The organism is Pedobacter nutrimenti (assembly GCF_032678445.1).
Taxonomy (GTDB): Bacteria; Bacteroidota; Bacteroidia; order Sphingobacteriales; family Sphingobacteriaceae; genus Pedobacter; species Pedobacter nutrimenti_A.
The window spans coordinates 519,044-576,714 of record NZ_JAVTSQ010000002.1 but is presented as its reverse complement, the minus strand read 5'-3'; the positions used below and the strand labels follow the sequence as shown (position 1 = coordinate 576,714).

Here is a 57,671-nt window from a genome sequence, read left to right as displayed (position 1 = left end):
GCTGTAAGAAGGCTGAAGGGATTTTATAGGAGAAATTCACCTCTCTAAGCTTAATAAAAGAAGCGTCAAAAATACTTGACTCTGTATTTTCAGAGGTATACTGCCCCCAGTAATCTTCCATACTTTGAACAGGAACAGTATTTGGGACATATGCTCCATTCTTCAAAATCACCCCTTTATCAATAAATATATTACCTCGATTTGCAAGCGTCTCTTCTGCAAGTCCTGAACTTCTTAAGGTCGCAACCGTATTAGAGAACATGATTCCACCCTCTCTGATGTCCACCAGGAAGCTCAGACTAAAATTCTTGTAAGAAAACGTGTTGTTAATTCCCATTGTCCAGTCAGGTGCAGTATTACCCAACCGCTGATCGTTCACCACTTTTCTTAAACCAGTATTCGCATCTATTACGATATTTCCATTTGGATCACGCTCCCATGCTCCACCATAAATACCAAAAGCTTTTCCTGTTTCTGCTTTAATCTGCAAACCACTCCAACCACTGGCTAAAGGATAAGTAGTAAGATCAGCAGGAAGTGTAACCACCTGCTTGTTTGCAGCAAAATTAACATCCAGGTTCCAGTTAAAATCTCTGGATTTTATTGGGATCAGGCCCAAGGCAATTTCAATCCCTTTGTTTCTAACCGACCCCGCATTAACTGTCTTGAACGCAAAGCCGGTAGACTGTGGCAATGATAAATTAACAATTTGGTCGCTCGTATTACTGTTATAATAGGTTACATCCAGACTAATCCTATTTTTTAGGAACTTAAGTTCTGTACCTAATTCTATCGAATTCTGGTTCTGAGGCTTTAAATTCGGATTGGGTATCGTTGAGGGAATGCTGTATCCCAACACTCCATTGAAAGGGAAAGAAGATCCAAAACCATATTGAGCAAAGGCCGTGGTCTGTCCAGCATAAGTAAAGGCTAGTGAATATGGTGGTGCATCACTACCCACATTAGCCCAACTTGCTCTCAATTTACCATAACTCAACCAGTCGTTTTGAGGAATAAGTTCACTAAATACGAAACCAGAACTTACAGAAGGATAAAAATAAGAATTATTTGCTGTTGGCAAGGTAGAACTAAAGTCGTTACGGCCTGTCACATTTAAAAACAAGTAATTTTTATACGACAAACCTACATCGCCATAAATACCCATGATTCTCCTTTTAGACAAATCATTTTGATTAATTACAGAAGCTGCATTTGAAAAATTATAAAGCTCATCTACCGTTAGATTTTGAGCATAAGCCTGATCCGATCTTGAATAACGTTCATAAACATTGTGTCCTGCAATTACCTTTAAGTCCAAATCAGGTGTCAGTTTTCTATCCGCTGTTACAATAAAATCATTATTAATTACTCTATTATAAAGATTGGCATTAATAAAACTTCCGGTCAATGCTCCGATTGTTCCATTTCGAGTTGGCAAGAACCTATTTTCATTATAAAAATCCGTTCCAATATTATCCGAAATCGTTAACCATGGCAAAGGTTTATAAGTCAGAATACCATTCCCAAAAAACCTGTCCACGACATTGGAAGACGTATTATTATTGATAATCCAATAAGGGTTGTTACCATTTCTGCTTGGTGTTATCGTAATTTGCGCCTTTGTTACAGGATCAATATAATTATTCTTGATCTGCTCTATATCAAAGTTGGTTGGCAAATAGTTTGTTCCAATCAATACATTGGGGTCATTAGAACTTTGGGTAGGCATACCCTCACCTTTAGTTCTTGTGTAGTTAATATTTGCTCTTACTTCAAATTTATCTGAAATTTTACGCCCTGCATTAAAAGAAATCGCATTCTTATTTAGCTTTTGCTTTTCAATTATACCGCTTTGGACATTGCTTGTATACCCTAAGCGATAATCGCCTTTATCATCTGCGCCCTCAAATGAGATGGAATTGATATAGGTCTTACCCGTATTAAAAAAGTTCTTCGCATTGTCCGGGTGTGCAGTCAATGCCACCTGATTGCCTAAAAAATCTGTAAATGTACGCCCCTGAACCTCACTTAATTTTGGTCCCCAGGCATTTAATGAAGCGCGGTCATATACACCTTGGGTACCCTGTGCATATTCATTCTGAATTTTTGGAAGAACAAGAATATTGTCAAACCTGGTGGTAGAATTAAAAGAAATTGTTGATTGTCCTTTCGCTCCTCGTTTTGTTGTAATTACAATTGCTCCATTTTTTGCTCTTGCACCGTACAATGCGGTAGCTGCAGCACCTTTTAGAACAACCATAGATTCAACATCATCAGAATTGATATCCGATGCACGGTTACCAAAATCAGTTCCAGCACTTCCTTGCGGAACTGCACCAGCAGACGTAGAGACCATTGGAGCCCCATTATCAACAGGTAAACCATCGACTACAAAAAGCGGCTGGCTGGCATCATTAAACGACGATCCCCCGCGGATCACGATTTTTGACGAACCACCTAACGTACCGGATTGAGAGCTAATTCTAACACCCGCAACTTTTCCAGCAAGTGAATTTACAATATTTGTCTCTCTGGCTTTTGTCAATTCATCTCCACTAACCTTTGTTACAGCATATCCAAGAGACTTGGTTTCCCGCTTAATTCCCATGGCAGTTACAACAACCTCGCCAAGTGTTTTTGCATCAGCAGTAAGTGAAACGTTCACTACGTTTCCTGTGCCAACTGTGACAGTTTGAGAAGTATAACCTATGGAAGAGAAATCAAGTATTGCATTTCCAGAAGGTACCTTGATGGCGTACTTTCCGTCCGACCCTGTTGCGGTACCTGTTGCGGTACCTCTTAGTTTAACTGAAACGCCAGGAACAGGAAGTCCATCATCCTTTCCCGTTACAGTACCTGTAATTGTTCGATCCTGGGCTATTGCTGCAACAGCAACCGCGAAAACCATGAACAAACTAAGTATAAGTTTTTTCATAAATAAATAAATTTAGGTGAATAATAATAATGTTATAAATGAAGTTATTGAAAATAAGTTCTTCAAAGATGCACTACCATAAATTTTAATTGCTTTTTAATTGCTTTTTAATGGGTTTTTAACCTCATTTTGCTTTATACAAAAAAGCTTAATTAAAATCTAGGCGGATGGTCAAAAGGCGGGATCCTTTTACTTTTGACAGAAACTTTTGATAAAAAAGGAATCAGGTCCGTCTCCCCACAAACCCCAACTATTCTTCCAGAGGAGACTCCGCAGAACTCATGCAGTCTAAAATGCATCAAATTGTGTATGAATTTTTCCATAGATAGCAGATAAGTAGGCAGATCTCGATAAATGTTCTGTTAATTTACTGAACATTTATCAAAAACAAGAAAATAATTCAATATAAATATTCCATAAACCCTAGTAAAACAATATTTTAGCAATTAATTCACTAAAAAAACAGAATTAACAAAAAGCTGTTTGCCACTTTCCCAAAACAATCTAAACAAAACATCACTTCCCAAATAGACCACACTTCCCCGGCCAATCGGCTGCACGCCCAGCAGAAGCCCGTTATCCAATTTCCGTTGCGCATTCTTTCCTGCCAACCCGGCAACATAGCCCCCAGGCTTCAACATCCCCACATTCCAGCCCTCCGTTAACGGCTCATAAATTTTGTCCTCCGTCATTAACGTATAATAATGATCCAATCCCCAACTCATTGGATGTGATTTATCCAGGCTAACCTTATATATAGCACCAGGAATCGCATCCTCAAAATCATCCTTTTCCCTATCCTTATAACTGTGCTGCTTTTTCTTGTCCACTTTCACCACCTCTTCCTTCTTTTTAATTTCATAAGGCTTTTTATCAGCAAAAGCAGCAATAGCCCCTTCCATCAAAATCAGCTTACCCCCATTATCTACCCAATCGTCTAGTTTTTCATGTAGATCTTTTGGATAATTTCCATCAGGCAATACCAACACATTGATCTTATTCAGATCCAAATCACTAAGATTTTGCACACCAATCATCGATACCGGGTACTTTAACTCCTGATCAAAAAAGGCCCACACCTCGCCGACAGCAAGCGATGCGGTTTCCGGCCCGGAAACAATTCCAACCTTGGGCATTGTCAACAGCGTATAAGCCGAAGACCCAAAATCTCTTCCCTTATCTACAAAACCACTCATTACATATCTTAATGGCAGCCCAAACTGATCCGCAATCGCCTCTACCCTGGTGCCCACCTGAGGGAAAATTTTCTCATTTTCTCTCCTGTATACCAATAAAGTTCCTGGCTTATAGCTCTGACCGTCCGAAGTAAAAGCTTCTTCAGCCACCCGCACTTTAATTCCAGACCGCTGCAAAGCCATCAACACCTGCGCATCTTCCATAGAATTCCAGGAAAAGGCCCAGGCATAAGGATCCTTCACCACTTTTCTCGTAACGGTCGCTTCAGCCAGATCTGCATAACTTCCCTTTATCGGCTCCTTTAGTGCATATGCCGTTAAACCATAAGCATAAGGCAATGCCCAGGCCGTAATATCATAGGTATTAGAATCCGTCACCACCGTAGAAGGTTCAAACAATACACTCGCCAGTACCGCCTTTGGCTGATGTAAATTCAACACCAGGTCATTTCGCTCCAGCTTAAAATTCCCGGATTTACGGGTTTCAAAATTAAACCCGCTCAACTGCTGCGTTCCCCCAAAAGAAAATTCAATTTGATTTTTAGCCAGCAATCTGGCCAGCTTTTTCAATCTTGGCAAATTATCCGCTTTCACCACATAGCTTTGGTAATTACCCGGAGGCGAAGCAACCGAGCGCTCAAAATAAGCAGCAAATTCCGTCAACAATCTTTCTTTATGCGTAGAAACCGACTCCAAAGTCGCCATACTCGTGGTAAAATGGTGCGCAATCCTGTCTTTCAGGGTCAAGGTATCTTTATCTGCAGTTACCACAGCCAAACCAGCATTAATCCCCCCCTGTTCATAAGTCATCCCAATCGCACCATTATATAAAGGATAAGTATCCCCATAAGAAGGATACAACAAATCAAAGCGCTCTTTGGTAAAATACTGCCAGCCGTTCTGATCAAAATACTTCGCATTGTTTTTTCCCGCAATGACCTGGAACTCCCTTTGCCAGGAATTGATATCCTGATGAACCGGTTCTGCTGCCGGAGCAAAATAATATGGTTCATTATAACTCTGTTCATGAAAATCTACATGCACTTCCGGCATCCAGTTCTGGTACAAAGCCAAACGCTGCTGCGTTTCTACTTGTGTTTGCCAGGCCCAATCCCGGTTCAAATCAAAATAATAATGGTTTGAACGCCCTCTTGGCCAGGGTTCCATGTGCTCCCTTGCTTCCGGATCCGCATTGGGAACACTCCCAACTACAGAATTAAAAAAATTCACATACCTGTCCCGTCCGTCCGGGTTCAAACAAGGATCTATAATGACCACCGTATTGCTCAGCCATTGCTTTACATTTGCGGCAGTACCTTCGGCCAAAGTATATAAGGTCTTCATAGAAGTTTCCGTAGAACTGGCTTCATTACCGTGCACATTATAACTCAGCCAAAGCACCACTGGCTGTTTAGCCAGTTCAAAATCCCTTTTGCCAGCCTTACTCATCAGCAGGTTATTTTTCCGGATTTCCTCCAGTCTGCCTATATTATTTTCAGAAGAAACTACAGCGACCAGCAGCTCTTTCCCTTCATTTGATTTCCCGTAAGAGATCAGCTTTATATTCTTATGTACAGAAGCCACATACTTAAAATAATCCACCACTTTTTGGTGCGGCGTAAAATGACTGCCCAGTTTATAGCCTAAATAATCATCCGGCGATTTGGTTTGCGCCTGAACTGAAACCATTGTGCCAGCCAGTAAAAGAGAGAGAAAAAGATGCTTCATAAGAATAAATATACTCCAAAATACTAAAGATAATTTTTTGTTTGTGATCCATAGTGTAATTTTACCTATACATTCAATTCTTTTTAACCCGCATGTCAAACATCGAATCTCTTTATCAGCACTATTTAACACACAGAACCATTTCTACCGATACCAGGAACATCACCAGGGGCTGCCTGTTTTTTGCCTTAAAGGGAGAACACTTTGACGCCAATACCTTCGCTGCACAAGCGCTGGAACAAGGTGCCGCCTATGCCATCATAGACAATCCGAGCTACCAGATCAATGCGCAATGTATTTTAGTAGAAGATGTCTTGACCACCTTGCAGGAACTGTCCAAACACCACCGCCAGCAATTGAATATCCCTGTGATTGGCCTAACAGGGAGCAATGGAAAAACCACCACTAAAGAACTGATCAATGCCGTACTCAGCCAGAAATACAAAACCTTTGCCACCAAAGGCAATTTAAACAACCATATAGGTGTACCACTATCCCTCCTTTCCATCCATGATGAAACAGAAATTGCCGTTATAGAAATGGGCGCCAACCACCAGAAAGAAATTGAATTCTTATGCACATTGTCCCAGCCTACCCATGGCTTGATCACCAATGTAGGCATGGCGCATCTGGATGGATTTGGTGGATTTGAAGGCGTTAAAAAAGGAAAGGCAGAACTGTATGCCTATCTGAAACAACATGATGGTTATGCCTTCATCAACCACAACAATTCTTATTTAATGGAGATGAGCGACACAGCAGGCCTAAATAAAATAGTCTACTACGGCACCACAGTCGGCACAGAAACCGACAACTCCGTTTCCGGAACCTTAATTAAAGCAGATCCTTTCATTGAGATCAGCTGGACAGGGCAAAGTGCCCCTGCACAACAGCAGAATGTAAAAGCAAACCTCACTGGCGCCTACAATTTCGAAAATATACTAGCAGCCATTTGCATAGGACAGTTCTTTGAACTTGATGCAACAGCAATCAATAATGGCCTGGCCAATTATTTCCCAAGCAACAACCGCTCACAACTCACCAAAACAGAGTCCAACATCGTTATCTGCGATTTTTACAATGCCAATCCAAGCAGTATGTCTGCTGCCCTGACCAATATAAAAGGTCTGTCTGCAGAAAACAAGGTGGCCATAATAGGTGATATGTTTGAACTCGGGCCAGAATCGCTTGAACAACATGACCAGATCGCCGCAAAAGCAGAACAAGCGGGGTTAAATACCTTAGTCTTTATCGGGAAAGATTTCTATGCTTATAAAGACAAATACAAAGGCCAGTTCTTTACGACACCCCAGGAAGCCCGAGAATTTTTACAAGCGAATCCGGTAAAAAACAGCCTTGTTTTATTAAAAGGATCAAGAGGGATGGCTCTGGAACAGTTGATGCCTTTGCTCTAACCATCAAAGATCCTTTAATCTCAACCTTGAGCTGCCATCTTTCGCTTCATTTTCATATGCCTTTGTAAAGTCGAACCCTCATAACATTTATGCCGACGCAACTCATTAACATTAATGCGGAGCGCCGCTCCTTTCCGCCAAAGAAAATTACCCGCAGCAAGCACTCTTCCATGAATTACATGCCCAATACTGCTGTCATCAATACCGGTGACCTTCCCCGCAATATAAGCACTCTTAAAAGACTGAATCCATCTTCCATCCAAGTCATATTGAGAAATCGTTGTATCCACTTTTATTCTCGGATCTACCTTGATCTTCTTTTTAATCTCTTTACTCCAAATGAAACCACCACAAGTCAAACCTTGCCCCCTCATCACTCTTCGAATCCCCTGATAATGCATTCCCACAGCTTTACCGGCCACTTTGGTATTTACATAAGTATTAACCAATTTACCCTCCAGATCATACTGAGCGACAGTATGCTGTTTGCTGGCCAAAGGAGAATTATGAAGCCAGCGCAATTTCAATAAAGGATCAAGATCAATTTCAGGTTCGGCACCACGCCGCCAAACATAACCAGCCGCGGTTATTATCCTTTTGCCTTGGGTAGCATAAGAAATAAACCTACACGAACGTTTCATTGCCTTTGCGGCAATTCCCGCATTCGGATAAGTTTCGAGTAATACCCCATTTAGATTGTATCTACTAATAACGGAGATCATCTTTTTACCTGGTTCCATCTTGCTTATCTATCTAATTCAGATTTACTAATTTACATCAATAACCAGACAACTACTTAATGGATTACCATCGTAATGCACTCTAAGGGTTTGTTCAAAGAATTTGAGATAAGAATGGATCTCCTCATAAAAAACCCTTTCTCCCATCGTTAACCGTATAGCAGATGCCCGTACAGGAATCATTTTATCATCCACAGAGGTCACATGCTCCACCCTATCATGACCAAAAACACGGTTAAAGCTATCACTTAAAAACTGAAACAGTTCTGGAATAGCTGGCCAGTTCTCCAGAAAAGATAAAATAGATCTACAGTGCTCCTCTAAATAATTCGGGTTGGCCTTACAAGCATCCTTATAATATTCCTTTAAAAAAGGATATAAATGCTGTCCCAGAATTTCGGGCTTTAACTTCCATATGTACCTGCCATTAGTCTCTTCGCAATTGAAAAGATCAGGTTTTCCAATAATTGTAGACGCAAACTTATCTTTTGATGTGCCTGCGACTGCTTGTATTGCATCAACAGACACAATATCAGCAGAGAATTCCAGAAAAATTCTTGTTGCTAAATAATCTCCCATACTGTTTTTAATTGGTTAAGGATACCAATGTATGTGTTGTAATTTAAAATATCACTATTTACACATTAATTAAATAAGAAAAGAAAAAATGAAATAAACCTTCTAGATACCCAAGAAACAAACCGAAGAGACTGGCGAACGGATTTTTTATCATCCTGATCTTCTGGAATACTACACTTGGAACAGAAAAAAACAGTGTTGAAAAATATATTTTATGCGAAGTGTACATATTTAACACCTGAAATGTACATAAATTCTCAAAGCTCCATTTCTGGCTACCACTCCAATATCGATTTTATATAAATTTAAGGAACACGCTAATCACACTATGAAAAGGACAAGAAAAGACACCAGATCTAAAAACGAAGAAAAGCCTAAAGAAGAGGAGATTGGCTTCATCAATAACCGGATCCTATTCCTGGTTCCATTACTGTTTACCACCATCTTGTTCTGGCCTTTTTCCATAGCCCATATTCCAGTTATATTGCGCAGGCCGTCCTTTATTCCTGGCTTTGCAACTACGTATACTATATCCTTCCTTTTTTTCTTTTTGATACTATGGGCCAATGACTGGCTGAACCGAAAATACAAATGGGAGGAACAATTTCTTAAACGCTCTATCCTTCAGTTCTTCATAGGTATAGTAACCCCTATACTTTTTGCTATTGTTTGCTCCAAGAGCTATTTTGACCTTCTGGGACTAAATATTACCATGTTGTACAGCCGTCACATCCTGCCTCTGGTGATCTTGTTTACAGTTGGAGCCAATATCATTTTCTGCCTCGTTTATCAAACTAAACTCTTCAAAAAAATGGGAAACATTGCCCAAACAGCACAAGATCAACAATGGCAAGAACAACAAAACTATACACGTTTTTTTATGGTTCCAAATGGCAACAGTCAGGAAAAGATACCAATAGAAGACATCGCCTACGCCTATAAAGATGGCCCCAATACCATTTTAAAAACCCATGACGGACAAAGCAAAATATTATGGCATTCTATAGAAGAACTGCAACCCCAGCTGGATCCAACATTATTCAATAAGATAAGCCGAGCTTATATCATCAGCTGTACAGCAGTAAAAAGCATCGAAAAAACAGAAAATCGTGGATTGCTCCTTACGCTTAGCCCTAAAACGACCAATCGAGTCAAGGTAGGCCGGGAAAAAGCAAACCAGGTAATGAACTGGCTTAGACGCCAAACAGCTCATACACAGTGGCCACCAAGTTAACATCTTCTAGGGCCTTGCCAGGGGGTTGCCAGGCCCCTTCTAGGGCCTCCATAGGGCCACAACTGTAAAGCAATCCTAAAATAACTTTAAAAAGGCGCTCACAATACACTAATAGTACTGAACCAAGTACGTTCTTGGCATGAACTCAGTAATAACAACATTAATTTAAAACAGGAAAACAATGGGAAAACTAGACAACGGTATCCTTGGTCCTTTCAGAGGTAAAGTGGCCAATATTATAGGATACGAACTTAACGGACAAAACATCATTCGGATAGAAGGTCACAAGAACAAAAAACTTTCTATAGATCAACTCAACAATTGCCTGCAAATGGCCGTTATCGTAGAATTTCTCGATCCGATGAAGTCATTCCTCAAAACAGCCTTTAACCCTGTAGCTAAAGGTACAACAAAAAACTATCATAACGTAGCGGTTTCATCTAATAAACCCAATGCCCTCAGCGGTTATTACCCGGAGGTAGAAATGGATTATACCCGGGTGATTCTGAGTACAGGAACGCTTTCGGTAGCAGAGAACCCAACTGTTGAACGAATTGGAGATGAATTGAAATTTACCTGGGAAATGAGTCAGGGAGCACACTGGACAGAAAACGATGACCAGGTGATGCTGATGGCTTATGCACCCCGGATTAAAAAATGCTGTTTTGTAAAAAGCGGGGCCAGGAGAACCGATGGCCAGGAAGTTCTAAAGATCAAAACTTCCATGAAGAATGAACTACTGGAAACTTATATTTCTTTTGTATCTGATGATCGGCAAAGGGTGGCTAATAGCCAATATACAGGCCGGGTTTCCATAATGCCCTAAATCTATTATTCTACAGTGCTCACGGTGATCCCCGCATCACTGACCTCCTGCAAAGGGTTGTCCCTCATGTTCTGCTCAATCACCAGTTCATATTTTCCCGCAGCCGGAAAACGATAATGAGTCAACAAAGGAAAGGTATAGGTAAACAAATTACCCGAGCCCGAACCAAGCCATTGCCCATCTGACTGAGCCAGTTTAAAACCATACCTCCGGGTTACTTTTTTACCCCCCGCTGGTTTAAGGTGAAATAAGATATAAATATTAGAATACCTGTAGTCAGCCGTATGCCGCAGTCTGAAAAAAATATTATACGCTTTTGCAGGATCTTTGATGTCTACGGTTGCACTCACCTTATTGATATAACTCCACCTGTGCTGGTCCATAGACACATTCAGGTCGGTGACATTATTGGTGGTGCAACCGCCCCATAAAACGACCGCTAGCAAAGCGATACTCCATAAAGAAAAAACCAGGGATTTATTCTGCTTCATTTTTGGGTTTATCCGATGAGGGCTTGTTACGTCTGCGGTTATTTCTATTCCTGTTCCTGCTCGCTGAAGGCTGGCCAGTTGCGGCCGGAGTTTGCCCTGCTACTGTTGGATCGGCAGGTACTTTAGCTGGTTTTTGACCTTCTCCCGGTGCCTTTTTAGGCTGTTCCGGTCTTCTGTTTTCTTGCTTTTTAACCTGTTCCGGCTTTTTACCTTGTTCAGGTTTCTTACCCTGCTCTGGTTTTTTGCCTTGTTCAGGTTTATTTTTTGCCTGCTGCTGTTGTCCAGGACGTCCGGCTTTTTCTGGTCTGTTGTTGTTATTGTTGCGCGGAGCACCGTTTTTCTGGCGGTTGCCTTGTTTTCTCTTCTCGTCCAAACGGGTCAGGCTATCCTGTCCAACCACATTTTCGTAATCGTGTACCTTTTCAACAACGGCTGCTGTAGCCAGGAAAACAGCCTCTTCTTTTAAATTGACTGGTTTCTGGCCTTTTTTATTCATGGCCATGATCTCTTTTACACGATCTACTTTCAAAGGGATCCAGTCTTCCTGATTGGCATAACTGAACCACATCACTTTTTTAAAGATGTCTGTTTTCTGGTGACGTGCCACACCAACCTCCGTTTGCAAACTGTCAATTCTATCCGGAATGTCTTTTAGGGCATCCAGGTAAGTATCCAGTTCATAGTTCAGGCAGCATTTCAGCTTACCACACTGGCCGGCAAGTTTTAAGGTATTGAGAGACAGGTTCTGGTACCGGGCCGCAGCTGTAGATACCGTTTTAAAGTTCGTAAGCCAGGTAGAGCAGCACAATTCGCGCCCGCAGGAGCCAATTCCACCCAATCTTCCGGCTTCCTGACGCATCCCGATCTGGCGCATTTCGATCCTGATCCTGAACGTTTCTGCCATCTTTTTAATCAGCTCCCTGAAATCCACCCGGCCTTCTGCCGTATAGAAGAAAGTCGCTTTGGTCTTATCCCCCTGGTAATCCACGTCACTGATTTTCATCGATAAACGAAGATCTAAAGCCAGTTTACGGGCCTTATGCATCGTTTCCCATTCCATGTCCTTGGCTACCTTCCATTTCTCCACATCAGCTTCTGTTGCCTTGCGGTAAACTTTTCGGGTCACCTGGTCCATATTGGTTTTACGACGTTTCATCTGTGTCCTCACCAGTTCACCAGTTAAAGAAACATGACCGATATCGTATCCTCCGGTTGGTCCTTCAACGGCGATCAACTCGCCAATCTCCAGGTATATATTGTCGCTGTTCAGGAAAAATTCTTTCCTTGCGCCTTTAAATTTAACTTCGATAACCGGGAAAGGAGCATAATTTGATGGCATATCCAAATTAGACAGCCAATCGTATACTTCCATTTTGCCGCATCCACCTGTAAGGCAAGAGCCATTACTTTTGCAGCCTGCAGGGGCACAACCGCCACCCGTCGAACAACTTCCACATCCCATATTAACTATATATATATTGAGTCCCTTTCGGGAGCGTTTTAAACTTAATTATTTTGACTAGCTGTAAAGATACATCTAAAAACAGAATTTTAGGATTTGCATTCCTTTCTATATGGTAATGCGCCAGTTCCAATTCAGAAATGATGGCCTCAGCCATATTTAAAGTCAGTACATGCGCAGATAATTTTTTTGCAGTGTCCATGGTCCTTGCCGGAAGTTTCACCAGATCTTCTGCCCCGCTCAGCAGCAAACTGCATTCTCTTAGAAAGCTGATCCCGTATTTCAGGAAGTTTTTTTGGTTTTCTCTTCCCCAACCCGCAGCCTGCTCTGTAAAACCGATCAGGTCCAGTACGCGGTTTCCATACCCCATCCGCAGCCACTCCGCAAATTTATCGGCATGATCGTTCTGGGTATGCTCCACCAGCAATTTGGCTTCTATTAAATTACCATCGGCCAGGAAACTATATTCAGTGGCCTGTTGCTGGCTCAGTCCATGTTGTTCCACGAGGTAATTCTCTATGGTGGCATCCGGCAACTTAGGGATTTTTACAATCTGGGTCCTGGATAACAGAGTCGATAAGATTTGCTCCTGGTTATTGGCCACCAGGATAAACAAGGTGTTTTTAGGTGGTTCCTCAATAATTTTAAGCAGGGAATTTCCTTCTTTATCCAAAAATTCCGGAAGCCACATGATCAGCACTTTCGTTTCCCCTTCAAAAGCTTTATAACTTAATTTTTTGATGATGTCGTGACATTCGGCAATATTGATATTGGCCTGTTTGTTCTCTGCACTCAGTTTGGAACGCCAGATGTCAAGGTCAAAATAGGGATCTTCGAGCAGCATACTCCTCCATTCGTCCAGCACATCCACCGCTATCTTTACATCTTTTGAGGCAAAGAAAGGATAAGAAAAGTGAAGGTCGGGATGGATATAACGCTCATATTTTCTGCAGGAAGAGCAGACCCCACAACTGTCCATCGGGGTTTTGTCCAAGCAATTGATGTATTGCGCATAGGCAATAGCCAATGGCAATGCCCCACTGCCGTCGCAGGAAAGAAAGAGCTGTGCATGGCTCACCCTGTTCTCCGCAACAGTTTGCAACAACTGTTCTTTTATGGCTTCTTGTCCGGTAATCTCTTTGAATTGCATTGGGTGCAAAATAGTGATTTTTTAAGATATTTCAGCTCTACCCTGATTTGATCCATTTAAAGACCTGTCCCGACTTGGTGACTAAAACCTGCTTTATTCTTTTTGTTCATTATACCAGAAAAAAGGGTTATCCCTTTTTTGATTCCTAGTTTTGTTATTATAAAAGCACAGGGCAAACACGATTAACTGTTTTTCTAAAAATTTGGTAACAATTATTTAACACAGCCTGTTTTTTTTCAACGTTATGGTGTTTTTATAAAAAATCCTGATGTTTTTCGCCAGAAAAAACGTAACACCTTGAAATATTGCTCTAAGAATTCCTATAAAACACCATAAAACCCTACAAAATCCTCCCTACTCATGAAAACCCCATTGATAATCGGAATAACGCCCTTTGAAAAACCGGATCTATCACTCGTACTTGCCCTCGAAAAAGCAGGTGCTTTTCCCGTGCTGCATTTGGGTAGAAACCTCGAACCGGCCCAGGAGGCCCTGGAACAGCTGGCCAAAAAATCTTCTGCAGGTTTCGGTGTCTGTTTCAGTAACGCTGATCTTAAAGACCTGAAGCTTCCTGCTCAAACACAGCTGGTTATTGCACCTTATGGTCTGAGCATCTCCAGGCAAAATGACACAAAATTGTTTTACCAGGTGCACAATCTGGAAGAAGCCCGAAATGCTCGGGTAGAAAAGGCAGATGGAATCATCATAAAAGGCAACGAAGGTGCAGGCCGGGTGGGCTATGAATCTTCTTATATTTTGTTCCAGCGTGTCATCCAGGAAATTAAAGATATCCCGGTATATGTTCAGGGGGGCGTGGGTAGTCATACCGCCGCTGCATTAGTGGCTTGCGGAGCTGCGGGTGTGGTCCTGGACAGTCAATTGGTCTTGTTTCCGGAATGTACTGTTCCGGCTGCCATCAAACAGGTCTGCGAAAAACTCAATGGTAACGAAACCAAACTGATCGGTCGTTACAGGGTGTTGGCACGTCCAAACTCTCCTGTGCTGGCTGAGGAGGTGTCCGAAGAAACACTCGGCACTCATTTTAAAGATTTTGACCTGGAGAAAAGTTACCTCCCAATGGGACAGGATATTGCACTGGCCACAGATCTGGCAGCGCGTTATGGAAAGCTGGATAAAATGATCTTTGGATTTAAGGAGGCCATCTACGGTCACCTGAACCAGGCCAAATCCTTAAATGTGATCCGTCCTGATAATGCCCTGGCACAGGACCTTCAGATCACTTACCCCATTGCACAAGGTCCAATGACCCGCGTAAGTGATGTTGCTCCTTTTGCCCAGGCCGTGGGCGAAGCGGGTGCTTTGCCTTTTATTGCCTTGTCTTTACTCAAAGGCCAGCAAGCCAAAGAACTGATCCGGGAAACCAAACAACGTTCTGGTAACCGCCCCTGGGGTGTAGGAATCTTGGGATTTGCACCAGCAGAATTACGCGAAGAACAATTAGACTACATTAAAGCAGAAATGCCGCCGGTGGTCCTTATTGCCGGGGGAAGGCCTTCACAGGCTAAACCTTTGGAAAAATTAGGCATCAAAACTTTCCTTCATGTGCCTTCGGTATCGCTGCTGGACATGTTCCTGAAAGAGGGCGCCCGGAGGTTTGTATTTGAGGGCCGGGAATGCGGTGGCCATGTGGGGCCATTGTCTAGTATGGTGCTCTGGGAAAAGCAAATAGAAAGGCTGCTTCAGGAGGATAAACCCGAAGAAATCAGTGTTTTCTTTGCCGGGGGCATCCACGATGCGCTATCCTCAGCTTTTGTCGCGGTGATGTCTGCTTCTATCGCTGCTAAAGGGGTAAAGGTGGGCGTATTGATGGGTACTGCTTACTTATATACCAAAGAAGCTGTTCAGACCGGGGCTATCGGGGAGCAGTTCCAGGAGCAGGCTTGTCAATCTGAGGATACCGTATTGCTGGAAACCGCGCCGGGTCACGAGACCCGTTGTTTGAATTCAAATTTTGCCCTGTTCTTTAACGAAGAGAAACAACGGCTCCTGAAAGCTGGTGTAGATAAAAAAGAAATCTGGGCCAAACTGGAAACCCTAAATGTGGGTCGTCTGCGTATTGCGGCGAAAGGAATTGAACGTCAGGGCGACCAGCTGGTGGCTATTGACGAGCAAGGCCAGCTGAACCTGGGCATGTATATGATTGGCCAGGTGGCCGCCATGTGGAACAAAGTAATTTCCATCCTTGATCTGCACAAAGATGTAGCAGAAGGAAACTATACCTATATACAGGAAGCCCTGCTTCCAGCACCTCCAGAAGCCAAAGAGAAATCCCTCCATGTTGCTATTGTGGGCATGGCCTGTATTTTCCCGGGTGCAAAAAACATAGAAGAATACTGGAGGAATATTGTACTGGGACAGGACGCCGTAACTGAAGTGCCTGATGAGCGCTGGAACAAGCAGCTGTATTACAACCCGGAATCCAGCGCTGGCGACATGTCTCATTCCAAATGGGGTGGCTTTATCCCTAAAATAGATTTTGATCCGTTAGAATATGGTATTCCTCCGCAGTCTCTGGCTGCGATAGAACCTACACAACTCCTGAGTTTAATGGTGGCCAAGCAGGCCATGGAAAACGCGGGCTATACAGACGGGAATTTCAATGCGGAAAATGTATCGGTGATCATTGGTGCCGAAGGCGGAAACGACCTGGCCAACAGTTATAGCTTCAGAGGATTTTACAAACAGGTCTTTGGAGAAATGCCCGAAGAACTGGATGCTGCCCTTCCTAAAACAACGGAAGACTCCTTTCCCGGGATTTTAGCCAATGTGATTTCTGGGCGCATCACCAACCGTTTGAACCTGGGCGGAAGAAACTTTACGGTTGATGCCGCTTGTGCCTCTTCACTGGCCGCCCTTGACCTGGCCTGCCAGGAATTGTTCTTAGAGAAATCGGATATGGTACTGGCTGGTGGAGCAGACCTGCACAACGGAATTAACGATTACCTGATGTTTTCCAGCACACATGCACTCTCCCGCAAGGGCAGATGTGCCACTTTTGATGCTGAGGCAGATGGAATTGCCCTTGGCGAAGGGGTAGCCATGCTGGTCTTGAAACGGGAAGAAGATGCCATCCGGGATGGCGATAAAATATATGCAGTGATACAAGGCATTGGTGGTTCCAGTGATGGGAAAAGCCTGGGCCTTACTGCACCAAGGAAATCCGGGCAGGTGAAAGCTCTGGCCCGTGCTTATGATCAGGCAGGGATCTCTCCTGCAGTTCTTGGCCTGGTAGAAGCCCATGGAACAGGTACGGTAGTGGGCGATAAGACAGAACTCAGTGCTTTGACCGATATGTTGAACCAATCCGGAGCCCTCGCTGGTCAGACCCATCTGGGCTCTGTAAAAACACAGATTGGGCATACCAAATGTGCTGCTGGTCTGGCTGGTCTGATCAAGGCTACCCTGGCGGTACATCACGGGGTAAAGCCACCGACCATCCACCTCAAAAATCCAAACAGTTATTATAACCCTGCCACCAGTCCTTTTGCTTTCCACACAGAGGCAGGCTTGTGGATGGAAGAGAAACGCTATGCCGGTATCAGTGCCTTTGGTTTTGGCGGCACCAATTTCCACGCGGTGATCGAAAGCGGTCCTGCAGCAAAGCCTTCAGCGGTATTGCAATCCTGGCCATCGGAACTTTTTGTGTTCAGGGGAAATACATATGAAGAAGCCAGTGCACAGTTGAGTGCAGTAAAAACCTTACTGGAAGGAAATGACAACATCAGTTTAAAAGACATTGCCTTTAGCCTCGCCACAGGAAGCAGCAAGCCGGTACAACTGAGTATTGTGGCCGACCGGGATGAAGACCTGATTATGAAAATCGACCTGGCTTTATCTGGTGTTGAAAGCAAGGACACCTATATTACCCGTAAAAAGGAGGGCAAAGTGGCCTTTATGTTTCCCGGACAAGGCAGTCAGCGAATCAATATGGCCAGAGATCTTTTTGTGATCTTTCCCGCCATGCGCAGCTTATTAAAAGGCCACAGTATATACGAACAGGTGCTGTTTCCGAATGCGGTGTTTAGCGACGCAGCCCTTAAAGCACAAAAGGAACGAATTAAAGACACCAGGATGGCCCAGCCGCTGTTGGGTATTGTAGATCTGGCTTTGGCCAATTTCCTGAAAGACCTGGGTATAGAACCGGATATGGTAGCCGGACACAGTTACGGAGAACTTCCGGCCTTGTGTTTTGCCGGTGCTTTTGACGCAGATCAGCTGGTTCATCTGAGCGAACAACGGGCCAGGGCTATCCTGGAAGCCGTAGAAGGTGAAGACACTGGCGCGATGATCGCGGTAAGCTGCAAAGAAGAAGACATCTATAAATTTATTGACGGTCTGCAGGATGTATATGCCGTTAATTTCAACTCGCCGGGACAATTGGTTTTGGCAGGAACAACACCCGCAATAGAAAAACTGAGTGAAACACTGAAAACAGCCAAACTTTCTTTTAAGCGTCTGGAGGTGGCCTGTGCTTTTCACAGCCCGATTGTTGCCCGGTCTAAAGATCTCTACAAGGAAGTTCTGGATAAGGTTCCTTTCCATACCCTGGAACGTCCGGTTTGGTCAAATACCACAGCCGGCCTGTATCCGGTAAAAGGAGAACAGGTGAAACAAAGACTGTGTGAACACCTGGTAAAACCCGTACAGTTTGTAGAACAGGTACAGCAAATGTATGCCGATGGGGCCAGGATCTTTATAGAAGTGGGCCCGGGCAAGGTTTTAAGTGCTTTAGCTAAAAATTGTTTAGGTAAAGAAGAATTGTTGCTGCATGCAGAAGACAATGGCCACAATAAGATCACACATCTGCTTTGCACCATTGCAGATTATATGGCCACGGGTCGTCCTGTCCATCTGGAGAAACTGTTTGAAGGCCGCGAAGCCCGCTTACTGGATCTCGAACAGCCGGATCAGTACAAGAAAAAAGCATCGGTATGGATTGTAGATGGTCAGCATGCCGTTCCTTCTACAGGAAAATTACCCGCCTATGGTGCTTTACCAATCACAGAACCTTTGAAGATGAAAGATACGCCACTTAAAAAAGAAACGATATATATACCATCAAATCCTGCTGAACAAATGATGCAGGAATACCTGAACACCATGAAGATGATGATCCAGTCCCAAAGGGATGTGATGCTCTCTTTTCTGGGTCAGAACCCATCAATTGGCCAGCCGGCTTTCTTCCAGCAGGCACCACAAATCCAGCCGGCGGCCAATAAAACTGAATCGCCTCAAAGACAAAGTCAGGCCACAGCAAGCCCTAGTCCGCAGCCAGCAGTTGCACAACCTGCATCTCCGGCAAAAAACCTGGATGTTAAACTGGTGTTGCTGCAGGTGGTGAGCGACAAAACCGGCTATCCGCAGGAAATGCTGGGCATGGAAATGGATCTGGAAGCGGATTTGAGTATAGATTCTATTAAACGTATGGAGATCATCGGTGCATTAAGAACGGCACTTGGTGGCTTTAGTACAAGCGATGAAAATGCAGACCTTTTTATGGAGCAGCTGGCAGGGATTAAAACCCTGAACGGCCTGGTCAACTGGATTAAAGAACATGCACAGGCCAGCCCGCAGGAACAGACAGAAGCCGCTGAACCAAAGGCTACGGCGACTTTCAGCAAAAAAGAACTGACCGGGGTACTATTGGCTATAGTGAGTGAAAAAACAGGTTATCCGCAGGATATGCTTGGCCTGGACCTGGATTTGGAAGCTGATTTAAGTATTGACTCCATTAAACGAATGGAGATCATTGGCGAGCTGAAAATAAAAATTGGCTTTAACCAGGGAGAAGATGCAGAGGAGAACATCATGGAGAAACTGGCATCCATCAAAAGTCTGAACGGATTGGTGGATTGGATTGCGGAGTCGGGCACAGAAGCCTCTGAAGAAACCACCGGTAAAAAAGAAACCTTGTCCAGGCTCCGCTTTGAGCTGATTCCTTCCGAACTCCTGAATGCAGAGCCTTCCGGACTCCGCGGTCTTCGCTTTGCGGTAACGGATGATCAGGGTGCACAAGCCCCTGCGATCAAAGCCTTATTTGAGCAACATGGTGCAGAGGTGGATATTGTTAGCTTAAATACCCCTTTGAAAGGGTATCAGGGCATCATCTTGTTGAACTTATTTTCTGCACCTAAAAAGAACAGCCTGATCGACCATCTGGGCATGATCAAGTCGATTGACTTAGAAGAACTGAAATGGGTGTATTTAGTCTCGGATACGAAAGGCCATTGGAACGAAGGTTCTGACATCAGTACCTTAAGACATTTCCAGGGTTACTCCGGTTTATTCAAAAGTCTGGACAAGGAATACGAAAACACCAAATGCAGGCTGGTGAGCCTCACCTCCAAAATGCAGGCAGAAGAAATCGCCCGCATCACTTTAAATGAAATCTTACATCCGGATGCGCCTTCTGAGGTCATTTATGATGGCCTCAACAGACAGATCCTGGAGCTTATTCCTTCTGAACTGGTTACCGGCCATGCTGCAGGTTCTCCGATTCAACTGGATAAAGATGGCGTTGTACTCGTGCTTGGTGGTGCCCAGGGCATTACTTCAAAACTGATGCTCCATTTTGCACAGGAACATCCTTGCAGGTATATCCTGGTGGGCCGTTCGCCTGATCCTCGCCAGAATGGTCTGGAAGCTTATGCCGCCTTGGAAAGCAAAGAAGAGATCAGAAGTTTTCTGATCCGGCAGGGCAACAGCAGAAAACCTGCAGAGATAGAACAGGAAACTTCGAGGATCTATAAAAACAACCAGATCCTGCAAACCATTACAGCTCTAGAACAAAGTGGCTGTGTGGTCGATTATACCGCGCTTGATTTGCGGGATGAAGAGGGCTTAAGGCGTTTTATCCATAAGGTTTACCAGAAATGTGACCGCATAGACGGGGTTATTCATGGCGCAGGTTTGCTGGAAGATAAATTGTTTCACAGCAAAACCCTGGATTCTTTCCAGCGGGTATTCGATACCAAGGTTACGCCGTTAAGGGTGCTTGCCGAACAATTACGTCCGGAAACCCAGTTTGTTATTTTCTTCTCGAGTATCGCTTCGGTTTATGGTAACCGCGGACAAACCGACTATGCCGCAGCAAACAGTGTGATGGACAGGTATGCCTGGGCACTGAAAGAAAAGATCAGTGGTAAGGTGATGGCGATCAACTGGGGGCCATGGAAAGGTGCGGGTATGGTTTCGGCCAGCCTGGAAAAAGAATATGAACGGAGGGGTATTTCTATGATCCCGCTGGAGGATGGAATGGAAACCTTTGTTAATGAATTGAAATACGGAAATGAAAGCCAGGTACTGATCATGGCAGGAAGCAACTGGTAGGTATGAACAGAACAGACGTTGCCATCATTGGAATGTCCTGCATCTTCCCGGGCGCGGCAGATGCAGAGACCTTCTGGCAAAACATTATAAATAAGGTAGATTCTACGCAGCTTGTTCCGGAAGACCGGATTGACCCCGTGCATTTTGATCCGGATACGGCCGGTGTAGACCGGTTTTACTGTAACCGCGGGGGCTTTATTCCAGACTTTAGCTTTGATCCGGCCGCTTTTGGTATCCTTCCTGTAGCGGTTGAGGGCACCGAACCGGACCATTTGCTCACCATCAGCCTGGTACACAAGGCCCTGGAAGATGCAGGTGTTTTTAGAAAAAACAGCGCCCTGGATCAGACCGGAATTATCATTGGAAAAGGAAACTATGCTGGCCCTGGTGCCACCAGAGCCATTGAAATTGTGCGTACGGGGGAACAGATTGCCCATGTGCTCCGGGACTTGTTGCCGCATTTGAGCACTGAAGAGATTGAACAGGTCAAAAAAGAATTCCAGGCCCGGAAAGGACGCTTTGGTCCGGATACGGCCATGGGGCTGATTCCAAACCTGGTGGCTTCTTTAGTGGCCAACCGTTTAAACCTGGGTGGCGTGGCCTATACCCTGGATGCGGCTTGTGCCAGTTCATTGATTGCCGTAGACCATGCCTTGCAGGAACTCCGGACCAAACGCTGCAATATGGTGGTGGCCGGAGGAGTACATGTAGGTCAGAATGCGGCTTTCTGGAGCATTTTCACACAGCTGGGCGCCCTTTCACAACAAGGAAAGATCAGTCCTTTTGACGCTGGTGCCGATGGCTTACTGATTGGTGAAGGCTGTGGTTTTGTGGTTTTGAAACGGCTGGAAGATGCGGAGAAAGACGGAGACCGGATCTATGCCGTGATTAAAGGCCTGGGTGTAAGCAGTGACGGCAGCGGAACCAGTGTGATGAGTCCTTCTGTAAAAGGACAGCTCAAAGCCATGACCCAGGCTTGGGAACATGCAGGGATTGAAGCTAAAGATATAGGCTATATCGAAGCGCATGGTACCGGTACGCCTTTGGGCGATAAAACAGAACTGGAAACCCTGTCGCAGTTTTTTGGAAATGACCCGGCCTTACCTAAAGCAGGAATAGGCTCTGTAAAATCCAATATTGGGCATGCCATGCCTGCATCGGGTATCGCCGGCCTGATTAAAACCACCCTGGCTTTATATCATGGCATTATTCCTCCAACACTGCATTGCGGAAATCCTTCTGCACAAATCAAAGAAACTCGCTTTACACCGGTTCAGGAAGCTCAAAACTGGGCCGACTCTGGATTGCCCCGCATTGCGGGGGTAAATGCCTTTGGCTTTGGCGGGATCAATGCCCATGCCGTATTACAAAGTTATGGAGCACCTGTCCTTGGGCACAAAAGGGATACTGTATTGTTACTGGCCCGTCAGAATCATCAGGATTTACTGAATGCCCTGGAGTCCGGGGATCGGCATCCGGGAGAGGGTCCATACCGCATCGCGGTCTTTGACCCCAGCCCGGAACGTTTGCAAAAAGCCCTGAAGATTGCCACCAAGAACAAGACCTGGCGCAATAAACAAGATATATGGTATACCAATGAGCCTCTGCTGCTCAATGGTGGAAAAATTGCTTTTGTTTTCCCTGGCCTGGATGGTCTTGCGGGAGGAGAAATCGACAGTGTGGCTGCTCATTTTAACCTTTCCAGGCAAAACATCAGCAAAACAGAAGGTTTACTGGACCAGGCCCTGAAGATATTAGACAAAAGCCGTATCCTGGATACTGCATTGAAGCAACTGGGTATCCTGCCTGCAATGAATGCCGGGCATAGTCTGGGAGAATGGCTGGCTGCGAGGTCTTCTGAACTCGCAGAGGAGTCTTCCGTATTGCAGTTGCTCCAGTACCTGAACCCGGAAACTTTTGAGCTTAAAGACTCAAGGTTTATTGCCCTGGGCTGTGGAACAGAACAGGTTGCAGACCTGCTCTCCAGCATCAAAGACCTTTACCTTTCTAACGACAATTGCCCGCAGCAAGTCATCTTGTGCGGAACAAATACGGCTCTGGAAGAGCTGGTCCCTGTTTTAAAAAGCAGGCAGATCTTTCACCAGATCCTGCCATTTCAGTCTGGTTTCCACTCTCCTTTTGTAGCGGATAAACTGGAGACCATGCTGGAAGGCATGAACCAGATGCAATTTAAAAAAACAAGCATTCCTTTATGGTCTGCCACCACTCTTGATGTTTATCCGGAAGGTTTTGAAGCCATCCGGCAGCTCAGTGTGGAACACCTGATCCAGCCGGTACGTTTCCGTGAACTGACCGAACGCTTATATGAACAAGGCGCAAGGGTTTTTATACAGGTAGGTTCTGGTGGGCTGGTGGGTTTTATCGACGATACTTTAAAGGGCAGGAGCTTTAGCACCATCTCTTCCAATGTACCGATCCGCTCTGGCCTGACTCAGCTTCAGCGGGTGGTGGCAGCTCTTTTTGTAGAAGGCAGGCTGGCCAATCCCGATTTTATGGGTTATCCCGAACATCCTGCTGCGCCTGCAAAAGGGATTAGGCTGGAATTGGGCCTGCCGCTGATCAGCCATATGGCTGCACTTAAAAAGCTGGCTCAACAACCGGCCGGCCGGATACACCAACAGGAGGTCGTTCTGCAAGATGTGGCCGATCCGGTGATGCGTGCCTTCCAGGAGAATATGCAGGAAATGATAGGCCTGCAGTCTGAAATGCTGCACTTGTTTCAAAACAGGGCCGATCAGCCAGCTTACGCCCTTGTTTCGCAAGCGCCCCGGATCCCTTTCTTTAAGGATCTGGATGTGAACTTGCAAAACTGTCCTTACCTGGTGGACCATGCCTTGCTCCGGCAGCCCAAAGGCTGGCCGGTAGTAGAAGATATGGATCCGGTGATCCCGATGACCATGATCTTTGAGCTTTTTGGAGAAATCGCCGCAGAGCAATCTCCAGGAGAAAGAGTTCAAAAGATCCAGAACATCCAGGTTTTTCAATGGATGAATGTGGCCAAGCCTTTCCAGGAAAGGGTTCTTGGCGAATGGAAGAGCCAGGACCTGGCCGCTCTTCGCCTGGAGCGTTTTGCCCAGGCAGAGGTATTACTTTCTGCTCAGCACGCGGAAATTCCAACGCTAAGGTTTGATACTGGCCGGAACCTGAACATCAAAAGGACCCCGGAACAGATCTATGAAGAACATATGTTTCATGGACCAGGCTATCAGGGGATCCGGAGTATTGTCGCTGTGGGCGAAAAAGGCATTACCGGGATGATCGAAGGTGCCGCAGGTAAAGGCTCCTTACTGGACAATGCCGGACAGCTTTTTGGTTTATGGCTGCAGCTCACGCTTCAGAAAGACCGCATTGCCTTTCCGGTAAAAATACAAGAGATTGAATTCTTTGGGGAGCTTTCCGATCAGCAAGGCCTTTTTGAATGCACCTGTCAGCTCACCGAACTGAATGATGAATTTGCAACCGGAAATTTCGTGATCAAAAGGAATGAGCAGGTTTGGGCCCTCATTACCGGCTGGCAGAACCGAAGGCTGGAGATTGATGAGGCCTTATGGCGGGTTTCCATGTCGCCCCTGCACAACCGTCTTTCTGAAGAAATTGCACCCGGAGTGTTTATGTTCCATCAGGCCTATAGCCGTGTGGTTTCCTGGGATTTTATTTTAAAACGTTATTTCAACCAGACAGAGAAAAAACACCATACTTCCTTATTGCCAAATAAAAGAAAGGAATGGCTGATCAGCCGGGTGGCGGTTAAAGACGCGGTAAGAAATCTGCTGAACCTGGAAAAACAGCAGGCCTGCTACCCCATTGAACTGGAAATAGGTTCTGACGAGGTCCGCAAGCCTTATGTAACCGGCCCTGGAACAGAAGGCATTCAGATTTCTATTGCACATAAAGGAACAGATGCCGTGGGTATCGCCAGGTACAACAGCCCGGTGGGTATAGACATAGAACAAATTGAAGAGCGGAGCCAGGGTTTTTATGAAATGGTCTTTTCTGAATCAGAACAGGCCCTGCTTGCCGGCAAAGAAAAAAATGAATGGGCCACCCGGTTCTGGGTAGCCAAAGAGGCTTATGGGAAATACCTGGGCAAAGGGCTGCAGGGAAATCCAAAGGCCTACACCATAGAAGAGATCAGAGGAGAAGAACTCCGGATCAACGACATTTTCATACACACTATAAAACATAAAAATTATATCATCGGATGGACACAATAGTATCAACAGCAAAACTGAACAGCAGCGAAATCTTTGATTTGATGAAGCAATTTATTACCGAGGTGATCGGGGAAGAATTTGCAGAAGAAATGGACATTTCTATGGAGAGTTCCTTTACCAAGGACCTGGAAATGGACAGCATAGAGATCGTTTCTTTTTCTGAGAAAATAAAAGCACACTTCGGGGATCAGATCGATTTTACCGGATGGTTGTCTAACATGGACCTGGACGAATTGATCAACCTGAAACTCGGCACCATTGTCGATTATATAGAGCAATGCCAATCCTAAACATCAACAACCGGGAAGTACATATCCAGGAGCTGAACAAAGGGGCTGCCGAAACGGTCTTGCTGGTGCATGGCATGTTCAGCAACCTTTCTGTGTATTATTTTAATATTGCTCCTTTACTGGCACAGCATTTTCATGTGGTGATGTACGACCTGAAAAGTCATGGACTGAGTGAAAGAACCGCCGGGGGCTATGATCTGGACAGTATGACCAATGACCTGCTGGCCCTGATGAACAGTCTTGACCTGACCAAGGTACATCTTGCCGGGTATAGCTTTGGGGGGCTCATCGCTTTAAAAATGGCGCTGCGTTTTCCGGAAATGATCGGCCGGCTTGCCGTGATTGAAGCCCCGGACCCCAATGACGATAAAACAAGAGATATTATTGACGATTACAGCAGGGAATTCCTGGAGCATTATGTGCAGAATTTTACCGACACTACGAAAGTAAAAATGGGCAAACGGCAAATGGAACGCAACCACCGGATGTATGAATATCTGTTCCACCAGACCAGTATTAAAAGCGATATGCTGGCGGAGCGGGATTTTTTCGAAACCGCAGCGCTCTCCGGCATTCCGCAGCCGACCTTGCTGTTGTATGGCTCGGCTTCCAATTGTCTTGGAGCAGGGAAGCGCTTGCAGGAGCAAATTGGGTTTTGCGTTTTGGAGGAGATTGCGGGTGATCATAATATCCCCATCCAGGATCCGGTCAGTGTTGGAACCCGGATGTCTGTATTTTTTAAAAATGAATAGAACTTATGGCAAGATTTGCTTTTATAGTGCCGCCTTTAACCGGCCATATTAATCCGACATTGAGTATAGGTGCTGTTTTGTTACAGCAGGGGCATGAAGTGGCCTGGATCAGTCTTGATGCTTCGCTATCTAAAAGGCTTCCGGAAGGAGGAAAACTTTTATGGATTAGCTATGCCGAAGATGATCAGCAGAAACAGGAAAGTGAAAAATACCTGGACATCATCACCAAAAAGATCGTGTATGGTATAGACAGCATCAAGTTTCTTTATGAGGAAGTCTTGATTCCATTAAACCGTCACAGTTATGAAGGGATTTGTGGTCTATTGGATCAATATCAACCTGACCTGGTGATCACCGACCACCAGATGTTTGCCGGAGCAATAGCCGCCCTGCAGAGAAAAATCCCTTATGCCACATCGGTGACTGCTCCGGCCGCACTCAAAGTGATGGACGAGCTGCCAAAGATCCACGAATGGGAAAACAACCAGATCATCGGTCTTCAAAAAGAGCTTGGACTGGATCTGGAGCAAAGCGTAGCTTGTTCTGATCTGCTGACCCTGGTTCTAACTTCTAGGGCATTTTTTGGAGAAATGGAGCTCCCTTCCAATTATCGTTTTACCGGACCTGTAATCCACAAAAGAATGGGTAATGCGCCTGTATTTGACTGGAGCAAATTGGAAAACACTAAAATGCAGCCCAAAATACTGGTCAGTATAGGCACCACTTTCGACCATGAGCACAAGAAAGCCTTCTTTGAAAAAGTGGTGGAAGCCTTCTCTGATCAGCCTTTAACAGTCATCGTGGTTTCAGACCCTGACTTGTTTGTGGCCTGGCCGGAAAATTTCATCGTGCAGCGGAACATTCCTCAGCTCGAACTGCTGCCTCATCTGGATGCGGTGATTTGCCATGGCGGTCACAACACGGTTTGCGAAACCCTAACCAATGGACTTCCTATGGTGGTGATCCCGATTGCTTATGACCAGAGCCACGTGGCTGGCCGTGTTGTTCGGGTGGGCGCAGGTTTACGTTTAAATTTTAATCGCTTTAAAGCCCGGCACCTGAAGGAGGCTACAGAAGAGATATTGAGCAACAATCAGTACAAAACAGCAGCCCAACAAATCAGTGCATCCTTTGCCGCCGCCGGGGGAACCCATGGTGCCGCAGATCTGCTGATGCAACAAGCCGAACTCGCCTACCCAATTTAACAAAGAAATTATGTCAAGATTTTTATTTGCAGTACCTCCCTTTTTTGGACACATCAGCCCTACATTAAGTATAGGGTCCAGTTTGATTGCCCGCGGACATGAAGTAAAATGGATTGGGGTAACGCCCTTAGCGGCTCATCATATCCCGCAGGGTGGAGAATATATTTATCCGGAAGAAGATTTAAAGGTGCATCAGCAGGAGCTTCAGCAAATCTTAAAACGCCAGGATGATGGGCCTTCCTGCTCCGGACCTGAAGTGATGAAGCTGGCCCTGGAAGAGACTTATGTGCCCATTGCCCGCATCATGATGGGCGCTTTGGGTAAAGCGGTGGATAACTGGAGACCTGATGTAATTGTAAACGACTGTATTACTTTTGCGGGTGCATTATGTGCCCATATTAAAGGCATTCCTTGTGTAACGACCACCCCGGTCCCACCGGATGTGATGGGCGATACCGCAACCAGTGCCCCCAAAATATTTGAATGGCAGGAAAACCTGATTAAAGGCCTGCAAAGGGAATTTGGTGTATACGGGGATGAAATCGTGATCCATTCTCATAAAATGAACCTGGTTTTCACCTCTCAGAAATTTGCCGGTATTGAAGATCCGATGCCGCATATGAAATTTATTGGCCCGGTTAAGGGCCGTCCAAACCAGGCTGCTTTTGATTGGGAGCGTCTGAAAAAGGCAAAAGGGCCTAAGATCTTTGTTTCTCTGGGGACCTTGCTGGTGGACATCCGTGCTGCATTTTTCCGGAAACTGATTGATGCTTTTGCCGATACGCCTTTAACCATTGTTGCGGCCACCAATCCGGATATTTTTGAAAAATGGCCTGACAATTTCATTGTTAATGGCTTTGTGCCTCAGTCTGAACTGATGCCCATGATGGATGCCGTGATTTGCCATGGCGGCTTCAATACGGTGAACGATACCTTTATCAATGGGCTTCCTATGCTGATCACGCCGATTGCCTACGACCATTTTCATACCGCAAAACTGATTGAAAACGCGGGTTGTGGCATCAAGATCCGCTATAAGCGGCTCCGGATTGAAGACCTCAGAAATGCGGTACTCGAGCTGCTAGAAAATCCGCAGTACAGGAATGCAGCCTTGCAGATTAAGGAGACTTTTCTTGCTGCGGGCGGAAATGACAAAGCGGTGGAACTTTTGGAAGAGTTTGCTGCTGCTGAACAAGTACTGGCAAGCATCAACTGAGCCCCATGAAGAGAAGATTATTATTTGCAGAACGCATGCTGCATGGCGATGGGTCGGCCCCTTTTAATGCAGTGATTCCAATTTGCCTCAAAGGAGAGGTTCATTTGGCCGGACTACAACAGGCATTAAAAAAGCTTCAGGAGAAATATCCGCTTTTAAATGCTTTTGTAGAAGACGATGAGAAGGGAATGCCCTGGTTTGTTGTGGAAGAAGGCCAGACCCGACGGGACATCCCGGTAAGGATCAGCACCCGACTTGGAGAGGACGACTGGATACAAGAGTCGGTACAGGAATGGTCTACGGTGTTTGATACCCGGACAGGCCCGCTGATGAGGCTGGTCTGGATCAAGGGAACCGAGTTTTCGGATTTGATCCTGGTGATCCATCATTGTCTTTGCGATGGTGGTTCGGCCATGTCCATTCTTGCCGAACTCCTGCAGCTGCTCGACAATGGGGAGGCACAAATCGGCAAAGAAAAACCAATTTTAAGTCTCAACGATATTGTTCCTGCGGAGGTGCTTCGGAATAAGAAGAAGATCCTGAAAGCGAAACTGATTGGCAGTGTGGCAAGTCTGGTCCTCTGGCTGGTTCCCTTGCCCAAAAAGGCCGTAGAACGAAAAAGGGATTATATGCTGAACTGGAGCCTGGATCAAGCTGTAGGCGAACAATTGATCCGCAGCTGTAAACAGCAGGGGGTGACGGTAAATACGGCCTTGTGTATGGCTGTACTGAATGCTTTTAAAGTGGTCAGAAAAGAAGCTTTCAACAACAAAATTTCCTGCCCTGTCGACATCCGGCGCTTCGCTCCGGAAATCAAAAAGGACAATATTTTTGCTTTTGGGCTGATGATGGTGGTTTCTGCTGCGCAGGACCCGGGCTTTTTTGACAATGCCCGTAAGATGCAGGCAGATATTGATAAAAAAACGGCAAAACTGGATCCTTATGAGACGATCATGATGATGGAGGAGTCTCATTCTTCCCTCAAACATTTCACTAAATTTCTCAAATATGGTAAATCCAGTAACGACTGTATGTTTTCCAATCTGGGCAGGATCAATATTCCACATGAATATCAGGCTTTCAGCCTGGAAAGGATTTATAGTCCTTCTGTGATTGGTCCTTTGGGCAATACCACCACCCTGATCACATCGACTTACCGGGAACGAATGGATTTTACACTGGTCGCCAGCGAGGGCTTTATTCCTTATGAACAAGCGCTGGCCATCCGGGATAGTATAATAACTGAATTAAAACAGGCCGTAGGCCAGGCTTAAAATAATTATGAGAAGAAGACTGATCATTGGCGAAAGAATTATGTATGTGGATGCGACAACCCCGCTCAATTGTGTTTTTGCAGTTAAAATCAGGGGGAGCTTTTCTTTGGAGAACCTTCGTGCTGCATTGGCCAAAGTACAGCAAAAACACCCTTTATTAAGGGCCAGGATCCAGGAGGATACTAAAGGAATTCCTCATTTCACCTCCAGCAACCACCTGTCGGAGATTCCGGTACGGGTGGTAGACCGCCAAAGTGATGAAGACTGGAAACAGGAATCTGAAAGGGAGTGGTCTGCACTTTTCGACGACAAAAACCTTCCCCTGGCCAGGGTGGTCTGGATTAAAGGTGCTTCGGTTTCCGATCTGATCCTGGTTTGTCCGCACTGCGTTTGCGATGGAACTACTTTTGTGGCCCTGATGACAGAGGTCCTGCAGTTGCTGGATCAGCCGGAGCGGGAAATTGGCAGCTATCCGCCTTTTGACTCCATTGCAGGTTTGCTTTCGGAATCCTATTCCAGCAGCCCCTCGAAAATTTTCAAAGCCAGGGTGTTTTCTGTCCTGGCCTCCGTATTCTTTCTCTTTAAGTCTTCCCGTAAACAACATCCGGCAGGTAAAGGATATATGATGCATTGGAAACTGGATAAGGAAAGGACCTCAGCTTTGATGGCTGGCTGTAAAGCGACTGGTGTGACCTTACATTCGGCTTTATGTGTGGCTTTCCTGGAGGCTTTTCATAAGGTTAAAGGGGATCGCGCGCATGGCAAAGTCATTTGCCCGGTGGATGTACGTCGCTTTGTAAAGGAGATTAAAGAGGACCATATGTTTGCCTTTGCACCTATTGCAGAGCTTTCTATAAAAAAAGGCACGAAAATTGGTTTCCTGGCAAAAGCACAGCAGCTGAAAGAGGACCTGGACTCTAAAATATCCGCCATGAAGGTCCATGAGCTGCTGTTCATGAGCGAGTATTTTCATGCCTCGGTACCCAACATGGTCAGGTACCTGAGGTCAACGGATGGTACGCATGATTTTACGTTCTCTAACATGGGCAGGCTGGGCATTCCCGAGTCCTATAGCTCCTTTGAACTGGAAGCTATTTACAGTCCTAGTGTGGGCTTTCCCTGGAGAAACCCGAATACACTGGTGGTCAGTACTTTTAAAGGAGAAATGGATTTCAGTTTTTACTCCAATACGGTTTTCCTGGACCCACAGGAGGCTTCGGCGATTAAAGACCAGGCTTTATTGATTTTAAAAGGGGAAACCGTGCTGGAAGGAGCCTTACTATAATTGTATGTTCATCAATAAATTTGTACGCAGGAACCTGATCATTTATTTCCTGCCGAATGTTTTCTTCAACACCTGTATTCCCTACTTCGCCTTCAGAACTCAGGAAGCGGTTTATTTATTTAGGGGGGAGCAGTGTTTTGCGCGATTCTTACTGCCTATGGTACTCTTCTTACCCTTTATCATTACGTTTGACCTGTCCAGAAAGACAATTGATCTGTATAAAAAAGGAAAAACAGACCTGCTGATTCCTGATCACCTCCAGAAAACAAAATTCCTGCTTAAAATGGCGGGGATAAACGGGGGGATTTCCCTCAGTGTGGCCTTTCTGATCCTGTTGCTTGCAGAGTTCAGTATTCCTCGTCAATATGGCTTTAGTGCCGGTTTTCTGGCTTTGCTGTTGGGCTTGACCGCGGGCTTGCTGACGGTAATTTTTACCCTCCATACCGGAGCAAGATACTGGCGCCAGGCAGGTTCCTGAAAATGAACAATGACCAGATTAGCCGGGAGATTCCTTACCTTTGCCCATTAATTAATCTTTTATTCTGTTTTAAATATTGATTTATGGCCCGTATTATCGCCTTTGATTATGGCACCAAACGCATCGGCATTGCAGTGACTGATCCTCTGCAGATCATCGCAACCGGACTGGATACCATACACCCCAAAGACGTGATCGACTATTTAAAAAAATACCTGCTGACCGAACAGGTGGAGGCTTTTGTATTGGGCGATCCAAAGCAACTGGATGGTTCTCCTTCGGATTCTGCACAGCATGTAAAAGGTTTTTCAACCACCCTTAAGAAAAATTTTCCTGGCATCCCACAGTATTGGATAGATGAGCGGTTTACCTCTAAACTGGCGCAGGAAACCATTATGCAGAGTGGCTTGAAAAAGCAGGACAGAAAGAACAAAGAGAGAGTGGATACGATTGCAGCGACCATCATCCTGCAATATTTTATGCAAGAGCACCGTTTATAAAGACAACATGAGTATGATTAATGAAGACCTGCAAAATTTACTGTTAAACTATTGCGAACCAGAAAGCGCTCTTTTACAGCAAATTGACCGGGAAACTAATTTAAAGGTATTGATGCCAAGAATGCTGTCCGGCCATTATCAGGGCCGGGTACTCAGCATGCTGAGTAAACTCACGGCGCCCAAAAGGATACTCGAGATCGGGACCTTTACCGGTTACGCAACCTTATGCCTTGCGGAGGGTTTGAGTGCTGATGGAATTCTATATACCCTGGACATTAATGTTGAATTAGAAGACATGGTGAGAAAAAGTTTTGCACAATCTCCTTACGATGAGCAAATTAAGTATATTCTGGGTGATGCGACACAAACTTTACAGGACTTAAACGAGGTTTTTGACCTTGTTTTCATCGATGCAGACAAAAAAAACAATGGTACTTACTATGATCTGGTGTTCGACAGGATCAGGCCGGGAGGGCTTATTATTGTGGACAATGTGCTGTGGAGTGGAAAAGTACTTAGTAATCAACAAGATAAAGATACAAAAAATATTACTACATTTAATGATAAGGTTGCCAATGACGCGAGGGTGGAGAAACTGATCTTACCCGTCCGCGACGGATTATTCATCATAAGAAAAAAAATATGATTAAAAAGCTAATGTACATCTGGACCGCTCTCCTGTTTACATTTACGGCCTCCAAAGCCCAAACGACTCTTGATTATATTAATGAAAATGTGGATCATGCACAGGAACTCATGAGAGCTTCCCATATCCCGGCCAGTGTGATCCTTGCGGTGGCCATCCACGAATCGGCCTCCGGGACCAGTAAAATCGCCCGCTACCTCAACAACCATTTCGGTGTAAAAGGCCAGAATTCCAGTAAAGAGATCCGTTCTGCCTATAAAGACTATCCTTCGGTTCAGGACTCTTACAATCATTTTGTAGAATTTTTGGAAAGCAAGTCTTCTTTTAGCAGTCTTTTCGATAAATTTGATGAGTCCGACTATGTCGGATGGGCAAAAGGTATACAAAAGGGAGGTTATGCACGCAGCAGAAGCTGGTCGTCTCAAGTGATTGGGCTGATCAAAAAATATGAGCTGTTTAAGTATGACCAAAGGCCGCAACAATATTTGGAGGCTGTATTCCCGATTCCTTCCTTAGCTGGAAAAGTAACGAAACAAACCGTACATACACCGGACAATTAATTGAATGAACTACAGACTGCTGCTTCCAATACTGCTTTTATTTTTTACGGCCTGCTCTTCCAGGAAATATAGCCGGAACAACCGCCAGATTGAGAAACAGGCGAAGAAAGCCAATCCAGATGCTTTAAGTTATACGACACTAAGCTATATAGATGCTTTTAAAGGTGTGGCCGTCGAAGAAATGAATACCTATGGTATTCCGGCCAGTATTACCCTGGCCCAGGGTATTCTGGAATCTGGTAGCGGGAATGGCAGTCTGGCCAAATATGCCAATAACCATTTTGGAATCAAGGTGACTTCTGAATGGAAGGGCAAGGGTTATTATAAAGACGACGACAAGAAGAACGATTGTTTCCGGGTCTATAAGGATGCCCGCCAGTCTTACAAGGACCATTCTGAATTCCTCAAAAGGAAAAGATATAGCGCTTTGTTCCAGCTGGATAAAAACGACTATAAGAACTGGGCTTATGGCTTGAAACAAGCGGGCTATGCGACGAATCCAAAATACCCTGACCTGCTGATCAACCTGATTGAAAAGTATCAGCTGCACCAGTATGACCAGTCTGAGTCTGAAAAACAGAAAATTATCCGTGAAGACCGGGTTTTTACAGAGATCAATGCCAATATTGCCGTAGAACAGAAGAAATTTGCCCCTGTGGCGACACCGCCCTCTAAACAGGTGATCACCACGCCAGACAGCACTGCCGACACACCTCAGGTCAGTACGCCGGTATATACCTCCTCTTCAAATACGTCAAAGTATTATACCGTAAAACAGGGCGACACTTTGTACAATATCTCTAAACGTTACAACCTTACCGTAGAAGAATTGAGAACCATTAATAACCTGTTGGACTCAGGAATTAAAATCGGCCAGCAGCTGCAGATCGTTAAATAATGTTAATATCTCGCACTGCATCATTCTGATCGTGTATTTTTGTATGCAAATGAAACTCACCGGATTTCTCCTTCTCCTTTTGATGTGCACCTGCACGGGCATCTTACATGCGCAGAAAAAAACTGTGCCGGGCTTTGTGATGGACAAAAGCAACAAGCAAAGGCTGGCAAAGGTCTATATTTATAATCCTAAAAATGATGTGGGCATTTACAATAATGCCAAAGGGGAGTTTACGCTACAGGTGGCTGTTGGTGATACGCTTTTTGCAGCCTTGTCGGGTTATGCGATTGATACGGTGGTGTATAAAGGCCAGAATTCTATCTATTTCCAGCTTACGCCTCATTTTATCCGGCTTAAGGAGGTCAAGATTATTGGGAGTTTGCCTACACCTAAACAGAAATACGACAGAACCCTTAAGGAATATAAATATGCTTTAGACCGGGGCAGTTCCAAAGATCTGCTCAATGTTGGGCCAGAGGGTGCAGGACTTGGTATTGATGCGATTTATAATCTGCTGAGCCGTAAAGGGGCCAATGCCAGGCATCTTCAAAAAATCCTGGAAAAGGATTACCGGGAACAAGTAATTGATTTCCGTTTCCGGCCGGAGTATGTGGAAAGGGTTTTAAATATCCACGATTATGAGCTGACGGATTTTATGCAGCAGTACCGTCCAACCTATGAATTTGTGCTTTCGGCCTCGGACTATGCGTTTACCCTGTTCCTCCGGAACAATTACGCAGCCTATAAAAGAAATCCAAGGGCCTTGCGTTTACCGCCCCTTCCAAAAGTGACTATAGAGGAAATAAAGCCTTAAATAGACAATTAGTTTAAATTTAGGTCTTTGATAAAGAACATTTTTGTTTTCTTTGTAGTAATGAAAGGTTTTTATATCAGCATATTCTTACTCTTTTCTGTTTGCGCAACTTTAAAGGCACAGGAAATTGATACCATTCCAATCAATACAAAAGATCTCAATATTAAGCTGAAGCGCAGTCCGCTGCCTTCCAGAATTGGGACTTTGTTATTTAAGCCGGTCAAGATTGAACCGCAGATTGTTAATTCCAAAGTGAATTACTGGAAAACGAAGACTTCGGTTGGGATCAACCTGAACCAGGCGGCTTTTTCAAATAACTGGAGTGGCGGTGGAGTGAACTCATTGGCTTTGGCGGGCATTATCAACTACAAGGCTGAATATAGCAAGGAAAGCTATAGTTATGTGACGGAGGTGATCCTGAACTATGGAAAGGTGAAGAACAAGGACCAGATGGAGAAAAAGACCGTGGATAGGATCTACTGGGATAATAAGGCGGCCATCCAGATTTCGAAGAACTGGTATTTCTTCGGATCCGTAACTTTTGAGTCGCAGTTTGATAAGGGTTTTGCCTATAGCACGAATAATGGACAGGAAGTTGCAACATTGACTTCTAAATTCATGTCGCCAGGCTACCTTACCGAATCTGTCGGTTTTGAATACAAACCCACTAAATATTTCTCTACCAGGCTCGGTACAGGTTCTGCCAGACAAACTTTTGTATTAGACAATGATGAGCTTTTTAGAGCTTATGATGAAGCCAATCCAGGTAATCCCGGAGGGAAAACAGACAGTTACGGCGTTGAAAGAGGAAAAACTTTCAGAAATGATCTCGGTTTCCAGATCGTAATGAACTTTGACAAGGACATTTTCCCTAATATCAACCTGAAAAGTAAATATATGGTGTTGATCCCTTATGAGAACGTAGGCTATATGAATCATCGTCTGGATGTGGCTTTAACCGCTAAGGTAAACCGCTTCATGAGCACCACCTTAACAGGTGTGGGTTTGTATGACAGAAATACTTCTTCCAAGGTCCAGGGCAGTCAGACACTGGCCTTAGGTGTGGTGTTTGTTTTCCCGAGGTAAAAGATGAGATAATACCCGGCCAATTCGCCCAAAATTAATACCTTTGCCAACTACAAAAAATTGAACACTAAGCATTAAAGAAAATGTTTGAGAATTTACAGGACAAATTAGACCGTGCATTTAAAGTTTTAAAAGGACAGGGAAGCATTTCCGAGATCAACGTGGCTGAAACCATGAAAGAGATCCGTAAAGCTTTACTGGATGCCGACGTAAATTATAAAACAGCCAAGACGTTTACAGACGATGTTAAAGAAAAAGCATTAGGCTTAAACGTACTGACCGCCGTATCTCCGGGCCAGTTACTGACCAAGGTTATGAACGACGAACTGACCGCTCTGATGGGTGGCCAGGTGACCGATCTTGATTTAAAAAACAATCCAACCATTATATTAATTGCCGGATTAAACGGAGCGGGTAAAACCACTTTTACCGGTAAACTGGCCAATTTCCTGAAAAGTAAAGGAAAAAAACCTTTGCTGGTTGCAGGTGACGTTTACCGTCCGGCTGCGATAGATCAGCTTCAGATCCTCGGGGAGCAGGTAGGTGTTCCTGTGTATGTAAACAAGGAATCTAAAGATCCGGTTGGAATTGCAATGGAAGGGATTGCAGAAGGTAAAAAACAAAACAACAACGTGATCATCATTGATACTGCCGGTCGTTTGGCCATTGATGAGCAGATGATGAATGAGATTGCGGCTGTTAAAGAACATACAAAACCGCACGAAATCCTGTTCGTTGTTGATGCCATGACCGGACAGGATGCGGTTAATACAGCAAAAGCTTTTAACGACAGGTTGGATTTTACCGGTGTGGTGCTGACCAAACTGGACGGTGATACCCGTGGTGGTGCCGCTTTATCGATTAAATCGGTGGTGAACAAACCGATCAAGTTTATCGGTACAGGAGAGAAAATGGAAGCACTGGATGTTTTCTATCCGGACAGGATGGCTTCCAGGATCCTCGGTATGGGTGACGTGGTTTCCCTGGTGGAGCGCGCCCAGCAGCAGTTTGATGAAAAAGAGGCTGCAGAACTTCAAAAGAAGATCCGCAAGAACAAATTTGATTTCAACGATTTCTACAACCAGATCCAGCAGATCAAGAAAATGGGTAACATGAAAGATTTGATGGGCATGATTCCTGGTGTAGGTAAAATGATGAAAAACGTGGAGATTGAGGATGATGCTTTCAAAGGCGTGGAATCGATCATTCAGTCCATGACCAAATACGAAAAAGAGAACCCGGACAGCATTCAGCAAAGCAGACGTTTAAGAATTGCGAAAGGTTCAGGAAATAAAGTTGAGGATGTAACTAAACTGATCAAACAGTTTGAAGATATGCGTAAGGTGATGAAACAGTTTTCTAACCCAGCTGCTGCCGCTAAAATGATGCGCAATATGCCAAAAATGCCACAGGGAAAGATGTAAAATCTGATCCGGTATTAGAAAAAAGCTCGTTTTTTTAAACGGGCTTTTTTTATTTCTGCGGCATAATGATATTCAAAATGTTTTCCTCTACATTGGCACATTTAACCTGTTGAATATGCTCGTAAAAACTTTTGGAAGCGCTGTGTTTGGCGTAAATGCACTTACCATTACTATTGAGGTCAGTATTGGCGGCGGAAATAAATATCATATTGTTGGCTTGCCCGATAATGCCATTAAAGAAAGCTTGCGCAGGATCGAAAGCGCAGTACAGACGGCTGGCTTTAAAATGCCAAGACAAAAAATTGTGGTGAACCTGGCCCCTGCAGACATCCGCAAGGAAGGCTCCTCTTATGACCTCCCGATTGCAATAGGTATTTTAGCCGCCTCTGGACAAATAGAAGTACAGGAGCTGCATCAATACTTCATTATGGGAGAACTCTCCTTAGATGGCGGATTACAGGCTATAAAAGGCGCTTTACCTATAGCCATCCAGGCCAGAGCGGCCGGATTCTCGGGATTTATCCTTCCAAAGGACAATTCAAGGGAAGCCGCCATTGTGAATGATCTGCTGGTGTATGGAATGAAGAACCTGGGGGAAGTGATTGCTTTCTTCAATAAAAAGCAGGTCTTTGAACCCGTCGTTGTAGAAACCAGGACTCAATTCTACAACAATGTCAACAGCTATGAGCATGACTTTTCTGACGTAAAGGGGCAGGAGAACATCAAACGTGCTCTTGAGATCGCTGCTGCCGGTGGTCATAACCTGATCCTGATTGGCCCTCCTGGTTCCGGAAAAACGATGCTGGCCAAACGTCTGCCCACGATTCTTCCGCCCCTGAATTTACAAGAGGCACTGGAGACCACCAAAATTCATTCGGTAGCCGGAAAACTAACCGCAGCGGATTCTCTGATGACAGAAAGGCCTTACCGCAGCCCGCATCATACCATTTCGGATGTCGCCCTGGTGGGTGGCGGCGCAAATCCACAGCCGGGGGAGATCTCTCTCGCGCATAATGGGGTTCTATTCCTGGATGAATTACCGGAATTTAAACGTTCTGTACTCGAAGTGATGCGGCAGCCTTTGGAAGAACGGCAGGTAACCATCTCCAGATCAAGGTTAAGCGTGGAGTATCCGGCAAGTTTTATGCTGATTGCATCGATGAACCCCTGCCCCTGCGGCTTCTATAATCATCCCGAGAAAGAATGCATCTGCGGCCCGGGCCTGGTACAGAAATACCTCAGTAAAATCTCAGGTCCATTGTTAGACCGTATAGACCTGCATGTAGAAGTTACCCCGGTCGATTTTAATGAGCTTTCTTCACTCGAAGAAACGGAAAAGAGCAGCAGCATACGGGCGCGGGTAATCCGCGCCAGGGAATTTCAGGACCGTCGTTTTGCGGATCATCAAAGCCTGCACTGTAATGCTCAAATGAGCCCGAATATGGTTCGTAAGCGTTGTGAGATTGATGAGGCAGGAAGATCGCTGATCAAAAAAGCCATGGAAAAACTGGGGCTTTCAGCCAGGGCCTACGACAGGATCCTTAAAGTTTCCAGGACCATTGCTGACCTGGCTGAAAGTGAAGACATCCGGCTGGAACATCTGGCCGAAGCCATCCATTACCGCAGCCTGGACCGGGAAAGCTGGGCCGGTTAGTCTTCTTCCTCGTCCAGACCCTCTTCTTCCGGTTCAGGAACATAGGCCAGAATTTCTTTTCCTATCTGGTTGATTTCTTCATCGCTTTCAAACAGCGGAGTACCGGTTTCCATGTCCAGTTTGATCCACTGAAGATCGGTATCTTTCTGGATATGGGCATATTCCGCTCCGTCTTTAAAAATGGCATAAGTGTCGTTCCCCTCGGGAAATACAGCGTAATCTATATGACCTATAGTGATGTCAAATGGTTCTTGCATAATGTAAATTTTAACGTAATGAGGCGTAATTGTAGAACTTTAATCCGCCTGTTCCTTCAATTCTAATGGTTTTGGTCTGGTCTTGTCCGTTGGCTCCTTTTAGCTGAAGTGTAATGGTGTTTTCTCCCTTTTGCAAAGGAATGCGTGTATAATTGATCTGGTTGGGCAAAGATTGCCAGTTCCTGGTATCCGATTTCTCTGAAAGCAGGCTGTACAGCTGCATACCATAGCCAAGGCCAGTCAGCAGACCATCATTCTTCCCGTTTTTACCGCTTCCTTTTCCGCTTTCGGTCAGCAGGTATTCTGCTGTTTTTTTAACCGCCAGGCGGGCCAGGGTTTTGCCCATTTCTTTGGCAAAACGTTGGTCAAGGGTTTTAAAGGCCAGTGCATTGATGTCTTCGGCTTTCTCCAGAGAAACAGCATAATTACCATTGCTGGCGGTTGCACTGCTATAATAAGGAGGCCGGGTCACATACATCGGGTAAGTTACCCTTAAACTCTGTACGGAAGTCTTGTTCACTTTGGCCGGATCATAATCCCAGAAAGGGATGACAATATTTCCATCGGTAAAGACCATATTTCCATGATCATCTTTGATCAGGGAAAAGAAAAATTCCTTTTGTTGTTTCACCGGTGCCAGTCCATTTTCCCAGAACAGGATCAATTCTCCGCCTTCAGGTGCTTTTTCCGGTGTATAAGTCAGGTTAAATAGTTTTTCGTACTTGCTTTGCTCAGACTGGAAACCGTTCAGGTAAGCCGTACGGATCACATCCTTTTTCAGGCCATATGGTATTTTTGTTCCGTAATAGGTGGTGTCGGGTGCCGTAAGATAAACATCTGCTGCATTTCTATAGGCTATAAAGGCATTGTTTACATCCCTTCCGCCTTCATAGATCAGGCCTTGCAGCATCAACGAAAAGGCATCTTTGGAATAGCGGTTCTCTTTGTTGTTGAACTTATCGCCTTGTTCCTGGGATTGCAAGGTGATTCTCCTGGCTTCCACAATGGCTTCATCTGTATTGTTCAGATAGAAATAGTTCAGTGCCTTGTAATAATGGATCATGAACTTTTCAAAGTCTTCTCCTTTATAGGTTTGCGACATCGGATTGACCAATACACCAACGGTCCCGTCCATGATTCCGCCAAGCCCCTGCTCCAGCAACTGATCGGCTTCATTAAAATAGCGGTTACTGCCTTCGTAATCTCCGGTCAGGTGAGCCATTTTACCTTCTTCCATCAACAGAAGCAGCTTGTTTCTTGGTTTTTTCAGCAAGCTGTTTTTATCCAGCTCAGCCTTGGCCTGCGCATAATTTCCGTCTGCAATCTGTTTATAATACAGCGCAGTGCGGTCGTTATAGCTGGCACAGCTAAAAAGAAAGAGCATCAATCCAAAAAGAGTTGATGCTCTAAAAATATTCATCCGGATCGTTGTCATGCTAAGCGCCCGCCAATAATCCTAGTTTTTAACATATTTAGCGATCTTCTTTTCTCCGATCCATACCACTTCATTGGTTTGGATATTGGTCAGCTCCAGATTCACCTGATAGTACACTACCTTTTTACGTTTGTGAGAATCTACGATGGAATTGATAGAGCCTTGCAGAATATAATCCGCTCCATTTTCCAGTCCGAATTTCTTCATGCTGGATACAGAAGCATTGGATTGCTGATCTGCTTTCTCTGCACGCAGTTCTTCCCGTTTTTTTCCGCCTTGTACCAAACGTACCCGTTGGGTTTGCAGGAATGCCTGTTCTACGTCTTTTACAAAAGTTTCTGCTTCGATATGCTCATGGCTTTTGTTTTGAACCATACCTACAATCACTACAGGTTTTTTACCTGCATTTTGCTCCAGGTGATTGCTCAGCCAGGCTGCACCCAGTATGTTCTGTGTCAGGTCCTGGGCCACCAGTCTTGAATCGGTATTGTTCCAGTTTCCGCTAACGTCGATGGCTTCATCGGTATTTACACGGGTAACTTGCCTCGAGCATGAAGTGATGATCAGGCCTGAAACTGCAAAAGCAGCTATAGTAATTATTCTTTTCAGTTGCATATGTGTGTTTTAAGAGTTGCTAAAAGCCAAACCAGAAATTCCTTGTCCGGAAACCAAATGACGGGTAAAGATATCTTGAGTACCCTCCGTAATTCCAGTAATTGTTGTAACCTGGATAAGACCAGGAGTTGTCATAATTAGTATATCCGCCATACAGGGAAAGCTGATAATTTCTTTCTCTTCTTAAGCGGCGGCGTTCTTCCCTGGCTTCATACCAGTCGTATGCTTTATAGGTTTCCTGAACGGTTGTACCTTGTGCATAGGTCAGCGAATCTGCCATCCTGCTGTATTTGTTTACACTCTCTGCGTATCTTGGATTCTGATCAGCAACCAGATCTGTCTGCTGAGCGTAGCCGGCTGAAGCGTAGGTTATTCCTGCAAAAAGTCCGGCGATCATTATTAAATTCCTTTTCATATCTATTAAGGTTTTAACGATATACAAAAATACTCCTTTTCAAACTAATATGTTGTTTTTCAAGTCTCATTTAACACTTTTTTACATCCGGGTTAATTTTCCCATGAAATCCAGGAATTTCTGGTCTGCATAATTGGCGGCTCCTTCTCCTTTATAAGAGATCCGGCCTTCCTTATCAAATACGATTGTAGTGGGCAGTGAACCTTTAAAGATCTCCTCTGGAACTGAGCTACCCATGGAATATACAGGCAGGCTGTATTTCTTTCGGTCCATGAATTTTTTAGCTTTTCCAAAATCGCCATCGGCATCTATAAAGAGAAAAACGACATCTTTATTATTTTTAAATTGTTCGTAAAGCTGGTTTACAGAGGGCATTTCGGCCTGGCAAGGTGGGCACCAGGTGGCCCAGAAGTTCAGAAAGATCACTTTTCCTTTCAAATCGCCCAGATCAATGCTATTGCCTTCTGCGTCTTTGAATTTAATTCCGCTGAGGTCTGTAACTTTTCCCTGAACCCTTGTTTCTGTATGGGGCTTAAACAGGCCAACCTGCATGAGGCCCTGCATCAGGTAGGCTTTTGCCGATGGAACAAACAACAGCACCAGCAAAACGGCAAGGAACAAGCCATTCCATATGTGTTTTTTGAGAAAAGTGATTTTATTCATAAGCTTATATCGTATAGACTCGATGTTTTGTGAATTGTTACATACAATAAGCCTACCACATTCTTTGTGGGCAGATAACTTTATATACATTGTTGAGCAGAAAGCCCAGCACAATTTCATGGCTGCCGTTGCTGACCTTGTTCAACTGGGAAGTGGTAAAGTCATAAGCATAAGTCAGGTTGACAAAATGCCCCAGGTTGAAACCGGCCATTGCAGTATAAGAATCATCTTTACGGAGGCTGGCACCCAACCAGAACTTATCTTTGAAAGCCGCCTTCACATTAAAATCAAGGGAGGTCGGCAAGGCTTGGATTTGCTTTAGCATCACCGAAGGAATGATACTGATATCGTCGTCTACACTCACTTTATATCCACCCGTAACAAAGAAATGTGGTACTTGCTTGCCTGTATTCTCGCCCGGAGACCGGGTAAAGCTTAATTTTTGAGGCAAGATCTGCTGTACAGAGATCCCTGAAAAGAAACGGGCACCATAGATCCAGATGCCGGAGGAAAGATCTGGCTTGAGCTGACTGCCTATCGCATTATTCAGCGCAGGATCATTGCCATTCTCAAACTGTAGTGCGTTGATGTCAAGATCTATATTGGTTACCCCTGCCGCTACACCTAAAGACATATTTAACTGATCAGATAAACGAAGATGATAAGCATAGGTCAGGTTAAAGGTGAGGGTTGACAATTGCCCGGCTTTATCTCTTACTGCGGTAAAGCCGACCCCATGATGTGCTGGAGACGCCGTATAGTTCTGCATATAACTTCTGCTCATGGGATTATCTCCATCTTCTTCAAAAGATAGGGCATTCGACCAGAGATATTCTTTTCCAAGCGCCCAGTTGGCGGTAACAAAACTGGTCTTGGGCGCATTATCCAGCCCCGCCCATTGGTTCCGATAGCCTATTTTTATGTCGGTATAGTTTTCGATGCCACTTAATGCTGGGTTTAGCAGGTAATTGTTCAGGATGTACTGGGAGTACTGGGGTCTTTGCTGACTGTAAACAGTCGCAAGATTAAATAATAAAGCGAATACAAAACTGGATCGTATTTTCAAGAAGCCGTTTTTTACAGCAGCAATTTATCAAATTAATTTAAGCTTATGCAATGTATTCCATTTTAGGGCCGAATATCCCAGATAGAACAAAAAACCCGCGGCGTTTAGCGTCGCGGGTTTTATCAAATATTCTGTTTAAATACAGATTAGATCAGTTCCACACTTCTGCTTACAAATTCAGTCAGTTCAGCACCTGTCAGCATTCCTTGTGCCAGCAGGGCTAAATCTACCGCTTGTTTGGCCAGTGTTTTTTGCTCTTCTTCATTTTCGCTTTTCAGGATACGGGAAATCAATTTATGATTACCGTTAATGGCAACTTTGTAGTTGTCCGGCATATTGCCATAGAATCCCATACCGCCACCCATCTGTGCCATATCTTTCATTCTGCGCATAAACTCATCCATGGTTACAGTAACCGGTAATTCCTCTGGATTCAATCCAACCACCTCTACATGCATCCCTGGCTTAGTGATCGCTTTTTCAAAAACCTCTTTAACAGTTTTAGACTGTTCTTCTGTTAAGACAGACTCAGTGCTCTCGTCTTTTTCAATCAGCTTGCTTGCAACACTCGAATCTACGCGTTTTAAGGACGTTTTTTCCAGCTTGTGCTCTAATGAGCTGATGAAATGGTTATCGATCGGAGAATTCATTAAAAGCACATCATAGTCTTTTTTATTGGCCGATTGAATGAAACTATCTTGTTTAGCCGGGTCATTGGTATAGATATACACCACTTGTCCGTTTTTATCTGTCTGGAAGTCTTTCACTTTTTCGCGATATTCATCCAGTGTGTAGTTTTCATTCTTTGTATTGGTCAATAAAGCGAAATCTTTGGCTTTATCATAGAACTTCTCTTCGCTCACCATACCGTATTTTACAAACAGACCGATATCGCTCCATTTTTCTTCGTAACCCTTACGGTCTTTATTGAATAATTCCTGTAATTTATCGGCTACTTTTTTGGTGATATAGCTGTTGATCTTTTTTACATTACTGTCTGCCTGTAAAAAGCTTCTGGATACGTTCAAAGGAATATCTGGTGAATCGATTACCCCGTGCAGCAACATTAGAAATTCTGGAACAATGTCTTTAACCTCATCAGTGATAAATACCTGGCGGGAGAACAACTTGATCTTGTTGCGCTGCATATCGAAATCATTCTTCACTTTAGGGAAGTACAATACCCCCGTCAGGTTAAAAGGATAATCTACATTCAGGTGGATCCAGAATAAAGGATCTTCAGAGAAAGGATACAGTTGCTTATAAAAATCAAGATAGTCCTGGTCTGACAAATCTGCAGGTGCTTTTGTCCAGATCGGGTTGGTGGTATTGATGATGTTGTCTACCTCTACAGATTTTGTTTTTGGTTTTCCTTCTTCATCTTCTCCATCCGGCTCTTGCTCTGTAGTGGTACCAAATTTAATTGGAACCGGCAGGAATTTGCCATATTTATCCAGGATCTCTCCCAGTTTTTGTTTGCTTAAAAACTCTTCTGATTCACTGTTGATGTGCAGGATGATGTCCGTTCCACGAGTGATCCTGCTGCCTTCGGAAATTTCGTAACTGGTACTGCCATCGCAAGTCCATTTTGCTGGCTCGGCGCCGTCCTGGTAGGACAAGGTCTGGATCTCTACCAGATCTGCTACCATAAAGGCAGAATAGAAGCCTAAACCAAATTTACCGATGATTTCGTTGGCGTCTTTGGCATCTTTAAATTTCTCTACAAATTCACTTGCCCCGGAGAAAGCCACCTGATTGATGTACTTTTTTATCTCTTCAGCTGTCATTCCTAAACCATTATCTGAGATGGTGATGGTTTTTTTCTCTTCGTCCAGCGCCACTTCAACAAGGGGTTCCCCAAGCTCACCATTGTACTGACCAAGAGCTGCAAGGCGTTTGATTTTTTGTACTGCATCAACCGCGTTTGAAACCAGCTCGCGCAAAAAGATTTCATTATCTGAGTACAGGAACTTTTTAATGATCGGGAAAATGTTTTCGGTGTGTATGGAAATACTTCCTTTTTCTTCTATGCTCATATATTAGGATTATTTTTGTTTAACATATACAGCTTATCAAGCCTTGTTCCAATCTTTAAACTTGTCAATTTGACAGTAAATGATCTGGTTTTCCGGATCTTTCCGTATTATTGGATATACCTATGCTAAACCTATGAATTTTGACCTCTTAAAAAAGTTAAGGGAAGAGCAGCTGATCAGTGCCGAGTCTTTTGAAAAGATAGAGCAGCAGCAAGCCCAGCCTTTGTTTTCCCTGCACTGGGAGTTAAAAACCCTGTTGTACCTGGGCGTGATGCTACTGAGTACCGGATTCGGTATCCTCATTTATCAGAATATAGATACGATTGGCCATCAGGTCATTCTGCTGATCATCGCTTTGATATGCGGGGCTTGTTTTTTTTATTGTTTTAAACAAAGACTGCCCTTTAGCAGGGAAAGGGTAAAATCTCCCGGCTCCTTTTTTGATTATGCACTTTTACTGGGTTCACTTAGCTTTCTCACCTTTGTGGGTTATATTCAGTTTCAGTACCATCTTTTTGGAACAAATTACGGCCTGGCTACTTTTATCCCTATGGTGGTTTTGTTCTTTCTGGCTTATGAATTTGACCACCTTGGCTTATTGAGTCTGGCCATTACCAATCTGGCGCTTTGGATGGGGGTCTCTGTTACACCAAAACAATTGCTGATGAGCAGCAATTACGATAACCAAACCATCATTTACACCTATATCTTACTTGCTTTACTCCTGCTTGCCGCCGATTTCGCCGGCCGTCGCTTTAAGCTTAAAGAACACTTTGGTTTTACCTATATGCATTTTGGTATCCATATTGGCTTCATTGCATTGCTTGCGGGCTATTTTATTCATTATGAATTTGGGATCGCTTATCTTTTTCTACTGGGGGTATTTGCCCTCGGGGCCTATATTTACAGGGAAGCGATTGCCCGCCAGTCCTTTTATTTTCTGATGCTGACGGTGCTTTATGGTTATATTGCGATCAGTTGTATTGTGATGAGGGCTTTATTTAATGCCGGAGACGGAGAGGGCGCCTTTTTCCTGGGCTTCTTTTACTTCATTGCCTCGGCCGTTTCCATTATTATTTTACTGATTCGTTTAAACAAAAAAATTAAGACGGCATGATCATCTACAATAAAACCTGGCTGCAGCACCTTCAAATCCAACATGAAGCCGAACAAGCCTTTGATGCAGGCCTGATTACGACCACAGAACAGCAGGAGATTAAACAAAAATACCCTCATGGCTTTTATAGCCCGGGGATATGGATCAGGGTCGGCCTTTTCATCCTAACCTGTGTGATTGTTTCTGCGGCCTCCGGGATGATTTCCCTGATGTTTATAGATGCGCATTCGATAGACTTCTCCGTGTATATCTTCCTGATGGCTGCGCTCACTTATGGGGGGTTGGAACTGATGGCCGGCCAAAGTAATCATTATAAGTCCGGTGTAGATGACGCCTTGGTATTGATCAGTGCAGGAACCTTTTTAACGGGATTGTGCTGGCTGGCCTTCGAAAGCTTTAAATGGGGAGATATCAACGGATTTTTGCTGATTTCTATGGTGATGTTTGTTTGCTGCCTGTTTCTGACGTTAAGGTTTGCTGACATGCTCATGGCTGCAGCTGCAGGAATTTCTTTGCTAACCTTTGTCTTTTTTCTCCTGTACAAAGCCGGTCCAACGGGACAACTTTTGCTTCCTTTTGCCATGATCATCACTGCGGGCTTGCTGTATCTATGGGCAGAAAGCGCATATAGACGGCTGGAAAAATGGTATTATGGCCAAGCCTTGATCATGTTGCAAATTGTTGCCTTAATGTGCGTGTATCTTTCCGGAAATTACTTTGTGGTGCGAACATTGAATCAGTCACTGAGTGGTTCTGAAACTCTCCCTTTTGGTCTGTTCTTCTGGTTCTGGACAATCGTTGTTCCTCTGGTCTATATTGCCTGGGGCTTGAAGAAGAAAGATGTCGTGCTTTTACGATCTGGACTGCTTCTGGTTGCCGCCGCGGCCTTTACCATTCGAAACTATTTCCATTTAATGTCTTTGGAAGCGATTCTTTGCCTTACCGGGGCTGGATTGATCGCTATCGCCTATGGTGTTATCCGTTACCTCAAGATCCCTAAGCGTGGTTTTACTTACGAGGAAACTGCGGAGAAACACCTGATGGATCATATGCGTGTGGAATCGCTGATTGTTGCAGAAACCTTTTCCGGCACCGGTACTCCTCCTGCCGAAGCGGCTAAATTTGGAGGCGGTGATTTTGGGGGCGGGGGTGCCAGTGGAAAGTTTTAGATCAGCTACGGATACTGAAAAATTATAATTCTGTGATATTTTTCTGTGTACCTTTGTGCCTCAATGGAATACAACGTTCATACTTTGCCTAATGGCATCCGCCTGCTTCACGTCCCTTCAGCATCTGCCATTTCGCACGCCTGCATCATTGTTAACAGTGGCTCAAGAGATGAGAAAGAAGAACAATCAGGCTTAGCACACTTTATAGAACACCTGATCTTTAAGCGTACAGAAAAGAGAAATACCAACCAGATCCTAAATCGCCTGGAAAGCGTAGGAGCAGATCTGAATGCTTATACAACAAAAGAATATACCTGCATTCACGCTTCTTTTTTAAACCCTTATCTGGACAGGACCATAGAGCTGTTTAATGATATTGTTTTTCATTCTACTTTTCCGGAGGAAGAACTGGATAAAGAGAAGAGCGTGATCCTGGATGAGATATCTTCTTATTTAGATCAGCCGGAAGAAGCTATATACGATGATTTCGAAGACATGGTCTTTGCCGGACATCCACTTGGCCGCAATATCCTTGGTACCGCAGAGAGTGTAAGCCGTTTGTCTAAAAAGGACATACGGGAATTCATGGCGGAGAACTACCACACGGATAAGATTGTGGTAGCGGTGATCGGGAATTATACCTTCCAGAAAATGGTAAAAATTGGGAGCCGGTATTTTGAAGATATCCCTCAAAATCTCCACTCCAACACGAGGATAGCTCCCCTTTCGGCTAATCCTATAATAAAAACTCATCAAAAACCCATTACCCAGACACACGCTGTCCTGGGTATGCCTGCTTATTCTATCTATCATCCTAAGAAAACAGGCTTGCTCCTGTTGAACAATCTCGTTGGCGGAACTGGAATGAGCTCGGTTTTAAACCTGCAGATTCGTGAAAAATACGGAATTGCCTATACCATAGAAACGAGTTACAGCCCATTGAGCGACACCGGTATTTTTACTTTGTATTTTGGTACAGATCAGGAAAAGGTAAATAAAGCCCTTTCGCTGATCTATAAGGAATTTAAAAAATTAAGAGAGCAGCCCCTTACAGAGGTTCAGCTCCAAAAGGCCAAGAACAAATTTATCGGTCAGATCGCTCTTGGTGAGGAAAACCGCATCGGACTGATCATTTCTATGGCCAAGAGCCTGATTGATCATGATAAAATTGATGATCTCCAAACCGTTTTCAGCAAAATTCAGGCGGTAAGCCGGACAGAAATGGCCGATATCACCAATGAAATCCTGGACGAAAAGAATCTTAGTGCCCTAACTTTTTATCCTTTAGGGTAATATTTGTATTTTTGCATCATGAAGTTACCAATTGTAGCCTATGGCGATCCGGTTTTAAGAAAAGTCTGTGTAGATATTGAAGAGACTTACCCAGATTTACAACAACTCATCAGCAATATGTTTGATACCATGTATGCTGCCAGCGGAGTTGGATTAGCAGCGCCTCAGATTGGCCTGCCTATTCGTATGTTTATTGTAGATACCGGTGCAGACGAGGACGGGAAAAAAGGTTACAAAAAGGTTTTTATCAACGCAGAAATCCTGGAAGAGACTGGCGAACCCTGGGCTTTTAACGAAGGCTGCTTAAGCATTCCTGATATCCGCGAGGATGTGATGCGCAAGCCCAACATCCGCATTAAATACCTGGATGAAAACTGGGTAGAACATGAGGACGAGGTAACGGGTATGCCTGCCCGCGTGATCCAGCATGAATATGATCATATTGAAGGCAAATTGTTTACCGACAAACTGAGCATTCTAAGAAAAACCATGCTAAAGTCTAAACTGGACTCCATTTCCAAAGGAAATGTGAGAACCGACTACAAAATGCGTTTCCCTAAACAGAATAAAAAGAGATAGATTATAGATCTAAAAGAAGATGAGAACCTTTAGTTTTCATCTTCTTTCCTTGTTTTGTCTCCGCTAAAGATTTGCTGCATCAGCTTGCCCCAGGCAAATGGATTCAGCAGCGGATTGGTTTGTACCATATTTTTATTGAGGGCCCTGTCGTGATTTAAACGCCAGTTCAGGCCCGATATCTCACCCGCATCTCTCTGAAGGGTCACCATCATTCCTCCAATACTTTTTGAAGACAGGTTCTTCCTGGCTATTTCTACATCATCATCTGCAATCTTCATAGAAAGGAAATCTTTTGTAAATTCCTCTACAGTTGCCCAGGGATATACCCTTACTGTAGGGAGATAAATGATCTCTGCCTTCATTTTAACCAAGGCGGTGTATTTCTCTTCTTTAAGGTCTTCAGGAATGATTACCTGGGCCTTGGTGAACCCTACGGCTGTATAGTCAATGGTATCACCCGGATGCGCCACAAAAGAAAAATAACCTTTATAATTTGCGGAACGCTGTTCCCGGGTATTCATATTGGTCACCGTTACATAGGGTACAACTCTGTTGCTGTCCACATCAGTAATGATTCCGGAAAATTGAATCAGTCTTTTGCGCGCAGGCTCCTGCTGTTGAGCAAAAGCACTAATCACAAAAAAGGTCAGCAAAAAAGTGAATACGTACTTCATATTACAAAAGTAGCGGTAATTACGCCAAGCGATGGTTAAATTGTGTTAAAAGATTTATACGGGTTCTGCCAGGTTGATGGCAACCACCGAGGTGATTTCCGGAACAGCTTTCATAATTGCCTGTTCAATTCCGGCCTTCATGGTCATAAAGCTCATTTTGCATGAACCGCAATTCCCTAACAACTTTAATTTCACCACTTTATCTGATGTAATTTCATCTATAGCAACATCCCCTCCATCTGCAATTAAATAAGGGCGGATGGTTTCTAATGCCTGTTCTACTTGCTCTGTTAAATTCATCTGTGTTTATCTTTTTCTAATCTTAAATATAAAAATACTAATTATTTAGCAAAAACCGGCTGCGCATTATTAATCGCCACCTGTTGTGCTACTTTCCCGGCAATTTCAGAAAACGTTGCTGAAAGGATGCTTTCTTTGTTCAGGGCTACCGGAGCACCGCTGTCACCGCCTTCGGTGATGCTTTGAACAATCGGGATCTCACCAAGGAAAGGTACTTCAAAGGATTCAGCAAGTACTTTTCCGCCATCTTTTCCAAAGATATAATATTTATTCTCAGGCAGTTCATCCGGTGTAAAATAAGCCATATTTTCAATCACACCCAATACCGGGATATTGATTCCCGGCATCTTGAACATCGCCAATCCTTTTCTGGTGTCGGCCAGGGCAACCTGTTGCGGGGTGGTTACGATAACCGCTCCGGCAATTGGAAAACTCTGTGTAATGGTGATGTGAATATCTCCTGTACCCGGAGGAAGATCTACGATCAGGTAATCCAGCTCACCCCAGTCTGCATCGTTGAACAATTGCTTTACGGCGTTGGAAGCCATAGGCCCCCTCCATGGCACGGGCTGATCCGGATCTGCAAAGAAACCAAGCGACAATAATTTGATGCCATATTTTTCTATCGGCATGATCAGTGTTTTACCATCTTCTGTTTCCCTTGCTCCTGGTTTGGCGCCAGTAAGCCCAAACATGGTAGGAACTGAAGGTCCGTAAATATCAGCATCGATCAAACCGGTTTTCGCACCGTTTGCAGCCAGGGAAACAGCCAGGTTACTGGCGACTGTTGATTTACCAACCCCTCCTTTTCCCGAAGATACCAGGATGATGTTTCGGATAGCACTCAATTGTGTACTGTCTGCAGGCTTGGTTACCCTGGAAGTAATGTTGATATGCACCTCTGCGTCCTGCGCCACAAAATGCTTTACCGCATTGATACAGGCATTCTTCAGCATGTCTTTTAAAGGACAGGCAGGCGTAGTCAATTCTAAGGTAAAGCTTATATTTTTATCGTCTATTTTCAGGTCCTTAATCATGTTGAGCGTAACCAGATCCTTTTTAAGATCAGGATCTTCCACATGGCTAAGCGCCTTTAAAACTTGTTCGTTTGTAATTATCATTATTCAAAATTAACAAAACCCCTGTACAATTAATTGATTTTAGGGTTTTTAAGCGTAATTTTAACACGAAATAAACATTTGTGTTTAACGTTTAAGCAATAAACATCTATATTACAGCATGCATTTACCGCAAATCAAGGTTCCCAAGAAATATATAAAAATTGGCGCATGGGTGTTGGGAGGGATTTTGGTCATCCTCGTCATCGCCGGCTCCATTGCTTACAGCAAAAGAGCTGAACTACTTAAAAAAATGATGGCCAAGGCCATCAGCAAGGCAGACAAAGATTATGGCTTGGAAATTAAAATAGGTTCAGCGGGCTTCAGCGGCTTAAGCACAGTACACATGACCAATATTTCGGTGGTCCCGAAGGATAGAGATACCCTCTCTACTGTTTCCGACATGACCATTGGTGTGAAGCTCTTTCCGTTGTTGTTTGGTAATGTAAAACTTTCTGAAGTGAACCTGAATTCCGGAAAAATTACGGTTGTCCGTAGGGATTCACTGACCAATCTGGACTTTATCCTCAAAAGGAAAAAGAAGGACAGTACAGAAAACAAGTCTAAGCTGGACCTGGGCGACCTGGCGCACAATCTGCTGAACCAGGTATTGTATAAGATTCCTGACGACATGAAAATCCGTGACCTCCTGTTGCAGTTCAATGATAACGACACCAGTAAGCTCCAGTTTTTGACCACCACCGCCACGATTGATAACGGAGACCTCAAGTCAACCATTGTGGTGAACAACAAAGAGGCCATCTGGCATGTGAACGGAGTAGTTAAGCCCGGAAAGAAACAAATGGATGTATCTTTCTTTGCCGAAGGCAAAAAGGTTGAACTTCCATACCTGAACAAAAAATTAAATGCGAAACTGAGTTTTGACACCATCCGGACAGAGCTCAAAGATGCAGATTACAGCGGAGATGCTTTCCGGATCAAAGGTTCCTGGTCGGTAAAAAACCTGCTGATCAACCACCCTAAGATCGCCGCTAACGACATCGTTGTTCCTGATGCGAGGATTGATGCAGAAGTTCTGTTTGGAAAGAATTATGCAGCCCTGGACAGCACCTCAACAGTCCATTTGAAAAATGCGACTTTCCACCCTTTCTTAAAGTATACCCTGTCTCCGCATAAGATCTACGAAGTAAAAGTACATGCAGATGAACAGGAGGCCCAGGGCATTCTCAATGGTTTTCCAGAAGGTTTATTTGAATCGCTGGAGGGCTTAAAAGTGAGTGGAAAAGTAAAATATGACCTTAATTTCTATCTGGATACTTCTATACCAGACAGCGTGAAGTTCAATTCTACCTTGACGCCTGTAAATTTCCGGATCGCGGGCTGGGGTAAAACAAACCTGCAGAAGATCAACAGTACTTTCGTTTATACGCCTTATGAATATGGAAAACCAATGCGTGACATCACCATTGGCCCTTCAAATTCAAATTACACCCCACTATCTGAAGTATCCAGCAATTTTAAAAATGCCTTGCTGACCGCAGAGGATCCTTCCTTTTTTAGCCATAAAGGCTTTGTGATGGAATCCATACGAAAGTCTTTCGCGGTAAACTTTAAAGAAAAGAAATTTGTCCGGGGTGGAAGTACTATTTCTATGCAACTGGTCAAAAACGTATTTCTGAGCAGGAACAAAACCCTGGCCAGGAAAGCTGAGGAGATCTTGATTGTATGGCTTATTGAAAACAACCATCTGGTGAGTAAACAGAGGATGCTGGAAGTCTATTTCAACATTATAGAAATGGGCAAAAACATTTATGGCATAGGAGAAGCCTCCAGGTATTATTTTGGCAAAACACCTGCTTCTTTAAGTATCGGAGAGGGAATTTTTCTGGCTAATATTGTTCCCAGACCAAAAATTGCCTTGTTTAAGTTCCGCGGAGACGGAGGCCTTAAGGATTACCTGTACCCATACTTTAAATATATGGGCAATATCATGGCCAGACGAGGGCTTACCCCATCAGACACCAGTGGATATGGATTCTATAATGTAAGACTCCGGGAGGGCTTAAGACAATATCTGTTGCCAGATTCTACCAAAGTAGATACAACCGCCTATGACAATGATGACCCGATGCCGGCCATTGAGACTCATGATGAATCAAAAAGTTTATTTGACCGTATATTTGGGTCAAAAAAAGATAAAGACACCACATCCAGATCATCTTCCAAAACAGATACTCTTCAGAAAACGAAGAAACAGCTCAGACAGGAAAGACGGGAGCAGCGAAGATTGGAGAAAGAATTGGAGAAACTAAAAAAGAACGGCGGATAGCCTTGCAATACACCTAATGAAGCATACTGTTCAAGTAGAAGATAAAGAGTTTGAAATCCTGCTGGAAAATGACCAGATCAGTAAACGCACCAGATTGATTGGTATCCAGCTCAACGTAGATTATGAAAATCGCTGCCCCATTGTTATTGGGGTCCTGAACGGCAGTTTTCTTTTTATGGCCGATCTGATTAAGGAGTTGACCATTTCTTGTGAGGTGGGCTTTATACGGGTTTCCTCTTATAAAGGCACTTCGACCAGCGGTGAAGTGAAAGAGGCTTTTGGCTTGCCGGATACACTGCACAACCGCAATGTAATTATTGTAGAAGATATTGTGGATACCGGACATACCTTAAAATTCATTCTGGAAAAGGTCTATCAGCAAAGTCCTGCCTCGATAAAGGTATGCTCATTATTGTTTAAACCCGCCGCATTACTCGAACCGGTAAAAGAACTGGAATATGTTGGCTTTGAGATCCCGAATGAATTTGTTGTGGGCTACGGACTGGATTATAATGGCTTAGGAAGAAATCTGACGCATATTTACCGTGCAATTGACTAACTAATCATCCGACATTTTATCTTTTCTCCCCGCGATATGCATAGAGGTCAGATAATTTTACCAATTTTGCAAAAAAAAATTTAACCAATGACGATACATAAAGAAGGTTATACAACAATCGCAGTTACCTTACTGTTTATTTTTGTTTTAAATGCTTTTATAGACTACAGGTATGCAGACCTGACCTGGCTGCGGTGGTTCATTTATATCTTTTCTTTTGCCCTGTTTGTAATTGTGCTGCAGTTTTTCAGGAATCCCAGCCGTGCATTCACCAGGAACGATCAGTCCATTATTTGTCCTGCAGATGGTAAAGTAGTGGTCATAGAGGAAACAGAAGAAGGAGAATACTTTAAAGACAGAAGGCTTCAGGTATCTATTTTTATGTCTCCGGTAAACGTTCACATCAACAGGAACCCGATCTCTGGTGTCGTTAAATTTTTCAAATACCATCCTGGCAAGTACTTAGCCGCATGGAACCCTAAATCCTCTACGGAAAACGAGCGGACTACGGTAGTTGTAGAGCATGCAAACGGCACTCCTGTATTGTTCAGACAGATTGCCGGTGCATTGGCCAGAAGGATCGTATGGTATGTTAAAGAAGGTGATCAGGTAGAACAAAGCAAAGAGTTCGGATTTATTAAATTCGGATCGAGAGTGGATATTTTCCTGCCGCTGGGTACCAAAGTTAACCTGGAGCTGAACCAGGTGGTTAAAGGCGGAATTACGGTATTGGGCGAGTTGTCTTAGATAGAACAAGCGCTATAAAGCGCTTGTTCTTCAAATCATATATATAAAAAAGGCGCAAAGTGATTTGCGCCTTTTTTATATGCAGATCTTTCCCTATTAAATCCCTCTTCTTAAGTGCTTTTAAGCATTTTCAAGGCATTGAACCATTCCTCTTACACTGAGCTTAGCAAAACAATCAAAGCTCCTGCAAGCCGCTTTAAAGCAAACAAAAAAACCTCCCCGATAATATCGGGAAGGCTATTATATTTTCGAAGAGTAAATTAAACTCTTTTGGATTTAATACGGGCAGCTTTACCAGTAAGTTCACGCAGGTAGAACAATTTAGCTCTGCGCACTTTACCATGGCTGTTCACTTCAACCTTATCAATATTTGGCGAGTTAACAGGGAAGATACGTTCCACTCCTACACCATTTGACATTTTACGAACTGTAAACGTTTCATTAGCACCTACGCTATTACGTTGTAACACTACGCCTTGATAAATTTGGATACGTTCCTTATTACCTTCGCGAATTTTATAGTGAACACTCACTGTATCTCCTGATTTGAATGCAGGAAATTCATTTTTTACGATTACCTGCTCTTCAACAAATTTTACTAAATCCATGATTTTAAGCTATTAAGCCGACTTTCTGTTGTTTAAAAATCGGACTGCAATATTAGGAAAATTATTTTAGAAATAAAAGGGATTTTTATTTTTTTCCACATTCTTTGACATTTCCACAAATAAGGCTACAGAATTCGGGCCTTCAGGAAGTTTCATTCCTTGCTGTCCTCAACAGTTCTTTTAAGGTACTGACTTTGCAGGAGGTGTTGGAAAGCCCTCCTGGTTCCATCTCAAATAATGCCTCAAGCAGCCTCACCTTTTCATGAGGAATATCCGTCTTATCTTCTATTTTAATCTCACGCCAGCAGTAAATTGTATTCATAGATACATTTAGTACCGACTGTAGAATCTTTAGTGCCTGGCTGTAATCTTTGGCCGGCAGATTTTCCAGGTATTCCGTGATCCTGTATTTCTTAAGCTCTTCCATAATTCATCAGTATTTCCCTTTTTTGATTAATGCTTTAAGCGGTTCTCCGGTGATGGTGAAATTTTCCAGTTCACCGGGTTTGATCCCAAATAAAATTTCCAGCATTTTCACTTTCTCGTAAGGGATATCCTGTGTATCGTGTAATTTGATTTTCCGGTAATTGTGAAACGTATTTACAGCAACATCTAAAACCTCAGGAATAATCCGAAGCGCGGCTTTATATTCTTTGACCGTCAATTTCTCAAGGTGACTATTGACTTTATACTTCCAGATAATCTCGCTCATACTTTTTAATGGTTTAGTTAAGTAATTTGTTTATTTTTAACAGAATTTTGTGTTTTAAGTCATAAAATTTTATCGTAAATATACTAAATATTTTCGTTACAGAACAGCGAACAACTAATTTTTTATGGAGATCAAATTAATCGTAGACGAAATTTTAAAGGCAAAGAACCGCTCATTAAGCTGGCTGGCAGTAGAAATGGAGAAAACGTTCGATGGATTAAAATTGAGTTTGGTTAGGGGGTCTATTAAATATAACGACATTATTTTAATGTCCAGAATACTTGAGGTTTCTCCATCTTATTTCTTCGAACAGGAGCATGATGTTCATTCACTGAAAGAATCAGGTAATATGGCTGAAGAAGAGCCGGAATACGGAAGTATGAAAAGAGAGCTTAAGGTCTGCAAAGAAATGATCGCAGCCCTTAAAGATCAGATAAAAGACAAAGAAAAGATAATTACTTTGCTCAGCAGATAGTTTTAGTCTGCCAGCAAATCCGGACGTCGTTTTTTTGTACGGGCAAGCGCCTGTTCATAACGCCATTCGTTAATTTTAGCTTCATGGCCACTCAACAGAATATCGGGTACTTTGTGTCCA

Annotated in this window: 49 protein-coding genes (2 of these 49 running past the window's edge); 28 read left to right on the top strand and 21 right to left on the bottom strand. The window is 44.0% G+C overall.

Annotation, left to right across the window (positions count from 1 at the left end; translation table 11 throughout):
• Together R2S08_RS05265 and R2S08_RS05260 are read right to left on the bottom strand one after the other, a co-directional pair.
• On the bottom strand, nt 1-2,935 hold the 5' portion of the coding sequence (locus R2S08_RS05265; protein ID WP_316834144.1) for a SusC/RagA family TonB-linked outer membrane protein. Its footprint begins 191 nt before the window's first position; 2,935 of the gene's 3,126 nt are visible here — the first part of the coding sequence; the start codon lies at nt 2,933-2,935; the stop codon falls past the left edge of the window.
• A gap of 446 nt (nt 2,936-3,381) precedes the next feature.
• Nucleotides 3,382-5,859 (bottom strand): M14 family metallopeptidase, encoded by a 2,478-nt coding sequence (locus tag R2S08_RS05260; RefSeq protein ID WP_316834143.1) that lies wholly within the window; start codon nt 5,857-5,859, stop codon nt 3,382-3,384.
• A gap of 92 nt (nt 5,860-5,951) precedes the next feature.
• Between R2S08_RS05260 and R2S08_RS05255 the strand changes: the two genes are divergently transcribed.
• A complete protein-coding gene (locus R2S08_RS05255; RefSeq protein WP_316834142.1) occupies nt 5,952-7,274 on the top strand; it encodes a UDP-N-acetylmuramoyl-tripeptide--D-alanyl-D-alanine ligase in 1,323 nt (440 codons plus the stop codon).
• Nucleotides 7,275-7,294: 20 nt separating this feature from the next.
• Here the strand turns inward: R2S08_RS05255 and R2S08_RS05250 are convergent, their stop codons facing one another.
• A complete protein-coding gene (locus R2S08_RS05250; RefSeq protein WP_316834141.1) occupies nt 7,295-8,014 on the bottom strand; it encodes an NUMOD1 domain-containing DNA-binding protein in 720 nt (239 codons plus the stop codon).
• Between the two features lie 27 nt (nt 8,015-8,041).
• Nucleotides 8,042-8,593, bottom strand: a complete 552-nt coding sequence (locus R2S08_RS05245; protein WP_316834140.1) for a hypothetical protein — start codon at nt 8,591-8,593, stop codon at nt 8,042-8,044.
• Between the two features lie 328 nt (nt 8,594-8,921).
• Here R2S08_RS05245 and R2S08_RS05240 point away from each other — a divergent pair, with 328 nt between their 5' ends.
• Nucleotides 8,922-9,827, top strand: a complete 906-nt coding sequence (locus R2S08_RS05240) for a LytTR family DNA-binding domain-containing protein (RefSeq protein ID WP_316834139.1) — start codon at nt 8,922-8,924, stop codon at nt 9,825-9,827.
• A 181-nt stretch (nt 9,828-10,008) separates the two neighbouring features.
• Entirely contained in the window at nt 10,009-10,653 is a 645-nt protein-coding gene (locus R2S08_RS05235) for a DUF6266 family protein (protein ID WP_316834138.1), read from the top strand.
• 5 nt (nt 10,654-10,658) lie between these two features.
• Here R2S08_RS05235 and R2S08_RS05230 read toward each other — a convergent pair whose 3' ends face one another.
• The 3 genes from R2S08_RS05230 to R2S08_RS05220 are packed head-to-tail and all read right to left on the bottom strand — an operon-like array spanning nt 10,659 to nt 13,756.
• A complete protein-coding gene (locus tag R2S08_RS05230; protein WP_316834137.1) occupies nt 10,659-11,144 on the bottom strand; it encodes a gliding motility lipoprotein GldH in 486 nt (161 codons plus the stop codon).
• Nucleotides 11,131-12,606, bottom strand: coding sequence for a regulatory iron-sulfur-containing complex subunit RicT (gene ricT / locus R2S08_RS05225; protein WP_316834136.1), 1,476 nt, complete (start codon nt 12,604-12,606; stop codon nt 11,131-11,133). The genes R2S08_RS05230 and ricT overlap by 14 nt, the downstream gene beginning before the upstream one ends.
• A 1-nt stretch (nt 12,607) precedes the next feature.
• Complete coding sequence (locus R2S08_RS05220; RefSeq protein WP_316834135.1) at nt 12,608-13,756, bottom strand: hypothetical protein; 1,149 nt, start codon at nt 13,754-13,756, stop codon at nt 12,608-12,610.
• Between the two features lie 360 nt (nt 13,757-14,116).
• Here R2S08_RS05220 and R2S08_RS05215 point away from each other — a divergent pair, with 360 nt between their 5' ends.
• From R2S08_RS05215 to R2S08_RS05135, 17 genes are all read left to right on the top strand, one after another.
• Nucleotides 14,117-21,106, top strand: coding sequence for an SDR family NAD(P)-dependent oxidoreductase (locus R2S08_RS05215; protein WP_316834134.1), 6,990 nt, complete (start codon nt 14,117-14,119; stop codon nt 21,104-21,106).
• A gap of 2 nt (nt 21,107-21,108) precedes the next feature.
• A complete protein-coding gene (locus tag R2S08_RS05210; protein WP_316834133.1) occupies nt 21,109-25,341 on the top strand; it encodes a beta-ketoacyl synthase N-terminal-like domain-containing protein in 4,233 nt (1,410 codons plus the stop codon).
• On the top strand, nt 25,329-25,631 hold the full coding sequence (locus tag R2S08_RS05205; RefSeq protein WP_108553753.1) for an acyl carrier protein: 303 nt from the start codon (nt 25,329-25,331) through the stop codon (nt 25,629-25,631). Before R2S08_RS05210 ends, R2S08_RS05205 begins: the two co-directional genes overlap by 13 nt.
• A complete protein-coding gene (locus R2S08_RS05200; protein WP_316834132.1) occupies nt 25,619-26,383 on the top strand; it encodes an alpha/beta hydrolase in 765 nt (254 codons plus the stop codon). The genes R2S08_RS05205 and R2S08_RS05200 overlap by 13 nt, the downstream gene beginning before the upstream one ends.
• A 5-nt stretch (nt 26,384-26,388) precedes the next feature.
• Complete coding sequence (locus tag R2S08_RS05195) at nt 26,389-27,588, top strand: glycosyltransferase (protein WP_316834131.1); 1,200 nt, start codon at nt 26,389-26,391, stop codon at nt 27,586-27,588.
• Nucleotides 27,589-27,598: 10 nt separating this feature from the next.
• Entirely contained in the window at nt 27,599-28,804 is a 1,206-nt protein-coding gene (locus R2S08_RS05190) for a glycosyltransferase (protein ID WP_316834130.1), read from the top strand.
• A gap of 5 nt (nt 28,805-28,809) precedes the next feature.
• Nucleotides 28,810-30,078, top strand: a complete 1,269-nt coding sequence (locus R2S08_RS05185) for a condensation domain-containing protein (protein ID WP_316834129.1) — start codon at nt 28,810-28,812, stop codon at nt 30,076-30,078.
• Nucleotides 30,079-30,085: 7 nt separating this feature from the next.
• Entirely contained in the window at nt 30,086-31,363 is a 1,278-nt protein-coding gene (locus tag R2S08_RS05180; protein WP_316834128.1) for a condensation domain-containing protein, read from the top strand.
• A gap of 4 nt (nt 31,364-31,367) precedes the next feature.
• The gene (locus R2S08_RS05175) at nt 31,368-31,841 is read left to right on the top strand and encodes a hypothetical protein (protein ID WP_316834126.1); all 474 of its coding nucleotides are present in this window, start codon (nt 31,368-31,370) and stop codon (nt 31,839-31,841) included.
• Between the two features lie 83 nt (nt 31,842-31,924).
• A complete protein-coding gene (ruvX, locus tag R2S08_RS05170) occupies nt 31,925-32,341 on the top strand; it encodes a Holliday junction resolvase RuvX (RefSeq protein WP_108553746.1) in 417 nt (138 codons plus the stop codon).
• 7 nt (nt 32,342-32,348) lie between these two features.
• Nucleotides 32,349-32,987 (top strand): O-methyltransferase, encoded by a 639-nt coding sequence (locus tag R2S08_RS05165; protein WP_316834125.1) that lies wholly within the window; start codon nt 32,349-32,351, stop codon nt 32,985-32,987.
• The gene (locus R2S08_RS05160) at nt 32,984-33,547 is read left to right on the top strand and encodes a glucosaminidase domain-containing protein (RefSeq protein ID WP_316834124.1); all 564 of its coding nucleotides are present in this window, start codon (nt 32,984-32,986) and stop codon (nt 33,545-33,547) included. Before R2S08_RS05165 ends, R2S08_RS05160 begins: the two co-directional genes overlap by 4 nt.
• A gap of 4 nt (nt 33,548-33,551) precedes the next feature.
• Entirely contained in the window at nt 33,552-34,445 is an 894-nt protein-coding gene (locus R2S08_RS05155) for a glucosaminidase domain-containing protein (RefSeq protein WP_316834123.1), read from the top strand.
• A gap of 49 nt (nt 34,446-34,494) precedes the next feature.
• Nucleotides 34,495-35,259 carry a hypothetical protein gene (locus R2S08_RS05150; protein WP_316834122.1) on the top strand — a complete coding sequence of 255 codons (765 nt, stop codon included), beginning with the start codon at nt 34,495-34,497 and terminating at the stop codon, nt 35,257-35,259.
• A gap of 27 nt (nt 35,260-35,286) precedes the next feature.
• On the top strand, nt 35,287-36,345 hold the full coding sequence (locus R2S08_RS05145) for a DUF3078 domain-containing protein (RefSeq protein WP_316834121.1): 1,059 nt from the start codon (nt 35,287-35,289) through the stop codon (nt 36,343-36,345).
• An 83-nt stretch (nt 36,346-36,428) separates the two neighbouring features.
• Nucleotides 36,429-37,769 (top strand): signal recognition particle protein, encoded by a 1,341-nt coding sequence (ffh, locus tag R2S08_RS05140; protein WP_133779021.1) that lies wholly within the window; start codon nt 36,429-36,431, stop codon nt 37,767-37,769.
• Between the two features lie 115 nt (nt 37,770-37,884).
• Entirely contained in the window at nt 37,885-39,423 is a 1,539-nt protein-coding gene (locus tag R2S08_RS05135) for a YifB family Mg chelatase-like AAA ATPase (protein ID WP_316834120.1), read from the top strand.
• Here R2S08_RS05135 and R2S08_RS05130 read toward each other — a convergent pair.
• The 7 genes from R2S08_RS05130 to htpG form a co-directional block, all read right to left on the bottom strand.
• Entirely contained in the window at nt 39,420-39,680 is a 261-nt protein-coding gene (locus R2S08_RS05130; protein ID WP_316834119.1) for a hypothetical protein, read from the bottom strand. The genes R2S08_RS05135 and R2S08_RS05130 overlap by 4 nt on opposite strands.
• 10 nt (nt 39,681-39,690) lie before the next feature.
• Nucleotides 39,691-41,100 (bottom strand): hypothetical protein, encoded by a 1,410-nt coding sequence (locus R2S08_RS05125; protein ID WP_316834118.1) that lies wholly within the window; start codon nt 41,098-41,100, stop codon nt 39,691-39,693.
• 36 nt (nt 41,101-41,136) lie between these two features.
• Nucleotides 41,137-41,730, bottom strand: coding sequence for a penicillin-binding protein activator LpoB (locus R2S08_RS05120; protein ID WP_316834117.1), 594 nt, complete (start codon nt 41,728-41,730; stop codon nt 41,137-41,139).
• Between the two features lie 19 nt (nt 41,731-41,749).
• A complete protein-coding gene (locus R2S08_RS05115; protein ID WP_133779026.1) occupies nt 41,750-42,145 on the bottom strand; it encodes a hypothetical protein in 396 nt (131 codons plus the stop codon).
• A gap of 81 nt (nt 42,146-42,226) precedes the next feature.
• On the bottom strand, nt 42,227-42,808 hold the full coding sequence (locus R2S08_RS05110; RefSeq protein WP_316834116.1) for a TlpA disulfide reductase family protein: 582 nt from the start codon (nt 42,806-42,808) through the stop codon (nt 42,227-42,229).
• A gap of 52 nt (nt 42,809-42,860) precedes the next feature.
• On the bottom strand, nt 42,861-43,874 hold the full coding sequence (locus R2S08_RS05105; protein WP_316834115.1) for a type IX secretion system membrane protein PorP/SprF: 1,014 nt from the start codon (nt 43,872-43,874) through the stop codon (nt 42,861-42,863).
• Nucleotides 43,875-44,020: 146 nt separating this feature from the next.
• On the bottom strand, nt 44,021-45,910 hold the full coding sequence (gene htpG / locus R2S08_RS05100; protein ID WP_410479510.1) for a molecular chaperone HtpG: 1,890 nt from the start codon (nt 45,908-45,910) through the stop codon (nt 44,021-44,023).
• A gap of 133 nt (nt 45,911-46,043) precedes the next feature.
• On the opposite strand from htpG, the gene R2S08_RS05095 reads away from it, so the two are divergent.
• From R2S08_RS05095 to def, 4 genes are all read left to right on the top strand, one after another.
• A complete protein-coding gene (locus tag R2S08_RS05095) occupies nt 46,044-47,027 on the top strand; it encodes a DUF2157 domain-containing protein (RefSeq protein WP_316834114.1) in 984 nt (327 codons plus the stop codon).
• Nucleotides 47,024-48,196, top strand: coding sequence for a hypothetical protein (locus tag R2S08_RS05090; RefSeq protein ID WP_316834113.1), 1,173 nt, complete (start codon nt 47,024-47,026; stop codon nt 48,194-48,196). Before R2S08_RS05095 ends, R2S08_RS05090 begins: the two co-directional genes overlap by 4 nt.
• A 63-nt stretch (nt 48,197-48,259) precedes the next feature.
• A complete protein-coding gene (locus R2S08_RS05085; protein WP_316834112.1) occupies nt 48,260-49,489 on the top strand; it encodes a pitrilysin family protein in 1,230 nt (409 codons plus the stop codon).
• An 18-nt stretch (nt 49,490-49,507) separates the two neighbouring features.
• On the top strand, nt 49,508-50,068 hold the full coding sequence (def, locus tag R2S08_RS05080; RefSeq protein WP_316834111.1) for a peptide deformylase: 561 nt from the start codon (nt 49,508-49,510) through the stop codon (nt 50,066-50,068).
• A 29-nt stretch (nt 50,069-50,097) separates the two neighbouring features.
• On the opposite strand, the gene R2S08_RS05075 is transcribed toward def, so the two are convergent.
• The 3 genes from R2S08_RS05075 to R2S08_RS05065 are packed head-to-tail and all read right to left on the bottom strand — an operon-like array spanning nt 50,098 to nt 52,163.
• Nucleotides 50,098-50,742 carry a hypothetical protein gene (locus R2S08_RS05075; protein ID WP_316834110.1) on the bottom strand — a complete coding sequence of 215 codons (645 nt, stop codon included), beginning with the start codon at nt 50,740-50,742 and terminating at the stop codon, nt 50,098-50,100.
• A 54-nt stretch (nt 50,743-50,796) separates the two neighbouring features.
• On the bottom strand, nt 50,797-51,042 hold the full coding sequence (locus R2S08_RS05070) for a NifU family protein (RefSeq protein ID WP_108553269.1): 246 nt from the start codon (nt 51,040-51,042) through the stop codon (nt 50,797-50,799).
• Nucleotides 51,043-51,083: 41 nt separating this feature from the next.
• Entirely contained in the window at nt 51,084-52,163 is a 1,080-nt protein-coding gene (locus R2S08_RS05065) for an Mrp/NBP35 family ATP-binding protein (RefSeq protein ID WP_316834109.1), read from the bottom strand.
• Nucleotides 52,164-52,281: 118 nt separating this feature from the next.
• On the opposite strand from R2S08_RS05065, the gene R2S08_RS05060 reads away from it, so the two are divergent.
• From R2S08_RS05060 to R2S08_RS05050, 3 genes are all read left to right on the top strand, one after another.
• Nucleotides 52,282-54,450, top strand: a complete 2,169-nt coding sequence (locus R2S08_RS05060; RefSeq protein WP_316834108.1) for a biosynthetic peptidoglycan transglycosylase — start codon at nt 52,282-52,284, stop codon at nt 54,448-54,450.
• 16 nt (nt 54,451-54,466) lie between these two features.
• Complete coding sequence (gene hpt / locus R2S08_RS05055; RefSeq protein WP_316834107.1) at nt 54,467-55,009, top strand: hypoxanthine phosphoribosyltransferase; 543 nt, start codon at nt 54,467-54,469, stop codon at nt 55,007-55,009.
• Between the two features lie 87 nt (nt 55,010-55,096).
• Complete coding sequence (locus R2S08_RS05050; protein ID WP_316834106.1) at nt 55,097-55,756, top strand: phosphatidylserine decarboxylase family protein; 660 nt, start codon at nt 55,097-55,099, stop codon at nt 55,754-55,756.
• 260 nt (nt 55,757-56,016) lie between these two features.
• Here the strand turns inward: R2S08_RS05050 and rplS are convergent, their stop codons facing one another.
• The 3 genes from rplS to R2S08_RS05035 form a co-directional block, all read right to left on the bottom strand.
• Complete coding sequence (gene rplS, locus R2S08_RS05045) at nt 56,017-56,364, bottom strand: 50S ribosomal protein L19 (RefSeq protein WP_108553273.1); 348 nt, start codon at nt 56,362-56,364, stop codon at nt 56,017-56,019.
• 142 nt (nt 56,365-56,506) lie between these two features.
• Nucleotides 56,507-56,791 carry a hypothetical protein gene (locus tag R2S08_RS05040; protein WP_316834105.1) on the bottom strand — a complete coding sequence of 95 codons (285 nt, stop codon included), beginning with the start codon at nt 56,789-56,791 and terminating at the stop codon, nt 56,507-56,509.
• 6 nt (nt 56,792-56,797) lie between these two features.
• Nucleotides 56,798-57,076 (bottom strand): hypothetical protein, encoded by a 279-nt coding sequence (locus tag R2S08_RS05035; protein ID WP_133779037.1) that lies wholly within the window; start codon nt 57,074-57,076, stop codon nt 56,798-56,800.
• 124 nt (nt 57,077-57,200) lie between these two features.
• Here R2S08_RS05035 and R2S08_RS05030 point away from each other — a divergent pair, with 124 nt between their 5' ends.
• On the top strand, nt 57,201-57,551 hold the full coding sequence (locus tag R2S08_RS05030) for a hypothetical protein (RefSeq protein WP_316834104.1): 351 nt from the start codon (nt 57,201-57,203) through the stop codon (nt 57,549-57,551).
• 2 nt (nt 57,552-57,553) lie between these two features.
• On the opposite strand, the gene trmD is transcribed toward R2S08_RS05030, so the two are convergent.
• Nucleotides 57,554-57,671, bottom strand: partial view of a tRNA (guanosine(37)-N1)-methyltransferase TrmD gene (gene trmD, locus R2S08_RS05025; protein ID WP_108555360.1) — the 3' portion only. Its footprint extends 560 nt past the window's final position; 118 of the gene's 678 nt are visible here — the last part of the coding sequence; the start codon falls outside the window, past its right edge; its stop codon occupies nt 57,554-57,556.

Excerpts from the sequence above, each read along its gene's own strand:
- R2S08_RS05260 (WP_316834143.1), bottom strand. The coding sequence starts at position 5,859 with ATGAAGCATCTTTTTCTCTCTCTTTTACTGGCTGGCACAATGGTTTCA.
- R2S08_RS05255 (WP_316834142.1), top strand. The coding sequence starts at position 5,952 with ATGTCAAACATCGAATCTCTTTATCAGCACTATTTAACACACAGAACC.
- R2S08_RS05250 (WP_316834141.1), bottom strand. The coding sequence starts at position 8,014 with ATGGAACCAGGTAAAAAGATGATCTCCGTTATTAGTAGATACAATCTA.
- R2S08_RS05245 (WP_316834140.1), bottom strand. The coding sequence starts at position 8,593 with ATGGGAGATTATTTAGCAACAAGAATTTTTCTGGAATTCTCTGCTGAT.
- R2S08_RS05240 (WP_316834139.1), top strand. The coding sequence starts at position 8,922 with ATGAAAAGGACAAGAAAAGACACCAGATCTAAAAACGAAGAAAAGCCT.
- R2S08_RS05235 (WP_316834138.1), top strand. The coding sequence starts at position 10,009 with ATGGGAAAACTAGACAACGGTATCCTTGGTCCTTTCAGAGGTAAAGTG.
- R2S08_RS05230 (WP_316834137.1), bottom strand. The coding sequence starts at position 11,144 with ATGAAGCAGAATAAATCCCTGGTTTTTTCTTTATGGAGTATCGCTTTG.
- ricT (WP_316834136.1), bottom strand. The coding sequence starts at position 12,606 with ATGGGATGTGGAAGTTGTTCGACGGGTGGCGGTTGTGCCCCTGCAGGC.
- R2S08_RS05220 (WP_316834135.1), bottom strand. The coding sequence starts at position 13,756 with ATGCAATTCAAAGAGATTACCGGACAAGAAGCCATAAAAGAACAGTTG.
- R2S08_RS05215 (WP_316834134.1), top strand. The coding sequence starts at position 14,117 with ATGAAAACCCCATTGATAATCGGAATAACGCCCTTTGAAAAACCGGAT.
- R2S08_RS05210 (WP_316834133.1), top strand. The coding sequence starts at position 21,109 with ATGAACAGAACAGACGTTGCCATCATTGGAATGTCCTGCATCTTCCCG.
- R2S08_RS05205 (WP_108553753.1), top strand. The coding sequence starts at position 25,329 with ATGGACACAATAGTATCAACAGCAAAACTGAACAGCAGCGAAATCTTT.
- R2S08_RS05200 (WP_316834132.1), top strand. The coding sequence starts at position 25,619 with ATGCCAATCCTAAACATCAACAACCGGGAAGTACATATCCAGGAGCTG.
- R2S08_RS05195 (WP_316834131.1), top strand. The coding sequence starts at position 26,389 with ATGGCAAGATTTGCTTTTATAGTGCCGCCTTTAACCGGCCATATTAAT.
- R2S08_RS05190 (WP_316834130.1), top strand. The coding sequence starts at position 27,599 with ATGTCAAGATTTTTATTTGCAGTACCTCCCTTTTTTGGACACATCAGC.
- R2S08_RS05185 (WP_316834129.1), top strand. The coding sequence starts at position 28,810 with ATGAAGAGAAGATTATTATTTGCAGAACGCATGCTGCATGGCGATGGG.
- R2S08_RS05180 (WP_316834128.1), top strand. The coding sequence starts at position 30,086 with ATGAGAAGAAGACTGATCATTGGCGAAAGAATTATGTATGTGGATGCG.
- R2S08_RS05175 (WP_316834126.1), top strand. The coding sequence starts at position 31,368 with ATGTTCATCAATAAATTTGTACGCAGGAACCTGATCATTTATTTCCTG.
- ruvX (WP_108553746.1), top strand. The coding sequence starts at position 31,925 with ATGGCCCGTATTATCGCCTTTGATTATGGCACCAAACGCATCGGCATT.
- R2S08_RS05165 (WP_316834125.1), top strand. The coding sequence starts at position 32,349 with ATGAGTATGATTAATGAAGACCTGCAAAATTTACTGTTAAACTATTGC.
- R2S08_RS05160 (WP_316834124.1), top strand. The coding sequence starts at position 32,984 with ATGATTAAAAAGCTAATGTACATCTGGACCGCTCTCCTGTTTACATTT.
- R2S08_RS05155 (WP_316834123.1), top strand. The coding sequence starts at position 33,552 with ATGAACTACAGACTGCTGCTTCCAATACTGCTTTTATTTTTTACGGCC.
- R2S08_RS05150 (WP_316834122.1), top strand. The coding sequence starts at position 34,495 with ATGAAACTCACCGGATTTCTCCTTCTCCTTTTGATGTGCACCTGCACG.
- ffh (WP_133779021.1), top strand. The coding sequence starts at position 36,429 with ATGTTTGAGAATTTACAGGACAAATTAGACCGTGCATTTAAAGTTTTA.
- R2S08_RS05135 (WP_316834120.1), top strand. The coding sequence starts at position 37,885 with ATGCTCGTAAAAACTTTTGGAAGCGCTGTGTTTGGCGTAAATGCACTT.
- R2S08_RS05130 (WP_316834119.1), bottom strand. The coding sequence starts at position 39,680 with ATGCAAGAACCATTTGACATCACTATAGGTCATATAGATTACGCTGTA.
- R2S08_RS05125 (WP_316834118.1), bottom strand. The coding sequence starts at position 41,100 with ATGAATATTTTTAGAGCATCAACTCTTTTTGGATTGATGCTCTTTCTT.
- R2S08_RS05120 (WP_316834117.1), bottom strand. The coding sequence starts at position 41,730 with ATGCAACTGAAAAGAATAATTACTATAGCTGCTTTTGCAGTTTCAGGC.
- R2S08_RS05115 (WP_133779026.1), bottom strand. The coding sequence starts at position 42,145 with ATGAAAAGGAATTTAATAATGATCGCCGGACTTTTTGCAGGAATAACC.
- R2S08_RS05110 (WP_316834116.1), bottom strand. The coding sequence starts at position 42,808 with ATGAATAAAATCACTTTTCTCAAAAAACACATATGGAATGGCTTGTTC.
- htpG (WP_410479510.1), bottom strand. The coding sequence starts at position 45,910 with ATGAGCATAGAAGAAAAAGGAAGTATTTCCATACACACCGAAAACATT.
- R2S08_RS05095 (WP_316834114.1), top strand. The coding sequence starts at position 46,044 with ATGAATTTTGACCTCTTAAAAAAGTTAAGGGAAGAGCAGCTGATCAGT.
- R2S08_RS05090 (WP_316834113.1), top strand. The coding sequence starts at position 47,024 with ATGATCATCTACAATAAAACCTGGCTGCAGCACCTTCAAATCCAACAT.
- R2S08_RS05085 (WP_316834112.1), top strand. The coding sequence starts at position 48,260 with ATGGAATACAACGTTCATACTTTGCCTAATGGCATCCGCCTGCTTCAC.
- def (WP_316834111.1), top strand. The coding sequence starts at position 49,508 with ATGAAGTTACCAATTGTAGCCTATGGCGATCCGGTTTTAAGAAAAGTC.
- R2S08_RS05075 (WP_316834110.1), bottom strand. The coding sequence starts at position 50,742 with ATGAAGTACGTATTCACTTTTTTGCTGACCTTTTTTGTGATTAGTGCT.
- R2S08_RS05070 (WP_108553269.1), bottom strand. The coding sequence starts at position 51,042 with ATGAATTTAACAGAGCAAGTAGAACAGGCATTAGAAACCATCCGCCCT.
- R2S08_RS05065 (WP_316834109.1), bottom strand. The coding sequence starts at position 52,163 with ATGATAATTACAAACGAACAAGTTTTAAAGGCGCTTAGCCATGTGGAA.
- R2S08_RS05060 (WP_316834108.1), top strand. The coding sequence starts at position 52,282 with ATGCATTTACCGCAAATCAAGGTTCCCAAGAAATATATAAAAATTGGC.
- hpt (WP_316834107.1), top strand. The coding sequence starts at position 54,467 with ATGAAGCATACTGTTCAAGTAGAAGATAAAGAGTTTGAAATCCTGCTG.
- R2S08_RS05050 (WP_316834106.1), top strand. The coding sequence starts at position 55,097 with ATGACGATACATAAAGAAGGTTATACAACAATCGCAGTTACCTTACTG.
- rplS (WP_108553273.1), bottom strand. The coding sequence starts at position 56,364 with ATGGATTTAGTAAAATTTGTTGAAGAGCAGGTAATCGTAAAAAATGAA.
- R2S08_RS05040 (WP_316834105.1), bottom strand. The coding sequence starts at position 56,791 with ATGGAAGAGCTTAAGAAATACAGGATCACGGAATACCTGGAAAATCTG.
- R2S08_RS05035 (WP_133779037.1), bottom strand. The coding sequence starts at position 57,076 with ATGAGCGAGATTATCTGGAAGTATAAAGTCAATAGTCACCTTGAGAAA.
- R2S08_RS05030 (WP_316834104.1), top strand. The coding sequence starts at position 57,201 with ATGGAGATCAAATTAATCGTAGACGAAATTTTAAAGGCAAAGAACCGC.